30 protein-coding genes, 3 tRNA genes and 1 pseudogene (1 of these 34 running past the window's edge) are annotated in these 57671 nt (G+C 40.0%); 23 read left to right on the forward strand and 11 right to left on the reverse strand.

What is annotated here, in order from left to right:
• Window positions 1-2818 (reverse strand): annotated as a pseudogene (locus ACLD6A_RS00895) (hypothetical protein); the annotation flags it as partial.
• A gap of 683 nt (window positions 2819-3501) precedes the next feature.
• Between ACLD6A_RS00895 and pyk the strand changes: the two are divergent.
• The 13 genes from pyk to glgX all read left to right on the forward strand — a co-directional run bounded on the left by pyk (window position 3502) and on the right by glgX (window position 27829).
• On the forward strand, window positions 3502-4941 hold the full coding sequence (gene pyk / locus ACLD6A_RS00900) for a pyruvate kinase (protein WP_116793945.1): 1440 nt from the start codon (window positions 3502-3504) through the stop codon (window positions 4939-4941).
• A 257-nt stretch (window positions 4942-5198) separates the two neighbouring features.
• Window positions 5199-5272, forward strand: a tRNA-Leu gene (locus ACLD6A_RS00905).
• A 144-nt stretch (window positions 5273-5416) separates the two neighbouring features.
• Entirely contained in the window at window positions 5417-7084 is a 1668-nt protein-coding gene (locus ACLD6A_RS00910) for an alpha-amylase (protein WP_410313318.1), read from the forward strand.
• 220 nt (window positions 7085-7304) lie between these two features.
• Window positions 7305-13031: a type I pullulanase gene (gene pulA / locus ACLD6A_RS00915; RefSeq protein WP_410313604.1), complete on the forward strand. Its 5727-nt coding sequence runs from the start codon at window positions 7305-7307 to the stop codon at window positions 13029-13031.
• Window positions 13032-13113: 82 nt separating this feature from the next.
• Window positions 13114-14859, forward strand: coding sequence for a VWA domain-containing protein (locus ACLD6A_RS00920; RefSeq protein ID WP_004134827.1), 1746 nt, complete (start codon window positions 13114-13116; stop codon window positions 14857-14859).
• A gap of 49 nt (window positions 14860-14908) precedes the next feature.
• A complete protein-coding gene (locus ACLD6A_RS00925; protein ID WP_004134829.1) occupies window positions 14909-16309 on the forward strand; it encodes a glycoside hydrolase family 3 protein in 1401 nt (466 codons plus the stop codon).
• A gap of 467 nt (window positions 16310-16776) precedes the next feature.
• Window positions 16777-17403 carry a hypothetical protein gene (locus tag ACLD6A_RS00930; RefSeq protein ID WP_004134831.1) on the forward strand — a complete coding sequence of 209 codons (627 nt, stop codon included), beginning with the start codon at window positions 16777-16779 and terminating at the stop codon, window positions 17401-17403.
• Window positions 17404-17665: 262 nt separating this feature from the next.
• A complete protein-coding gene (locus ACLD6A_RS00935) occupies window positions 17666-19522 on the forward strand; it encodes an ABC transporter ATP-binding protein (RefSeq protein WP_410313319.1) in 1857 nt (618 codons plus the stop codon).
• Window positions 19523-19534: 12 nt separating this feature from the next.
• On the forward strand, window positions 19535-20308 hold the full coding sequence (locus ACLD6A_RS00940) for an energy-coupling factor transporter transmembrane component T family protein (RefSeq protein ID WP_246904934.1): 774 nt from the start codon (window positions 19535-19537) through the stop codon (window positions 20306-20308).
• A 39-nt stretch (window positions 20309-20347) separates the two neighbouring features.
• Complete coding sequence (menA, locus tag ACLD6A_RS00945; protein WP_410313320.1) at window positions 20348-21436, forward strand: 1,4-dihydroxy-2-naphthoate octaprenyltransferase; 1089 nt, start codon at window positions 20348-20350, stop codon at window positions 21434-21436.
• 225 nt (window positions 21437-21661) lie between these two features.
• Complete coding sequence (locus ACLD6A_RS00950) at window positions 21662-22450, forward strand: ANTAR domain-containing response regulator (protein ID WP_410296020.1); 789 nt, start codon at window positions 21662-21664, stop codon at window positions 22448-22450.
• Between the two features lie 107 nt (window positions 22451-22557).
• Window positions 22558-25599: a DNA polymerase I gene (gene polA / locus ACLD6A_RS00955; RefSeq protein ID WP_410313321.1), complete on the forward strand. Its 3042-nt coding sequence runs from the start codon at window positions 22558-22560 to the stop codon at window positions 25597-25599.
• Between the two features lie 100 nt (window positions 25600-25699).
• Window positions 25700-27829: a glycogen debranching protein GlgX gene (gene glgX, locus ACLD6A_RS00960; protein ID WP_102694822.1), complete on the forward strand. Its 2130-nt coding sequence runs from the start codon at window positions 25700-25702 to the stop codon at window positions 27827-27829.
• 73 nt (window positions 27830-27902) lie between these two features.
• On the opposite strand, the gene ACLD6A_RS00965 is transcribed toward glgX, so the two are convergent.
• Window positions 27903-28997, reverse strand: a complete 1095-nt coding sequence (locus tag ACLD6A_RS00965; protein WP_246904958.1) for an ABC transporter permease — start codon at window positions 28995-28997, stop codon at window positions 27903-27905.
• 166 nt (window positions 28998-29163) lie between these two features.
• Here ACLD6A_RS00965 and ACLD6A_RS00970 point away from each other — a divergent pair.
• Both ACLD6A_RS00970 and aroA read left to right on the forward strand, forming a co-directional pair.
• Window positions 29164-29237: transfer RNA gene (locus ACLD6A_RS00970), tRNA-Pro, on the forward strand.
• An 88-nt stretch (window positions 29238-29325) separates the two neighbouring features.
• Window positions 29326-30696: a 3-phosphoshikimate 1-carboxyvinyltransferase gene (aroA, locus tag ACLD6A_RS00975; RefSeq protein WP_410313322.1), complete on the forward strand. Its 1371-nt coding sequence runs from the start codon at window positions 29326-29328 to the stop codon at window positions 30694-30696.
• Between the two features lie 90 nt (window positions 30697-30786).
• On the opposite strand, the gene ACLD6A_RS00980 is transcribed toward aroA, so the two are convergent.
• The 3 genes from ACLD6A_RS00980 to ACLD6A_RS00990 all read right to left on the reverse strand — a co-directional run bounded on the left by ACLD6A_RS00980 (window position 30787) and on the right by ACLD6A_RS00990 (window position 36650).
• On the reverse strand, window positions 30787-32016 hold the full coding sequence (locus ACLD6A_RS00980; RefSeq protein WP_246904962.1) for an acetate/propionate family kinase: 1230 nt from the start codon (window positions 32014-32016) through the stop codon (window positions 30787-30789).
• A 174-nt stretch (window positions 32017-32190) separates the two neighbouring features.
• Window positions 32191-33891, reverse strand: a complete 1701-nt coding sequence (gene pta, locus ACLD6A_RS00985; protein WP_410313323.1) for a phosphate acetyltransferase — start codon at window positions 33889-33891, stop codon at window positions 32191-32193.
• Between the two features lie 281 nt (window positions 33892-34172).
• A complete protein-coding gene (locus ACLD6A_RS00990; protein WP_004128025.1) occupies window positions 34173-36650 on the reverse strand; it encodes a phosphoketolase in 2478 nt (825 codons plus the stop codon).
• Between the two features lie 401 nt (window positions 36651-37051).
• Between ACLD6A_RS00990 and guaA the strand changes: the two genes are divergently transcribed.
• The 3 genes from guaA to ACLD6A_RS01005 all read left to right on the forward strand — a co-directional run bounded on the left by guaA (window position 37052) and on the right by ACLD6A_RS01005 (window position 41465).
• Window positions 37052-38614 carry a glutamine-hydrolyzing GMP synthase gene (gene guaA, locus ACLD6A_RS00995; protein ID WP_410313324.1) on the forward strand — a complete coding sequence of 521 codons (1563 nt, stop codon included), beginning with the start codon at window positions 37052-37054 and terminating at the stop codon, window positions 38612-38614.
• A 519-nt stretch (window positions 38615-39133) separates the two neighbouring features.
• Window positions 39134-40522 (forward strand): PTS ascorbate transporter subunit IIC, encoded by a 1389-nt coding sequence (locus tag ACLD6A_RS01000; RefSeq protein WP_410313325.1) that lies wholly within the window; start codon window positions 39134-39136, stop codon window positions 40520-40522.
• Window positions 40523-40736: 214 nt separating this feature from the next.
• Window positions 40737-41465, forward strand: a complete 729-nt coding sequence (locus ACLD6A_RS01005; RefSeq protein ID WP_410313326.1) for a GntR family transcriptional regulator — start codon at window positions 40737-40739, stop codon at window positions 41463-41465.
• Window positions 41466-41644: 179 nt separating this feature from the next.
• Here the strand turns inward: ACLD6A_RS01005 and ACLD6A_RS01010 are convergent.
• The 5 genes from ACLD6A_RS01010 to ACLD6A_RS01030 form a co-directional block, all read right to left on the reverse strand.
• Window positions 41645-41731 (reverse strand) — tRNA-Leu (locus tag ACLD6A_RS01010).
• 103 nt (window positions 41732-41834) lie between these two features.
• Complete coding sequence (locus ACLD6A_RS01015) at window positions 41835-43784, reverse strand: FAD-binding protein (RefSeq protein ID WP_410313327.1); 1950 nt, start codon at window positions 43782-43784, stop codon at window positions 41835-41837.
• A gap of 40 nt (window positions 43785-43824) precedes the next feature.
• Window positions 43825-45480: a DNA-processing protein DprA gene (dprA, locus tag ACLD6A_RS01020; RefSeq protein WP_410313328.1), complete on the reverse strand. Its 1656-nt coding sequence runs from the start codon at window positions 45478-45480 to the stop codon at window positions 43825-43827.
• Entirely contained in the window at window positions 45477-47120 is a 1644-nt protein-coding gene (locus ACLD6A_RS01025; protein ID WP_410313329.1) for a YifB family Mg chelatase-like AAA ATPase, read from the reverse strand. The genes dprA and ACLD6A_RS01025 overlap by 4 nt, the downstream gene beginning before the upstream one ends.
• Window positions 47120-47668 (reverse strand): YraN family protein, encoded by a 549-nt coding sequence (locus ACLD6A_RS01030; protein ID WP_119521359.1) that lies wholly within the window; start codon window positions 47666-47668, stop codon window positions 47120-47122. The genes ACLD6A_RS01025 and ACLD6A_RS01030 overlap by 1 nt, the downstream gene beginning before the upstream one ends.
• Before the next feature lie 320 nt (window positions 47669-47988).
• Here ACLD6A_RS01030 and ACLD6A_RS01035 point away from each other — a divergent pair, with 320 nt between their 5' ends.
• The 4 genes from ACLD6A_RS01035 to ACLD6A_RS01050 all read left to right on the forward strand — a co-directional run bounded on the left by ACLD6A_RS01035 (window position 47989) and on the right by ACLD6A_RS01050 (window position 55455).
• A complete protein-coding gene (locus tag ACLD6A_RS01035; RefSeq protein WP_410313330.1) occupies window positions 47989-49311 on the forward strand; it encodes an O-acetylhomoserine aminocarboxypropyltransferase/cysteine synthase family protein in 1323 nt (440 codons plus the stop codon).
• 271 nt (window positions 49312-49582) lie between these two features.
• The gene (locus ACLD6A_RS01040; protein ID WP_410313331.1) at window positions 49583-50422 is read left to right on the forward strand and encodes an ABC transporter ATP-binding protein; all 840 of its coding nucleotides are present in this window, start codon (window positions 49583-49585) and stop codon (window positions 50420-50422) included.
• Window positions 50423-50439: 17 nt separating this feature from the next.
• Complete coding sequence (locus ACLD6A_RS01045; RefSeq protein ID WP_410313332.1) at window positions 50440-53133, forward strand: ABC transporter permease; 2694 nt, start codon at window positions 50440-50442, stop codon at window positions 53131-53133.
• Window positions 53134-53514: 381 nt separating this feature from the next.
• A complete protein-coding gene (locus tag ACLD6A_RS01050; protein ID WP_410313333.1) occupies window positions 53515-55455 on the forward strand; it encodes a chromosome partitioning protein ParA in 1941 nt (646 codons plus the stop codon).
• Window positions 55456-55917: 462 nt separating this feature from the next.
• Here ACLD6A_RS01050 and ACLD6A_RS01055 read toward each other — a convergent pair whose 3' ends face one another.
• Window positions 55918-56889: a cell filamentation protein Fic gene (locus ACLD6A_RS01055; RefSeq protein WP_410313334.1), complete on the reverse strand. Its 972-nt coding sequence runs from the start codon at window positions 56887-56889 to the stop codon at window positions 55918-55920.
• A 612-nt stretch (window positions 56890-57501) separates the two neighbouring features.
• Here ACLD6A_RS01055 and ACLD6A_RS01060 point away from each other — a divergent pair.
• Window positions 57502-57671, forward strand: the 5' portion of a protein-coding gene (locus ACLD6A_RS01060; RefSeq protein ID WP_410313335.1) for a hypothetical protein. 241 nt of this gene lie beyond the right edge of the window; the window shows 170 of its 411 coding nt (coding positions 1-170); its start codon is at window positions 57502-57504; its stop codon lies off the right edge, out of view.

The raw sequence follows: 57671 nt of genomic DNA on the forward strand, positions 1-57671 counted from the left end.
CAGTGATGGTCTTCTCTTTGTCTTCACCTTCTGGCGTATAAGTGATTTCCAAACTATCAGTACCGTCTGCTGGTGTTACCTCAACGGAACCATCGTCTTTAGGCGTGACAGTTGGAGCAGCTGGCTTGGTCGCTGGAGCAGCTGGGTTGTCTTTGGCTTTACCAGTAACTTCCTCGGAAGTGTTTTCACCCTTCTTATCTTTAGCTTTTACATCACTACCGTCTTTGACTTGCTTTGCTGGAATAGTGACTTTACCAGTTTTTCCGTCAACGGTTACGCCTTCTGGAGTTTCACCAGTCCAGTTTCCATCATTGCCTTTCTTGACAGTGATGGTCTTCTCTTTGTCTTCACCTTCTGGCGTATAAGTGATTTCCAAACTATCAGTACCGTCTGCTGGTGTTACCTCAACGGAACCATCGTCTTTAGGCGTGACAGTTGGAGCAGCTGGCTTCACGGTTATGGTTAGAGTTACGGTGCCGGTTTTTCCTGCCGAGTCGGTTACCGTGAAGGTTAGCTTATGTGTGCCAACTTCCTTCGGCTGCATGTTCTTAACAGTAAGATCCAACACTTGTTCCTGATCAGTGTCAGTGGTTTTTGAAACACTCGCACGACCTTTAAGGATATCATCAGCTTGAAGCAGATTGGCGCTCGTTAATGCCTGTATATAGTTGATTTTTTCAACCTTCACATCATCTTTAGCAACAATGTGAATCTTCAGATCTTGCCCAACTGCTACAGACGATGAAGTAGCAGTAGCAGTGATAGTCGGGGCCTGGGTATCCTTAGGCTTGGTAGCTTGTTTTTTATCACTGTTTTCTGAAGTTAGGTCAAATCCTGGAATTGGTATTTTACCGCCAGGTGTCGTTCCAGGCTTCTTCGTGACAGTCGTTGTTGCATATACGTCGCCTTCAGGGATTTCACCATCAACAGTAATATCCGCTTTACCATTGCTAATCTTTGTAGTAGAGCCGATTTTATTGCCATTTTTATCAAACAGTGTAACTGTTGTAGTAACTTTAGAGTCAGTAGGAATTCCGCTTCCAACAGATACTGTTACTTTCTGCCCTGTCTTCCCAGCAAGATTAGTCAGATCAGTGTCGATAACTGGCTTCTGTGGTTTAACATTGATGGTTACATCTGCAAAACTCTTGGACTTATCGGAGTATATTCCCTTAATCTTTTTTTCATAGGTAAATACGCCAACTGTATCAGTGTTTGGAGCAGATTTGCCGTTCCACGTTAATGTTGGCTTCTTTTCAAGCTTGCCTTCGTCTTTAATCTCGACAAGTTTGTCAATTTCTGTCAATGGCGGTAATTTTTCACCAACGGTAACATCAATGGTTTTACCGGTAAGAGGATGTTTTTCAGCAAGTGTTTTAGTAAATGTGACTTTAACTTTGCGTGTGGTAACGTTGCCAGAGCCATCCTCGGAAGTAATAGTTACTTCCTTGCCGTCCATTTTTTTAGTAACTTTGATGTTGCCTGATGAAAGCGGCTGACTTTCGCTTCCAACACCTTGCTTGGTTATAGATTTGTTTTTTAAACCAGAAATGCTAAACTTCTCAATATAACCCTTGTTATCGGTGGTAGTGAAGCTTAGTTTATCGCCTTCCTTGAGTTCAATGGTCTGATTGTCGGTTATTTCCTTACCATTGTAATAAATTTTTGGCGCTTCTTTGTCATCCTTGTGGCGTTCTAATTTTTTATCTTCGTCAGATTGTGGATCTCGTCCAGAAACCCACGCGTAGGATGAGCTTGTTGTTCTTCCATATGTTGCAGAATCTGCCCAAGTCCAAGCATTATGTATATTAGCGTACTTTTCATCATACGTCGTAGCTTTTTCGTTAATTGCTGTATCGTTAAGCTTTACTGCGGCATGCATATGGAATGCAAGATTTACTTCTGTAGTTTGAATACCTATTCCATAATTCTTACTACTATATGGGGGCTCTGGGTAAGTTGCTTTACCAATAGCGTAATCTTCAAAATTTCCATGGAATAGATTCTTCATATCTGTTTTATATTTGTTTTCGCTTACCAGATTCGGTCCTAAACTATAATGGAATCTTGAAGGATTTCCTGCACCGAAGTTCTTCTCGTTATCGCTAAGTAAGTTTATAGATGTTGACTGATTGTCTACTTTTTCAAACTTGGCAAAATCGCGCGAAAGAGTAAAGTTCATCTTGCGTTTTAATTTGTCATTTTGTGATGCATCTTTAAGTTTGTAAGCGTCAAAACGTAAGTCGCGAATTGTGTCGCTCGCATACGAACCATCGGAGTTCAACTTAGCAATTTGGTACGGTACTTGCCATATATACCACTGCCTCTTTGAATTTTTTACCATCGATTGAGCATCATTGTTGAAGAACACGTCGAATACAAGATATTTAGCACCATCTATTGTTTCGATATGTGCATACATATCCGTTTTTTTAATCAGAGTATTGTGCTCATCGCTACCATAATCGTCGGAATTCATTGTCTTTTTATCTTTATTTTCATCATTAGTAGCACGATAACGCTGGAACTCAAGAATACTAGGAGTTTTGAGCCATTCTGGATTGTTAACAACTACATCAGCTTCACGATTTTGAGACTCAGCAACCGCGCTATTCGTAAGACTTCTAGCCGTTGCGTTGTACGTTGTTGTAGTAATTGTGGTTGTTGGAACAGCCATAGCAGGCTGGCTGCCTAAGCAGGTTGCTGCTGTCAGTAAAGCAGCCATTGTTGCTAACGGAAGCGTGTGTACTTTGTGTGCAGAACGCTTTCTAGAAGATTTTGATGATGATGTATGTTTTGAAGGATTAGTGGTAGTCATAACAATCTCCTTAATTTTCCCTAATCTTTAACGAATTTTTAAACAAATAAATAGAACGAATTATATGACAAATTTTGCCAGTGCTAGTAATAAAACTCTCTATTTAAACAGGTCTATCTAAAAATTCTATCATTTTTTGTTATTTTCCATAATATTTTTCAGTTTGAAATTAGTTTAGACTGTAAAATTTCCTACGGGGGGGGGGGTGAACTAAATGAAAATTTTTTGCAAAATGTTATAATAATATAATTTTTAATAAAATTTCTTATTATTTTCGTAATCTGTAATACGTCTTATGGTGTGTTGCAGATATGTGATTGGGTAATTTCTAAACAAATGTTGTAGTTTATTACCTCACTATAATTTTGATACTAAATCGTTTAGTGCTTTGTCGAATTCAGACATTTTGTTTTCTTGATTAAAGATAAAGAGCAAGAAATCAGGCTCAAAACGTTCGAAAGAGCTGCGTCAAATAAGCGATGCTCAAAGTTAGCAAATAGCTATTATTTAAGTATTGGCAAAGTATTTTATGTGATTTTATGTGAACGTTCACAAAACGCCGTATAAATGCATTATGCGGTCACAATACATTGATACACTAGAGAAATGAATTGAGTGTTTTATTGTTTTTATTGTTAAAGCGCTCATGAAAAAGTAAACAGAAATAGAAATAGGTAGGCATTATGCGTAAAGCCAAAATTGTTGATACCATTGGTCCAGCTACAGAATCGTTGGAAGGTATTACCAAGCTTGTTGAAGCTGGTATGGATGTTGCTCGTTTGAACCGTTCTCACGGCACTCCTGAAGATCATTTGCGCGTTTACAACAATGTTCGTGCAGCTTCCAAGTCCACTGGCCGCAATGTTGCTGCTCTTGTTGATTTGCAGGGTCCAAAGATTCGCTGTGGTTGGTTCAAGAAGAACTCTGATGGTGAAGATAAGGTTTATTTGGAAGAAGGCCAGGAGTTCATCATTACTACTGATGATGTTGAAGGCGACGAGCATCGCACTTCCACAACCTTCAAGGGCTTGCCAGGAGATTGCCATGCAGGCGACCCAATTCTTATTGATGATGGTAAGGTTCGTCTTGAGGTAACTAAGGTTGAAGGCAACGACGTTCACACTAAGGTTATTGTTGCTGGCCCAGTTTCCAGTCACAAGGGCATTAACCTTCCAGGCGTTGCAGTTTCTCTTCCAGCTTTGACCGAAAAGGATGAGTCTGATCTTCGTTGGGCTATTCGCACTGGCGCTGACATTATTGCTATGTCCTTCGTGCGTTTTGCTACCGATATTGATCGCGCTCACGAAATCATGGACGAAGAAGGTCGTCGTATTCCAATCGTCGCCAAGATTGAAAAGCCACAGGCTGTTGAAAACTTGGAAGAGATTGTTAAGACCTTCGATGGCATTATGGTTGCTCGTGGTGATATGGCTGTGGAAATGCCTCTTGAAGAGGTTCCACTTGTTACCAAGCGCTGCATTGAGCTTTCTCGCCGTTATGCAAAGCCAGTTATCGTTGCTACTGAAGTTCTTGGCACAATGGTTAACTCTCCAGTACCAACTCGTGCAGAAGCTTCCGATTGCGCTAACGCTGTTCTCGATGGTGCTGACGCAACAATGACTTCTAACGAAACTGCTGTTGGTAAGTATCCAGATGTTACTGTAAAGACTATGTCTCGCATTTCTCAGTATGCTACCGAGAATGGCTATGATCGCATTCCTGCAGTTGAGCTTGATATGTCTAGCACCGGCGCAGTTTCTTCTGCAGCTGTTGATTTGGCAGATAAGCTTAACGCTAAGGCTATTGTTGCCTACACTCAGACTGGTCGTACGGTTCATCGTATTTCCCGCGAACGTCCAACTGCTCCAATCTACGGATTGACCAACAATGAGCACACTTATCACTGGTTGGCTTTGAGCTGGGGTACTGAAGGATTCTTGATTAGTGAAGATTATCACGATATGAATCGTCACGATTTGATGATTTTCACTGACAAGGTTCTTCGTGAGGCTGGTAAGGTTTCAGATGGTGACCAGATTGTTATCTTGAGCACTGCTCAGGGTGAGCGTCAGGCTGGCCGTACTGACTCCATCTACGTTCACACAGTTGGTGCTTGCGACTAATATTACGCGGTTTTACACATGCGTTTAGTATGATTTAATTTTTTAATTATTTACTTGCGTATGTGTAGGACGTATAACGTGTAACGTATAAGTTGTGACTTGTAATGCGCGCTTCCTATCTGTAGGTTGCGCGCATTGCTTGTATTTAATCGCAAATATTCAATATTGCGACACGCGCAAAACGCCTTAACTATTTGCATGCAGCTTAAAGTGTGCTATAGTCAACAAGTCGCAAAAAATTGCGAAAAATTGAAGATGCCCCTGTATCCCAATTGGTAGAGGAAACAGCCTCAAAATCTGTGCAGTGTGAGTTCGAGTCTCACCGGGGGCACGTGCACAACGTCACTTAGCTTGCTGAGTGACGTTTTTTATTTCGTTTTAATATTCAGACATAAACAGTAAAGCGTATAATAATAAAAGCATTTTCGCACAATAAAACAATGAATGTGCTGTACGTGATGTGAAAGGAACAAAGATGATCCGCAGTGCAAAATTGCAAGTAGGTAAGCGTAAAAAAAGTAATTATGCTAGCGAACTAATCAATAATTACAAGCATAAATTAATGTTTGTATTTGCGTCATTCGCTGCTGTAGCAACAATATTAATGTGTGTGTTTACCATTGTTCCAAACTCTTCGGCATTTGCTTCAACTAAATCAACAAACAGCCTTCCACAAAAAGGCGTTATTGTTACAGCTTTTCAGCAAAACTGGAGGAGTATTGCCAAGGAGTGCAAAGAAACGTATGGTCCTGAAGGCGTTAAGTACGTTCAGGTGTCTCCTCCGGAGGATCATATTAAAGGAAAAGCGTGGTGGACTTCTTACCAGCCTGTTAGTTACAATCTAAATTCCAAGCTTGGTACTGAAGCTGAGTTTAAGAATATGATTACTACGTGTAAAGCTGCGAAGGTTGGAATTATTGTTGACGCTGTTATTAACCACATGACTGGTGCTGACAATAAAGATACTGTGGGAGTTGGTGGTAGTAAGTATGATGCAGCAAATCAGAGCTATCCTGATGCTGGTTACACGAAAGATGATTTTCATCAAATAGATAAAGATATTTACACGTATAGTGATGCTCAAGTAGTTTGGAATTATCGTTTAGTTGGTTTGCTTGATTTGGATACTTCTAAGCCGCATGTGCAGCAAACTCTTGGTAATTATTTTGCAAAATTGCTAAAAATGGGTGTAGCTGGCTTCCGCGTGGACGCTGTTAAGCATATTGCTCCAAACGAGATGAAAGCTATTAAGAAGGCTGCATCTGATGCTAGTGGTGTTAAGCCTGAAAACATTTGGTGGATGCAGGAAACGATTGGGGATAGCAATGGGGCGAAAGAAAATCAGCCAGATAAATATGTTGGAACTGGTGAAGTAGACGAGTTTGAGTACTCATACCGTTTGCGAAATTATTTCTCTGGTTCAATAGACAATTTGAAGCATATTGCAGATGGTCTTATTCCTAATAAGAGTGCTGCTATTTTTGTTACAAATTGGGATACTGAGCGAGATAATGCCACAAGCGTTCTTACTTACAAAGATGGCAAATTATATGAGCTTGCGAACGCTTTTATGCTTGCTTATCCGTATGGTACGCCAAATATTTACTCTGGATATAAGTTTAGTGAGCGAGATGAAGGTGCTCCTGGTGCAACTGAAACGTCTGTTCCTGATGCAAGTTGTGGTAAGGATTCAAAGTGGCAGTGCACTCAACGATTGGCTTCAATTCGAGGCATGATTGGCTTCTATAATGCTGTTAAAGGTACGAAAGTAACTAAGTGGCAGGATGATGAAAGCAATAATATTGCTTTTAGCCGCGGAAATAAGGGTTTCTTCGCTATTAATAATGACGATAAGCAAAATGATGTTGGTTACAATACTGATTTGCCAGATGGCGAGTATTGCAATGTTTATGCATCAAAGAATTGCGAAAAAACTGTAACTGTTAGCGGTGGGAAAGTTGAAACAACTATTCCTTCTCATTCTGCAGTGGCATTGCATGTTAATGCTGTAAAGCACTTTGGTAGCAATTCTGCAATTAATAAAATACTTCTGGTATTTGTTGCTATTTTTGTAGCTTTGGTTGTTACTTTGGTTTTGCGATTTAAAAAAGACAAAGCTGATGTTGAAAGTGCAGCTAAGTAGTACCAACACAACTGCAGTTTTTAATTGTTTATTGCAATATTGTCAATATGTCGGTGATATAATTGCCTCCGCTTATATGCGCATTTATGCGTGGCTAGCAACATAGCCGTACTAGCCACCGTTTGCGTATTTAAGCTATTAGTGCGTCCAAAGAAGAAACGCGCTAATGCCAACGGAGGAAAGGAAACTGATGAGTCATCGTCGACACTTTGCATCGAAGATGGTTGCTGTTGTTGCGTCTGTTGCAATGCTTGTAACTGGTTTTGCTGTTACAATTAGCGCAAACGCTGCGACTAGCGGGGAGTCTAGCAATAGCAAAGAAACTTCTTCGAATGTAACTCTTAAAGGTAAAGGTGTTATTGTTACTGCATTCCAGCAGAATTGGAAGAGTATTGCTCAAGAATGCGAACAAACGTATGGTCCTGAAGGTGTGAAGTATGTGCAAATTTCGCCTTCTCAGGATCATATTAAAGGTAAAGCTTGGTGGACTTCGTATCAGCCTGTGAGCTATAAGCTTGATTCTAAACTTGGCACTGAAGCTGAGTTTAAAGATATGATTAAAACTTGCAAGGCAAAGGGCGTGGGGATTATTGCAGATGCTGTAATTAATCACATGGCTGGCGCTGATAATAAAGATAAAGTCGGTGTTGGTGGAAGTAAGTATGATGTGTCTACTCAGACTTTTGAAGATGCTGGATATAAAAAGGATGATTTCCATCAAGATAATAGGAATATTGAGCATTATAACAATGCGGAGGAAGTGTGGAATCGCAGGCTTGTAGGCTTACTTGATTTGGATACTTCTAAGCCGCATGTTCAGCAAGTTTTAGGTAAGTATTTTGCAGATTTGTTGAAGCTTGGTGTTGCTGGTTTTCGTGTGGATGCTGTAAAACATATTTCTACAGAAGATATGAGGGGCATTAAAGCTTCTGCTATAAAGCAATACAACGAAAGTGTTGAAGATAGCAAAAAGATTAATGACATCTGGTGGATGCAGGAAACTATTGGCAATCCTTCAGAAGCTCAACAAATTCAGCCAGCTGCGCATTTGAATGAAGGCGAAGTTAACGAGTTTGGCTACTCTTACCAGCTTATGCAAAGTTTCAAAGGCTCGCTGATGAAGGCAAGCAAGCCTCTGAACAAAATTCAAGACGGAATGGTTAAGAGCGATAAAGCTGCTATTTTCGTTACGAACTGGGATACAGAGCGCGGTAACAGCGTGCTTACGTATAAGGACGGTCGTCGTTACACTTTAGCAAACGCTTTCATGCTCGCGTGGCCATACGGCACTCCAAACGTGTATTCCGGATACAAGTTCGATAAGAATGATGATGGTGCTCCTGGTGCAACTGAAACGTCTATTCCGGAAGTAACTTGTGGTGCTAATTCAAAGTGGCAGTGCACTCAGCGTTGGACTTCTATTCGCGGAATGATTGGATTCTACAATGCTGTTCAAGGTGCGAAAGTCACAAATTGGCAGGATGATGGCGATAACAACATTGCTTTTAGCCGCGAAAAGAAGGGCTTCTTAGCAATCAACAATTCGCTTGACGAAAAAGAAGTTTCTTATAAGACTGATTTGCCTGATGGTGAGTACTGCAATGTGTATGCTGCAGGTGACTGCTCTAAGACTGTTAAAGTTGAAAAAGGTGAAGTTAAAACCAAGATTGGCGCTCGCGAAGCAGTAGTATTGCACGTTGATGCAACAAAAGCTAATCATCCAAAAGGCTCTGCCACTGATCCATCTGATCCTAAATATGGTGAAGAAAAGCCTGATGCAGGTATGCCAGAAGATCCTACAACAACTATTTACTTTAAGCCAGATGAAAAGTTTAAAGATAAAAAAGTATATGTTCATTACGGCATAGGCTCAAGCTGGACTCAAGCTCCTGGCGATGAGATGAAGAAGGCTTGCGATGGTTGGTATAAGAAGACAATTAGAACCAATGGCAAAGCTTATGAAGCAGTGTTTAACGATGGCAATGGTTACTGGTATCACGAAGGAGATAATAATAACTTTAAGATTCCAGCTCACACTGATTCGTATGTAGCTCAAGATCACAAGGGTAGCGTTGGAGTAAATCCTTGCCCAGTAGCATATAATCCAAAGACCACTGTTCGCATCCACTACGCACAAAAAGTGAGTGATACTCGCAATATTGGCGTTTATTTGTGGGGCAAAGACAAGGATGGTAAAGATTTACCTGGAGCTTGGCATGAGTTCAATGGCAGTGATAAATTCGGCAAAGTTTTTGAAACTACGGTTGATGGTTCTTTTGAAAACAAGTCACTTTCCTTTATTACTACTACAAAAGATTGGAATAAAGACGGTGGCGATCGTGCTATTGAAAACTGCGCAAGTGGTCTTGCTGAAGCTTGGGTAACAGGCGGAACGGGTACTACGCAGTTTGCTGCTCCAGACAATCTTAAGAAGAAGCCAAAAGAGCTAAAGGTAACAGTTCATTATCGCAGGAATGCTGGCGATTATGAAGGCTGGAACATGTGGACTTGGAATGACGGAACCGGTGGTACTGCTCGTTACTTCACTTCGCATGACGATTATGGCAAAGTTGCAACCTTCACTGCTAAGAATGATGCTGGTATTGACAGTGTTGGTTTCAAAGTTAGAAAGTCTACGCCAAATAATGCTTGGGATAAACAAGATCCTAGCGATCGCAGTATTCCAAACAACGCGATTAAGCTAGATCCAAATGATCCAAACAAGGGTAGCGTTGAAGTCTGGTTAATGCAAGATGACATGACAGTATACTTAAACGCTACTATGCCACAACTTACAGCTCACGTAATGTCTGCTGATATTGCTGGCTTAAAGAAGTTAGCTGTAAAAGTATCTGGTGACGTGTCTTCTGTAAAAGACTCTGACGTAACGCTTTTGGATGCTAGTGAAAATCCTGCCAAGACTGTTGAGCTTAATTCTGTTAAAGCTAATGGTTCAGAGATTACTATTGAAACCAAGAATGAACTTAATATTAAACATAAGTATGAGTTGAGTATTAAGGGATTAGCTAAAGATATTAAGCTTTCTGCTTCCTCAAAAACTGGTGCTAGTGTAATTCGTACCGATGAATTCGATAAGAAATATGCTTATACTGGCGATGATTTAGGTGCTGTGTATTCTGCTTCTTCAACTACTTTCAAGCTTTGGGCTCCAACAGCAACTGAAGTAAAGCTGATTACTTATAAGTCGACTGCTGAAAAAGCTGAAAAAGACAAAGAAACAGCTATGAAAGCAGAAGATCATGGTGTATGGTCTGTAAAGCTCGATGGTGATAAAGCTAATACAGCTTACGCATATGAAGTTCATTTTGCTGATGGCACAGTGAATGTTTCTGCTGATCCTTATGCGAAAGCTTCAGTAGTAAACGGTGAACGTTCTGTTGTATTAGCAGATAAAGACGCTGGTAGCGCTGGAAATCGTATGCCAAGCTTTACGAATCCAAGTGACGCAACAATTGCAGAAATGGATGTTCGTGACTTCTCAATCAATCCAAACTCTGGTATTAGCGATGCTCATCGTGGTAAGTATCTTGGCGTAATAGAAGCAGGTACGAAAACTACAGATAAGCATAATGTTTCTGGGTTGGATTATTTGAAGTCTCTTGGTGTCACTCACGTGCAAATCATGCCAATGTATGATTTTGGTTCTGTGAATGAAACTGGTGACTTGAGCTATGGAAAGCAAGGTGCTCAAAACTGGGGGTATGATCCGCAAAACTACAATGTTCCTGAAGGGTCTTACTCTACGAATCCTGCTAATCCAACAGCGCGAGTTAAGGAAGCTAAGCAAATGATTGCTGGTCTTCATAAAGCTGGTTTGCGTGTGATTATGGATGTTGTTTACAACCATGTTTATAGCGCACAAAATCATTCGTTTAACAAGACGGTTCCTGGATACTACTTCCGTTATAAGGATGGCGCTCTGAATGGTAATTCTGGATGCGGTAACGATACTGCTTCTGAGCGTCAAATGATGCGCAAGTATATTTTAGATTCTGTAAAGTATTGGGCTACGCATTACAACCTTGACGGCTTCCGATTTGATTTGATGGGCTTAATTGACCTGAAGACTATGCAGGAAGTGCGTGCTGAGCTTAATAAGATTGATCCTTCAATTATTGTGCTCGGTGAAGGCTGGGATATGAATGAACTGCTTCCTAAGAGTGATTCTACTATTCAGCCAAATGGCTATAAGATTCCAGGAGTAGCGTTCTTTAACGATTCCTTCCGTGATTCTGTAAAAGGTTCTGTGTTTGGTGATGCGTCTACTGGTTTTGTAAATGGCAATACAGATAAAGGTGTTAAGGCTTTGCTTGAGCATAATTTGCTTGGTTGCCAATTTGGCACGAGTACTGTTAAGTGCTCGAATAGTAATGCTGAAACGCACTTTGCTGATGCAGGACAAGTAGTTCAGTATGTTGAAGCTCACGATAACTTGTCGTTGTACGATAAGCTAAAGGTTTCTGCGCCTAAAGACACTGAAGACGTACGATTGAGGCGAGTAAAGCTTGCAAATTCAATGATTTTGCTTTCTCGTGGCATGCCGTTTATTCAGCTTGGTCAGGAATTCTTAAGAAGCAAGAACGGTAATTCTAATAGCTACAATGCTGGCGATAAAGACAATGCTCTTGATTGGAATCGTGCTGCTGACAAATCTGATTCCGTGAACTATTTCAAGGGATTGTTGAAGCTACGCAAGAGCATTAAATCTCTTCGTGATTTTGATTATGCAACAATTAACAAGAACATGAAGATGATTGATGGCACTCCTGATGGTGTAATTGCTTACACGCTTAAAGATGCAGATAAGCAGTACGTTGTAGTGTTCAATGCTAATAATGCTGAAACTCAAGTAAAGATTCCAGCAGGAAAGTATTCTGCTCTTGTTGCTAATGGCAAAGTTAATGATGGTGCTCAAGAGGCTAATGTTTCTGCTGACGGAACATATAAGGTTGCTGCTCTTTCGACTGCTGTGTTGCTTAATGCTGAAAAGAAGAGTGAGCCTGTGACTCCTGTAACTCCTACACCTCAACCGCCTGCTCCAGGCCCACAGCCTCAGCCTCAGCCAGCTCCTGGTCCTGTAAATCCTCAGCCGGCGCCTCAGCCAGCTCCTGTAAATCCTCAGCCTGCTCCGGTGAATCCTCAGTCTGGTTCTGGAACTCAACATGGATCGCAGCAACCTTCTGTAGAAACTCATAATACTCAGCAAGGTAATCCTCAGACGGAGAATACTCAGCAAGGAAATACGCAGCCTTCAGTTAAAAATAAGCATGAGTCTGCTCCTGCTAATAAGACTCCAGAGCATGTTAATTCTGAAGATACTGCTAAATCCGAAAACACTGGAAAGACTGGAAAAACTGAGAAGCCTGCTCAGGTTGAGAATCATGCTCAAAAGGCTGAGACTTCCACTTCAGCACCAGATCCATCTGCTCCAGCTCCTGAAGCTCCTGTAACTGTTAAGCAGCTTAAGCCAGAATTAAAGGGCACGCTTACTGTAGGTAGCAATGATGTTGCAACAGCCGGTGTTGTGAACAATGTGAGTATTCATGTTGTAAACAGTGAATTTACCGAACGATTGAAGAAAGACGGTGTAGTTTATGCATACGCATACATTTACTCCTCTCCTCGCTTACTTAAGAGCGCAAATGGTTCTAAGTATGTAACTGTTCGAATGGTAAATGGTGTTCCTCAGTTTGACGCAATCTTCCCAGCAGGATATTCCGGAAAGCATACAGTTGTGTTGATTGATGATCATGGTAATCAAGTTGCATGGACGTACATAACCGTTCTAAATAACGATATTGTTAAAAAATCGCAAGAATTAAGCGCTACAGGTAGCAGCATAATTCAGATTGTATTTATTTGTGCAATATTGTTGGTCGTGGCTAGTGCGTCCTTTATTAAAGTAAAGCGAAATAAGAATATATAAAAGAAGGTATAGAATCAAAAAGTATATTAAGCTTGAGCTAATTATGCAAGTACTTGCATAATGCTGTGAGAAAGAAGAACGTATGTTTTGCATCAACTGTGGAGCTTTAATTAAGGATAATACACGGTTCTGTTCTCGTTGTGGAGCAGCTGTTAATGCTTCTGCAGAAAATGATCAGCAGAACAATACGCAGAATCAGCAGAGTTCTCAGAATCAGCAGAGTTCTCAGAATCAGCAAAGTATGCGTAACAACATGCCTCAAGCTTACAAAGCTGAGCCGTATAATGCTAATGCTGCAGCATCAGCCACTTATACGGCATCAGCTATTCCTTCGTCTTCTCGCGGTGGCGGCCTATTTTCTGGATTTGATGTTTTTTCAAATGAGGAATTAAAGGATAAAAGAAATATAGTTCTTTCTATTACAATAGTTATATCTTTTATTCTTTCTTGTATTTTTGGCTGCTTAATTTGGGATTTTATTCATCCGGGTCAAATTCCTTATTCAAAGCTTCGCAGTGAGCTTACTCAATCGCACAAGTATGAAGATTATACGCTAAAAATTGTTAATTCCGACGTTTCTCAATATCCGCACGTTAAATTGTACTTTTCTCTTACGGATAGCAGTGGAAAAGCGCTTGAAATTGACTCTCCAACTGCTGCAATTCGCGAAAAAATTGGTGGCGGCAAAGAAGTAGAACGCCTTATTCATAAGGTTGAGCGAATTAAAGACAATCAAGGTGTTAATTACGAGATTCTTCTTGATAAATCTGGCTCAATGGATTCTTCAATCGACACTATGAAGAAAACAATGAGTGATTTTGTGCGCAATCTCAACTATAAGGTTGGAGATAAAGGAGAGCTTATATCTTTCGATAGCTACCTCATGTATATGGCAACATACACAAACGATAAAAATCGACTTCTTACAGGTATCGATAATATGACACCTTACGGAATGACTGCCTTGTATGATGCTCTATACACTGGTGTTACTAATGCTTCAAACCATCCAGGCTTTAACTGTGTTATTGCTTTTACAGACGGTTTGGATAATGAAAGCACTCATACTGCGGATGAGGTTATTGCGCTCGCAAAAGAAAAGGGAATACCAGTTTATTTGATTGGTACAACTGATGCTGATTCTAGCGTATTGCAAAATATTGCAAACGAAACAAACGGCTACTTCTGGGATATTAATTCTATTTCAGATATGAAAGATGTAATGAATAGAATTAGAGTTAATCAAGATAATGTTTATTGCCTTGAATACGATTCTGATTCCTCAACAAATCCTTATGTTGATCGTGTAGTTTCTGCTTTGCTTGCAGATTCGAAGAATCATAAGTCTGGTGGAATTGGTGACGATTTAGCGTTTAAGCCAGTGAAGAGGAAGACTTATAAGAAGAGTGGTTCTCGTTTTGTTCTTCATAAGGGAGATGTAACTTGGACCGAAGCTAATAGTGCATGCATGCAAGATGGCGGATACTTAGTAACTCTTACAGACAAGAGTAAGGAAACTAAGGTTATAAATATGGCTAAGAAGGAAGGTGTCAAGTATGTGTGGATTGGCGGTTACACCTCTCAGCGCGAAAATGGTGACGTGTATGCACACTGGGTTACTGGTGAAAAAGTAAAGTATCAAAATTGGTTGCCGGGTGAGCCAAGTCGAAATGATAAAGATGGTGAACCTGAGTTTTATCTTATGCTTTGGAGATTAAATGACGAATGGTCTTGGAACGATCAGCGCGACAACCTATTTACAAATCCTACACTGCGCAAAACATTTAGCGGTAAGACAGGCTACGTGTGCGAAGTGAATAAATACTAATAAATAATTTCAATAGTATTTTTATTATTAGTGAATTAGGGGAAAGCTTATGCGTAAGCAACAGCCGCGTAAATTGCAAAGCGTGCCGCATACTGTAACTGGTCGCACAGTACAGTATAGGGGTGCATTGCATAATCAGCGAGTAGAAAAAGTTGCGTCGAGGAATCATTTCGCTTCTATTTTTGCGATTATTATTGCGGTTGCTTTAATAGCAGTGTCTATGTGTGCTGCAGTACATGTTATGCGCTCGCAATTCTTTAGCCATTCTAATAGAACTGCTATTAAGAGTCCTAAAGAGTTAGCAATAGAAGCAGAAAAGCGCGAGGCTTTAATTAAAGCTCATAAAAAGCTGGCTCGTAGGGGAGTTGATTCCAATAGCGCAGAAGTTAGAAGCGTGCTTTCAAAAATGTCTCTTGAAGATAAAGTTGCGCAAATGTTTGTTGTAAAACCTGAGGAATTAGTTGGCATAAACTGGACTGTAACTTCTTCTGGAGCACAAATGCAGCAGACTTTTAACTCCTTGCCTGTTGGCGGAATAATGTATACGAGAGAAAATATTCAAAGTCCTGAACAGACTAAAAGTATGATTTCTAAATTGCAAGAAATGAGTAATGCTCGTGTATCATTGCCTGCAATTGTCAGCGTTGATGAAGAGGGTGGAACTGTTGCAAGAGTTAGTTCTAATCCTCAAATGGGAGTGAATACTTCTCCTAATATGAGAGATATTGGCGTTACTAAGAAAATGCGTAAAGCTTATAAAGCTGGAGCATATATTGGTAAATATCTCCATGATTTTGGCTTTAATGTTGATTTTGCCCCTGTTGCAGATGTGCTAACTAATCCAGATAATAATCTTATGAAAAAGCGCTCATTTGGTTCTAGCCCAAAGCTTGTGGCTAGTATGACTGACGCGTTTACGGATGGTTTGCAAGAAAATCATGTTTTTGCTACGTATAAGCATTTTCCTGGTCATGGCTCAACTTTTGAAGATTCTCACAAAGGTACTACAGTTTCGAATCAAACTCCATTTTCTTTAAGAAAAGTAGATTTAGTTCCATTCAAAGATGCTGTAGATACTGGCGTTAAGTTTATTATGGTTAGTCATGTGTCGTATCCGAAGATTACGGGAGATGATACTCCAGCTAGTATGTCGGAAATGATTGTTACAGGTTTAGCTCGTAAAAAGCTTGGCTATAACGGTATTCTGATTTCTGATTCTTTAGGAATGGGAGCAATATCTTTACGTTATGCTCCTTCAAGCGCTGCAATTACTGGGATTAAAGCAGGTCTTGATATGTTACTTTCTCCTGCAAATTTGCGTCAGGCTTACTATTCTGTTGTTAATGCTGTTCGTAGAGGAGAAATCCCTGAGTCTAGAATTGATGATTCTGTAAAACGAATTATTGCTGTAAAATTGCAGATTGCTAAATATCAAAAACTTTCTAAATAGCAAACGAATTACTGATAATTACCGATAATTACTAAGAATAACTAAGAATTCTAATAATATTTTCCGTTTGTGCGCGTGTTGTGTTTGCATTTGTACTTTCATGGTGTTAGCATCATTTCAACACAAACGAATATCGAATATTTCGGTTGAGGTTTGTGCGTTAACCACAGCTAGTTAATGAGTTTAGGAGGCAGTCATCATGCGTAACATGAACATGAATGCTGAATCTATGAATACTCTTAACGCTGCTCGTATGTGGTGGTGGCAGTCTTCTCTTTGGCGTGAGTTTACTCTGAAGTTTTAGAAGCTGCATATAAAAGCTTGTAGAAGACCTCCGGGGTAAGCCCGGGGGTCTTTTTGTATACAAGCTTAAATTTAAAAAATAACCAAGTCACAAATCACAAACCACAACAAAATATTCGATAGCTTTATATGAATAATATAAAGCCCAAATAAGGAGAGAAATCATGGCTCAAGAAATTAACGAAACCGTTAAGGAAGCTTATAACAATGGTGCAAACGCAACTACAGATGCTGCAGCTGTAATGATGCAAAATGTAAAAGTTAAGAATCACGCATTAGATATTACTTCGTTAGTTTTAGTTGCAGTACTTTTTGCAGCAGGATGTATTCTTGACTTTACTGTTGCAAAATCTCTTTCTATTGGAAATATTCAGCCTGAGTTTGTTATTGCTTCGTTCTGCTTGTCAATTTTGCTCGTTAGGCCGAAGATTTACCAGGGAGCTATTATTGGTGCTCTTGCAGCAACATTAATTCAATTTAATACTTCAATTCCATTCCTTGAGTATGCTTGCGATATTCCAGCTGCAATCATTATGACTGCAATATTAATTGGTTATATTCGCGTGTTCCCAAAGGATGCAGCTCGTAAAGTAAGCGTATTCCCATTCATCTCTACTTTTATTACGACTGTAATTTCTGGTTGCATTTTTGCTCTTATTGCTGCTTTCTTCATTCTTCACTCTCCAAATATGGTAATGGTGATGCTTCCAATTATTTTGGGTACAGCAGTATTTAATGCGATTGTTGTTGAAGTACTTTACACTCCGTTGAAGATTGTATTGCATAAGTAAATCAATTTTTATACAAATTATTTTGCATAAAATGTGTTTTTATTGCACTTAGTATGCATGAATGATTGCAGTGTATAGAAAAATAAAGGTATAAAAGTAAGTTGATGCCAGTCGTATTGCGATTGGCATCAACTTGCATGTTGGTAAATAGTTTGAGTTTGATTGGTGTGTTACAGTTATGGATGGTACGCATCAGCAAAACGAACTTATTGCTGGCAGAAAATTAGTTGAACAAGCCCAACAACGAAACATAAAGAGCCTTATGAAAAAACCTAATGATTCCCACTTAGAAGAGCCGCTACTTGAATTGAAGAATGTGTCTTTTCAATACGGTACAAATCGTAGTGAAAATACTTCAAGCGTTGAAGATAATACGTATGCGCTTAATCGAGTAAATCTTAAAATTTACCCTGGTGAATTTGTTGGAATTATTGGACCTTCTGGCTCTGGTAAAACAACTCTTGCTTCGCTTTTTTCTGGTGCTATTCCTCACCATTATTCGGGAAACTTTTGTGGAACTGTAAGTATTGCTGGTCATGACACTACAACTCTTGAACTAACTAATATTGCTTGCTTAATAGGTTCAGTTATTCAAGATATTGATGCTCAAATGGTTGCTGCGAACGTGGAAGATGAGCTGCTTTTTGGATTGGAAAATTTTGGTGTTCCTCACGATGAAATCCCTAATCGTATAGTTAGCTCTTTAGAAACTGTTGGCATTAGCGATTTGCGCAATCGAGATCTAGATACACTGTCTGGCGGTCAGAAGCAGAAAGTTGCTATTGCTGCAATTTTGGCGCTGAAACCTAAAGTTTTAGTGCTGGATGAACCAACATGTGCGTTGGATCCTGTATCTTCCCGCATGATTTTTTCTATTCTTCAAAATCTTAATAAAAAATTTGGTATTACTATTGTTGTTATTGAGCAAAAAGTTGCTTTATTAAGCGAATATTGTAAACGTCTTATAGTGCTTTCTAAAGGTGAGCTCGTTCTTGATGCTCCTGTTTCTTTAGCTCTTAAAGACATTGATTTACTTCGTAAAGTTGGTATTAACTATCCTCGTACTACTCACTTAATTAAGCAGTTGCAAGATGAGCAAATTTGTAATCCTTCTGAACTTACTGTTGGCGTGGAAGAAACTGTAAATACTATTGTTAAAACATTACGTACGGATTATTCTAAACTTTCTAATTCAAATAACTCGAATAATGCAGAATCTTCTTTAGAGTCCAGTAAAGAAACTTTTATAAAAGCTAATAATTTAGATAATTCTAACAAGCCATGCCTTTCAATAAATAATGTGAGTTTTGCTTATGCGAATGGCGTTAAAGCTCTAAAAGATGTTTCATTTAATGCAAATAGCGGTGAATTAATTGCTTTAATTGGAAGAAACGGTGCTGGAAAAACAACAATTACAAAGATTATTAATGGCTTATTAAGACCTACAGAAGGTAGTGTGGAAATAGATGGTATCGATACTAAGTCGCTTCGCATTAGTCAAATAGCAAAATATGTATCTACCTTATTCCAAAATCCTGATCGTCAACTTTGTAAAAGAACTGTTCTTGAAGAAGTAGCTTTTAGCTGTGAATTAATCGGTGAAGATTCTAGCCAAGCTCAAGAGCATGCAATGCAGATTATTGAAAAGCTTAATCTTAACCCGAAAGATATTCCATTTATGCTTTCTAGAGGTCAGCGTCAAATGGTTGCTTTGGCTGCAACTGTTGTAACGCGTCCTAAAATTCTTGTTCTTGATGAGCCTACATGCGGACTTGACTACAATGAGTGCATGAAAATTATGCAAGTAGTTGAAGATTTGAGAGATCACGGTTGCTGCGTGATTATGGTTTGTCACGATATGGAAGTTGTTCTTGACTATGCAACACGATTGATAGTTATTAATGACGGAAAGCTTATTATTGACGGATTGGCAAAAGATGTGTTTGAAAAACCAGAAGTTTGCGATGCCGCTGCATTGTATCCGCCATTATTGTGTTCTGTTTCTCAAGGCTTAGTTGCGAATGGTTTTGAAAATTGTAGGGGATTGTACATTAGATCTCTATTAGTGCAAGCGTTGAGTGGTAAAAATAGTACGCAAAATGAGCAGAAACAAAGGTAAAGGTAGGTTGGCATGCAAACAAAACTTTTAACTTATCAACATGGCAATACCATATTTCATAAAGCTAATCCTATTGCAAAGCTTATTCTTGCTGCCAGTGTTGTAATAAGCGTTTTTATTGCAAAACAGTACACTGTGCTTATTGCTCTTGCTGTACTTATTCTTATTGCAATGGCTTGTGCTCATGTTGTAAAAGCTTTATTAAACCTTATTAAAGCAATGATAATAATTGCTTGTGTTATGTTTGTTATGCAAACAGTTATTGCTCAAAAAGGTCATTATATTTTCCTGTGGTTTACTCAAAACGGTATGGATATTGGTGCAAAAGCAGCTTTGCGACTCTTCTGTTTTGCTCTTCCGCTAGTAAGCGTGCTAATGGTTACTAAATTAAACGATCTTGCAAACGCAGTAGTTCAATATTTGCATGTGCCATACTGCTACGCTTTTACTATTACTACTGCAGTCCGTTTTGTGCCTATTTTTTCTTACGAAATGACACAAATTACAGAAGCGCAAATGGCGCGTGGTGTTGAGTACGATACTAAAAATCCTTTTAAGAAATTACAGTTGATGATGCCACTTATTGTGCCACTTCTAGTAACTTCAGTTCGTAAGGCGGACAGTTGTGCGCTCGCTGCTGAAGAACGTGGTTTTTATTTACGCACCCGCAAATCTTCTTACTATAGTTATCCTTTTGGGTGGAGAGGATTTGTTTTTATAGTTATTTCCGCACTTATTATTGCTTTGCCAATAGTTACTTCAATCTTTTTGCCTAATCTTGTATGAAGCATTTATGTAATTAGCAAATAGTTTAAGAGGCTAATAATGAAAAGTGTAAAAGTTTGGATTAAAGGTGCAAGAATTTACACTCTGCCAATAGGCTTAGTTCCTGTTGTTATGGCATTCGCGATTTCTCTTAGAATGATGCGTTTTTCGCATTTTGAGAAACCAATTATTAGTTTTGTGCAATGTCTTATACAATTTTTTCTATGCTGTGCGGTTGCAGTATTTATGCAGATTGCTGTTAATTATGCGAACGATTATTGTGACGGCTTGAATGGCTTAGACGAGAATCGTAAGTTTCGCCCTGTGAGTAAAAGTAAAAATTCTAAGCCATTATGTGATGTATCGTGGCGTCTTGCGGATGCTGGTATTAAGTCAGAATCTGTGCTTAAAGCGGTAATAGTTTCTGCTTTGATTTCTTGCATTGCGGGCTTGCTTATTGTTTTTAGCACGGGAATATTGTGGTTTATTCCACTTGGAATTGCCTGCATTGCTGCAGCATGGTTTTATGCAGGAGGAAAGCATCCTTATGGTTATAAAGGTTTTGGAGAAGTAAGCGCTTTTGTGTTTTTTGGCCCTGTTCCTTTTATTGGATCTTTATGTGCAATAACGCATGGCATAGGTGTTCAAGCCAACAATATTTTTATTAATAGTCCATTAATGATTTTGGCTTGTGTTTTAATGTCATTTATTCCTGGAGCTTATTCTGCATGCTTAATGATGGTGAACAATCTTCGAGATATTGCAAGTGATAAAGAGCATGGAAAAATAACTGCGATGATAAGGCTTGGAGAGCAAAGCGGTAGACGTTTATGTGCTGCAGCGAGTATTGTTGCGGCTCTTTTGTTGTTAGCGTATTCGGTTTCAATTATTGTTTTTCCTTTTGAAGTTCCTTCAATATGGAGCTTTTATAGTTCTGAGGTTTTCTTCAGTTTTAGTGAGTTTATACGCAATATTTCATGGCACCTATTTTTTGCTATTTTTCAGTGGTTTATATTGGTAGCTCTTGTAATAAAAGCGTATAAATTTGCCAAATGTATACTTAAAGGTGACTATAAGAATTCTTTTGCGCTTTGCGTTGCGCAAGCCATTTTTGCAGCTGCAGTAGTACTGTTGTCTGCGATTATATAAATAAGCAAAATAGCGCGAATTTGTGCATTCTTTCGCGAGTCTCGTGAATCTTATGGTATCATTGATTGACACAAACATTGGGTGCGTGCGGTTTTAGTGACATGCAAATTGCGTTATGATGCGTGATTCTACTGGTGTTTGTGAACGTGCTGTTGCGTAGTCGCCATGTTAAAGATGCATGGCGGTGTTGCCCTGTTTATGCGGCAATGAAATGAGGTTGTGAATATGCCAGTTACGAAAAGGAATGAAGGGACAGAGCAAACAATGCCTGAAATACTTACTGATGATGAGCTTCGTAAGGCTGCTGATGCAGAAGCTGTGAAGAACGAGTCTGAAGATAAGAAATCTAACAATATTCGCACTGTTGTTGTTGCAGAAGATGAATCTGTTAATCGCATGGATTTAGTAGCTATGCTTGAAGATAACGGTTATCAGGTTGTAGGTCAGGCAGCTAATGGTCAGGAAGCTATTGAGTTGACTCGCGAGCATCATCCGGATGTTGTGTGCATGGACGTTAAGATGCCTGTTATGGATGGTATTACTGCTGCAGCAACTATTTGTGATGAAAACATTGCGCCAGTTGTTATGCTCACTGCTTTTTCGCAGGCAGATTTAGTAAAACAAGCAACAGGCGCCGGTGCAATGGCATACGTAACTAAGCCGTATGAAGAATCTAAGCTTCTTCCAGCTTTGGAAGTTGCTATGGGTCGTTTTAGCGAGATCAACGATTTATTAGATAGCGTTGAGCGCACAGAAAATAGATTGCACGATACGGAAGATCAGCTAAAAAAGGCGGAAGAAAAGCTTAAGAAAGCTGAAGATACATTAGAAGAACGCAAGCTGGTAGATCGAGCTAAGGGTCTTCTTATGGATAAGGCCGGATTCTCAGAGCAGGGTGCATTCCGTTGGATTCAAAAAACTTCTATGGATCAGCGTATTCCTAAGAAGCGTCTTGCTTTGGCTATTATTTCAAAGTATAGCGATGATAAAATAGACTCAGATTCTGAGGATTAATAGTATTAATCTTAAAAATCTTAAATTTATTAAATCATAACGCTTGTTGTGCTGAATACTATTAGCATAATTTGTAATAATTACGGAACGTGGGTGAGTAGTCAACAGTGGATACCAGCATCGTCGAAGAACATTCTTCTGATTTTAAGAATGAGAAAGGAACGTTGTTGGTCGTTGATGGCCATTCTCTTGCGTTCCGTGCTTTTTTTGCAGTTTCTGCGGATAATTTTTCTACTCGCTATGGTCAGGCAACCAATTCTGTTTGGGGCTTTATCACTATGCTTTCGCAAGTGGTAAGAAAAGAAAATCCTGACCGTTTAGCTATTGCTTTTGACGTTAAAGGTGGCACTTTTAGAAATAAGATGCTTCCTCAGTATAAGGGTACGCGTGAAGCTGCTCCTCAAGAGCTTCTTTCTCAGTTGCCTCTTATTCAGCAGATGCTCCGTTTTCTAGATATTACTTATATTGAAAAACCCGGTTATGAAGGTGATGACGTTATTGGAACACTTGCAACAATGGGCGCTGATTCAGGGTATAGAACTTTAGTTCTTTCTGGAGATCGAGACGCCTTCCAGCTTATTGACGACAATATTACAGTTCTTTATCCGGGGCAGCATTTCAAAGATTTGAAACAAATGGATTCTGCTGCCGTTTTAGAAAAATATAATGTTACTCCTAAGCAATATCCTGATTTAGCTGCTTTAAGAGGCGAAACTGCAGATAATATTCCTGGTGTTCCTGGTGTTGGAGATGGCTATGCCGCCAAATGGATTAACCAGTTCGGCAGCTTGGAAGATATTATTTCTCATGCAGGTGAGATTACAGGTAAAAAGGGTGAAGCTTTACGAGAAAATATTGATCAGGTTCGTTTGAACCGTCGAGTTAATGCTTTGGTTCGTGACTTAGATCTTGGTATTAGTGTTGATAATTTGCGTTTTGGTGAAGATATTAATGCTAAGAAATTGGGAGAGTTGTTATCTCAACTTGAGTTTGGTGAATTAAAAAAGCGTAAGATTCTTAAAGCTTTTAGCCGCACAAATCAGCAATTGCTTGATAACAATATGCGAATTATGCTTTCTTCAACATATGAAGGAAATGTCGAAATAGAGCATTTAAACAGCGGCGAGCAATCAACTTCTGATTCTGAAGATCTTCAAGATGTACTAGAAAATACTAAAGTAAGTCATATTAAATCTTTAGAAGATTTACGCGAGTGGGAAACTAGCGTATCTACCTTCCTAGAAGAAGACAATACGAAAGATTCTTCGCGAGATGATTCTTCTTTAGATGCAGAAAAACTTATTGATAATGAGCAAAAATGTGCAGATTTAATATTAAATAATCGCGAATTAGTCGTATATGCTCATGAAAGTAGCACCCAGTCAAAGCATCGTTTTGGTTTAAAAGCAGACTGTTTATTGCTGCTTGTTAAGGGTAGTGCAGCGCTAATTTATGCTTCAGACTTGCATGTAGAGACAAATTCCTTACTCGAAGCTTTAAGAGAATTTTTGCAAAAATATGCTTCTTCAATAGTTTTGCACGATTATAAAAAGCATTTAGGATTGTTGTCATCTTTGAAATTAGTCGATTGCGAAGATCCTAGTATTACGCCTCTTCTTGACACAAGATTGGCTTCATATTTGCTTGAGCCTGATTTTCGCGCTGAAACGCTTGAAAATATGGCAGAACATTATTTAGATATTTCAAGCGATGATGAAGATTTGGATAATCAGGAAGCTAAGCAGGGTGAGCTTGATCTTTTACTTGATGATTCGTCAGCTTTAGATGAAGCTAAAACAAGCGAAGAAGAAACGCAAAAATTTGAAGGTAAAATTTTAAGAACTGCTGTTCTTACGCGTCTTTTAGCTATTCAATTTGCGCCAAAATTGGATTCTAGAAAACAAACAGGTTTGATGTCGAACTTGGAAATGCCTATTTCAAGAGTTTTGCGAGGATTAGAAGATGTTGGTGCTGCTGTAGATATGCAGCGTTTAAGTAGCATGTTCCAGCAATTTTCTTCCGATGCTGAATTTGCTCAGAATATGGCTTGGCAGGCTGCGGGAAATCGTGTGAATTTGCAAAGTCCTAAGCAATTGCAGCAAATACTGTTTGATCATTTTGCTCTTAAACCAACTAGGCGCACAAAAAACGGTTCTTACACTACTAATGCTGAAGCTTTGCAAGCAATGTATGCGAAACTTGATCCTGAAGAACCTGCAAGCCAATTTTTGGGGGCTCTGCTTAGTCATCGTGAGAAAAATAAGTTAAAGCAAATAGTGCAAAGCTTAATTGATGCTGCTCATTATGACGATAAACGTATTCATACAAGATTTGAGCAGACTATTGCTGCAACAGGAAGATTAAGTTCTGCAGATCCGAATTTGCAAAATATTCCTAATCGTAATGCTGCTGGTCGTGAAATCCGTGCAGCGTTTGTTCCAGGTGAAGATTTTGAATATTTAATGAGCTGTGATTATTCTCAAGTTGAGTTGCGTATTATGGCTCATGCTTCTCATGATGAAACTCTTATTAAAGCGTTCTGCTCTGGTGCGGATTTTCATAAATATGTAGCAAGCCTGGTTTATCAAATACCTGTAGATCAAGTTAGTGGTGATCAGCGTTCTCACGTAAAAGCTATGAGCTACGGTTTGGCGTACGGATTGAGCACTTATGGTTTGGCAAAACAACTTTCTATTACGCCGTCTGCTGCCGAAGTATTGAAAAATAAGTATTTTGATACTTTTGGAAAAGTTCATGATTACTTGGAGTCTTTGGTTTTAAAAGCTAAAGAACTTGGGTATACAGAAACAATGTTTGGTAGGCGTAGGTATTTCCCACAGTTGTCATCAAATAATCGTGCAGCTCGCGAAGCTGCCGAGCGTGGGGCTTTAAATGCTCCAATTCAAGGAACTGCAGCCGATATTATGAAGCTTGCAATGATACGTGTTGATAAAGGTTTGCGAAATTCTAAATTGGCAAGTCGCGTAATTTTACAAATTCACGATGAATTAATTTTGGAAATTGCGCACGGAGAAAAAGATAGCGTAGAAAATATTGTGCGAGAAGCTATGGAACATGCAGTTAATTTAGATGTTCCGCTTAACGTATCAACTGGCGTTGGTGTTGATTGGCAATTAGCAGCTCATTAAATTTTGCATACATTTGAATAAATTTGTATAAATTTTCATCTTTTTTCAAATAAAAGCAACATAGCGTGAAAAGTGCGCAAATATATGAGATACTTATATTATGCATATAAGACCAGGTTCCATGTATCCGCTTGGTGCCAATTATGATGGCGCCGGCGTTAATTTTGCGCTGTTTTCCGAAGTCGCAAAGCGCGTTGAATTATGCTTGTTTGACGAGAATGATAATGAAACACGTATTGATATGACCGAACAGAACTCATACGTTTGGCATAACTATGTATCAGGTATTCAGCCTGGCCAACGTTATGGGTATCGTGTTCATGGTCCTTACGATCCTTCGCACGGATTGTGGTGCAATCCGCATAAGCTTCTTTTAGACCCATATGCAAAAGCAATTGAAGGCAATATTGACGGTGATGAGAGCCTGTTTTCTTACTGGTTTGATAATCCGGATGATATTTCTGCAATGAATACTTTGGATTCTGCATCTCACACAATGAAAGCTGCTGTTATTAACCCATATTTTGATTGGGGTAATGATCAGCATCCTATGATTCCATACCATGATTCTGTTATTTATGAAGCTCATGTTCGTGGTATGACTAATCTTGATAGCCGTGTTCCTGCAGATATTCGCGGAACTTATGCAGGTCTTGCGCATCCAAGCGTTATTTCTTATTTGAAGAAGCTTGGTGTTACGGCGATTGAGCTTATGCCAATTCATCAGTTTGTAAATGATTCATTCTTACAAAATAAGGGATTGAGCAACTATTGGGGTTACAATACCATTGGTTTCTTCGCTCCGCAAAATTCTTACTCAAGTTCTGGTCAGCGCGGTGAGCAGGTTAATGAGTTTAAGTCAATGGTTAAGGCTTATCATGCTGCTGGCATGGAAGTTATTCTTGACGTAGTTTATAACCACACTGCTGAAGGAAACGATAGAGGCCCAACTTTAAGCTTCCGTGGAATTGATAATCGTGCATACTATCGTCTTGTAGACAACGATCAGCGTCATTATTTTGATACTACTGGTACTGGTAATTCTTTGCTTATGCGATCGCCGAAAGCATTGCGCTTGATTACGGACAGCTTGCGTTATTGGGTGACTGAAATGCACGTTGATGGCTTCCGCTTCGACTTAGCTGCAACGCTTGCTCGCCAGTTCCAAGAAGTAGATAAACTTTCTGCATTCTTTGACATTATTGAGCAAGACCCTATTATCTCTAGCGTAAAGCTTATTGCAGAGCCTTGGGATATTGGTGTTGGTGGCTACCAGGTTGGTGGATTCCCTCCAAGCTGGTCCGAATGGAATGGTCGCTACCGTGATTGTGTGCGAGATTTTTGGCGCTCGCAGCCTTCTACTTTGCCTGAGTTTGCAAGTAGGCTTATGGGAAGTTCTGATTTGTATGAGCAAAATGGACGTAAGCCTGTTGCTTCTGTGAACTTCATTACAGCTCATGACGGCTTTACTATGAACGATTTAGTAAGCTATAACGAAAAGCATAATGAGGCGAATAAAGAAGGGAATAACGACGGCGCAAACGACAATCGTTCTTGGAATTGCGGTGTAGAAGGTCCTACTAGTATTCACGATGTTAATGAGCTGCGCGAGAGACAAATACGTAACCTGTTCTCAACATTGCTTATGAGTCAGGGTATTCCTATGATTTGCGCAGGCGACGAAGTGATGCGTACACAGCACGGCAATAATAATGCTTACTGTCAAGATAACGCTATTTCTTGGATGAGCTGGGATTATAACGAAACTCAACGTGATATGTTTGATTTCGTTTCCAAGCTTATTCATTTGCGTCTTCATCACCCTGTTTTGCATCGTCGTCGCTTCTTTACTGGGCGTTCAAGCGATGATGACGTTTGCGATATTCCACAGGTTGAATGGCTTGATCATAACGGAACTGTTATGGACATGGAAGATTGGTCAAATACTCACGCGCTTTCCGTGATGATTTATTTGAATGGATCCGACATTCCAGAAACAGACTGGTATGGAACAAGAATGGTCGATAACGACTTTATTCTTATATTTAATGCTCATTATGAACCTATTACTTTTACATTGCCAGACAAGCGTTATGGTGAAAAGTGGAAGCTTATTGTAGACACTTACAATCCAAAAGGCCCTGAGCTTTTATATGAGGCAGGATTTAATATTGTGGCTCAATCTCGCAGCTTCTTGCTACTTATGAGCGAGCATAAGCCAGAACATTAAATAAGATTCGAATAAAAATAATTTAATCGCAAATAATTTTATAATTTCATAAGATTGAAGCAGCGTAGGGAATTTAGTTTCCTGCGCTGCTATTTGCTATAATAGCCTGATTAATTTTTGATTGAAGACGGTCAGTTTGCATAGCTGCAACCTGCCTTGAAAAAACAATAATCCATCCTAGAAATAGCAGGCAAGATAATGCTTCAACATTAGTAAGAGTATTGTGACCGTGCATCCACTGATTTCCAGCCCAAGCTGTAAGAACAACAGCTAAATCAGAAGCTACATAAAATGTGCGAGAAAGGCGAGGAGCTAACCAAGGCAAGCATACAAGCATTGTGCAAATTAATCCAGTTACGCCTCTAGCGCACAAGTCATGAAGAAAAGGATGAGGTGTATAACGGAAAGTTCCTATGCCAATAAAAGCAATACCGCCTAAAATAAGCAAAGTAGCCATAATGGTTGTGCGAGTTCTAAAATGACGCGTGCGATCTTCATTATTGTGCTGCAATATTTCGCGTTGGGTTGCAACAAATTCTGTAATAGCAAAGTAGCTTGTTATGATAATACAAATTCCAGATAGTACAAGCGTTGCGTTAAACATGCTGGCTGCAAAAGTGGTTCTGTCGCCAAGCTGAGAAAAATTATTGTTATACCAGTAAGGGTCATCCGTGGTAAGACCTGCAGTTGCAGCGCCCGAAATAACGAATAGCGGAAGCAGGGAAGCTACAGTTTTAGCTTCAAGAAGCTCAGCTTGAATAAGTGTTGCGTAACCAACAATTCCAGATAATGCTGAACATAATACCGGCAAGTAATTGTTCATTGCAGATTTGCCAATAATACTGTTTATGATGGAAAGCAAAGCAAAAGACATAAGAAACATTGTTGCGCCATAAATTGTAGAAAGCGCTGTAATTTCAAAAGTATGTTTTACTATGCGAATCAGATGGTGTCCGGTAAATTTTTTATTAGTACGCAAATAGCCAATAATAAAAGCGCCAATGCTGCACAAAGCCACAATTCCTGAGGCTGTAAGGAAAAGTCTTTGGCTAATTTGCCAAAATGCTGGCATAACCAACATGTACATAGACATAGTAACCATTGCGAATGATGCGCATACAAGAAACGCTATTAATCCCATTGCTTCAGTTCGCTGGAAACGTCCCATACTTTAGCCCCTTTATCTTGTTAACTAATTACATTGTACAGTTTGCACTAAAGTCAAGCACGCATAAAATTTTATACACGCCACGTGTGTCGAAAATTTGCATTTGTCGACAAAGTGCGCTATTGTATTTGATTGTGCTTGGAGCTGGTTAACAGTTCAAAAGCCTCGGGGTGTAGCGCAGTTTGGTAGCGCGCCTGCTTTGGGAGCAGGATGTCGCAGGTTCGAATCCTGTCACCCCGACTTTTTTATATCTAGTGAAATATTTTATTCAGCTTGCAACAATTATCTGTGCACGTATCCGTACATATTAATAGATAGTATTCATATTATGAGTGATATTAACGATACTGTGGATTGTGCTACTTGTTGGGAAGCACCGTATTCTAATCATCAATTAAAAGCTTGTGTTGAGGTTCCTGGTAGTAAGTCCCTGTCAAATCGTTATTTAATATTGGCAGCAATAGGTACAAAACCTGTAGTTTTACAAGGATTGTTGCGCTCTAGAGACACTGAGCTCATGATTAACGCGTTATCTACATTCGGAGTTAAATGTGAATCTCTAAATGAAGAGGGCACGAAACTGCGCGTAATTCCTCCAGAAGACGGAATTTTTAGAGTTGAAGATAATGCTGAAGTATATTGCGGACTAGCTGGAACTGTAATGCGTTTTGTGTCTGCTCTAGCATTGTTTGCGAATAAACCTGTGCGCTTTGATGGAGATAAGCAAGCCTATGCTCGCCCTATGAAGCCAGTTCTTGACGCTTTAGAACAGCTTGGTGCTCACGTGGAGTATCACGGCGAAACTGGTTTTTTGCCGTACACGATTACTCCTCCTAAATCATTAGAACTTAAAACTCGCAATGTGGAAAATATTGTTTGCATTGATTCCTCTGCATCGTCACAATTCATTTCAGCATTATTGCTAATTGGTTCTCGCATACCTAACGGTTTGTATATTGAACATATTGGTAAAAATTTGCCGAGCATGCCGCATATTTTAATGACAATAGATGATGTGAAAAAGGCTGGTGGCACAGTCCAAATGATAGAGCCTATTAGTTGGGCTGTTTTGGAATCAAAATTAGTTTTACCAAATACTGTAGTTATTGAACCAGATTTGTCTAATGCTGCGCCATTTTTAGGGGCTGCTTTAATCTCAGGGGGCATAGTTAGAGTTCCAAACTGGCCTAAGCGCACGACTCAACCTGGCGGATTGTTGCCGGCCATACTTGAACGTATGGGTGCTGTTGTTAATTTTGAAGAGAACGATACAAACACTGGGTCTGGAGTTCTTTGTGTAAAAGGAAATGGCCGTATTCATGCAATTCCTTCTTTAGATTTAAGTAAAGCGGGGGAGATTGCTCCAAGCATTGCAGCTATTCTTGCTTTTGCGGATGGAGTAAGTCAGTTGCACGGTATTGCTCATTTACGTGGCCATGAAACTAATCGTTTAGAAGCTTTAGTTAAAGAATTAAATAGAGTCGGTATTGGTGCTAAAGAGCTTGAAGATGGCATCAGTATTGAGCCAAGTGATTATGTGCATGGGGAAGTTATGGAAACTTATGCAGATCATCGTATGGCAACGTTTGCTGCAATGCTTGGACTGCGCATAGAAAATGTAAGGGTCAAAAATATTGCCACAACTAGAAAAACAATCCCAGATTTCCCAGGAATGTGGAATAGTATGATTTCCCAATAATTTTTCAATAATTATAAAAATTCCCGAACAGATAATCTGCTCGGGAATTCTTATTTATGGCTGCATATTTTAGCAGCACAAATAAAATATTTAGTTCTTAAACTTGTTGCCGTAGGTATCTTCACCAGCTTCAGCAATAGCTGCAGCCTTGCGTGCAATAGCCAACTCTTCGTTCGTTGGAATTACAGCAATAATCACAGAGCTGTCTGGAGTGGAAATAACGCGTGGCTCCTTAGAGCGAACCAAGTTCTTTTCCTTGTCGAGCTTAACGCCGAATGGCTCAAGCTTTTCGCATACGCGAGCACGCACGATTTCGTCGTTTTCACCAACGCCTGCTGTGAATGTAATGACGTCAACGCCACCCATTTGAGCGGTGTAGTTACCAATGTAGCCAACAATACGGTGTACGTATACGCCGAGAGCAAGCTTAGCGTTTTCGTCGCCTTCTGCAATGAGCTTGTGAATATCGCGCAAATCGCCGTGGCCAGTCATACCCATCATGCCGGAACGCTTGTTGAAGAGAGTGTCAAGTTCGTCCACGTTCATGTGAGCGTTACGAATAAGGTGGAAGACTACTGCTGGATCAATATCGCCAGTGCGTCCGCCCATCATTAAGCCTTCGAGTGGGGTTAAGCCCATGGAAGTTTCAACTGGCTTGCCAGAAATCTGGGCAGAAGCAGAAGCGCCGTTACCAATGTGCAAAACAATCTGCTTCAAACCTTCTGCAGGCTTACCAACAACGCTTGGGACAACAGAACCAATGTATTCGTGAGAAGTGCCGTGAGCGCCGTAGCGACGAATATGATAGCGGTCTGCAATTTCCTTATTCAAAGCATAAGTTGCTGCAACCTGTGGCAAAGCATGGAAGAAGGAAGAATCGAATACCATAATCTGCGGAACGTCTGGCAAAAGTTCAGTCATGACTTCAGCGCCAACAGCCTCTGGGCCGTTGTGAAGTGGAGCCAAAACTGCCAAATCCTTAACCTTGTTGATTGTCTTCTCATTGACTAATGCAGGCTTAGGGAAGGTCAAGCCACCCTGAACAACGCGGTGTCCAACTGCCACAATGCCGGATTCCGAAAGCTTTGGACCATATTCTTCGAAGAAACCAAGTACGCGCTTTAAGCCCTGCTCGTGGTCGTGAACTGGCTCGTCGAACTCATGCTTTTCGCCATTGAATACGTGCTTGTAGTGGCCGTCAACTGGCTCGCCAATCTTCTCAACGATGCCGGAAGCGATACCTTCACCGCTTTCCAAGTCAACGAGCTGATACTTAATCGAACTGGAACCAGAATTGATAACAAGAACGGTTTTTGCCATTGGGGCATCCTCCATAAAGTATTGATAAGGCTTGTAAATTGCCACGCTCTAGTTTACCGTTAAGTTCCTACAATACGGAGAGTTATTTTGTGCCATAACAATCTAAAATATGTGAAGAACATTTAACAGTTTATTTTTTGTTGATTTTATAGCTTTCTGCACAAAATCTTATTCTCACTGAGCTTCAATAGCTGTTAAAGCAACAGTATTAATAATATCTTGTACTAAAGCTCCTCTAGATAAGTCGTTTACAGGCTTATTTAGACCTTGTAAAATAGGGCCAACTGCAAGTGCTCCACTTGAGCGTTGTACTGCTTTATACGCAATATTTCCTGCGCATAAATCAGGGAACACAAATACATTCACGTGACCTGCAATAGGATTATCTTTTGCTTTTGCTGCAGCAACTGTAGGAGACCAAGCTGCATCAAACTGAATAGAACCAACTACGGCTAAATCTGGAGCTTTTTCTTTTACTATTCGCGTCGCTTCTTCTACAATGTCAACATCTGGGCCTTTACCAGATCCTAACGTTGAATAAGAAAGCATTCCAACTTTAGGATCTAGTCCGAATGCTGCAGCAGTATTCGCAGACTGAATCGCAATATCTGCTAGCTGTTCTGCATTCGGGTTTGTGTTAATAGCGCAATCTGCAAAGACTGCTACGTGATCTTTAAAACACATAAGAAATGCGCCAGAAACCAGCTTAGAGCCGGCTTTTGTTTTTATTACTTGTAATGCTGGTCGCACAGTATTTGCAGTGGAATTAACAGATCCAGACACAAGACCATCTGCTTGTCCAAGCACAACTAGCATAGTGCCAAAATAGCTTGCGTCGTTAAGTTGTTCTCTTGCTTGTGATTCAGTCATTCCTTTCTTTGCTCTTAATTCGCAAAGTTTTGTAATCATATGGCTAAGCATTGCTTCATCGCTCATAGATTGGAAACTTGCTTTGCAAACTGAATTAAGATTTAACTCTTCAGCACGCTTCAATATTGATTCGCGCTCTCCAACAATAATAAGATTCACAATATCTCGTTCAAGCAAGTAATCTGCCGCTTTTAATATGCGATCTTCTTCTCCTTCTGGAAGAACAATTGTTTTCTTCTGTTCTTTTGCTTTTCCTAAAAGACTGTATTGAAAAGCGTATGGGGTAGTTGGTACATTGAATGGCTGGTGCAGCGCATTAAGAATATCTTTTTCTCTAATGCAGTTTACGAATATTTCTAACGAACTATTTTTGTTTTCTTCGTTTATTTGAGGCAGCACCCATAATGGTGTTTGGCTTACTCGAGTTTCTTTTTCGCTAGAATTTGCACAATTTCTAGCTGTGTAATCTTTCATTACTTCAGCGCCAAGTTCCTCAGAACAGTCAGTAACAAAAACGCCCAAAATTTGCGTGCAAGCCTTCATAATACAAGCGTTGGCAGTATTAATAGTTTGTAAGATTTGCTCTGAGCTTCGTCCCTTTGCGCAAACAGTTAGAAAAACAGGCGAAGCTAAGTCTGCTGCAACAGTTGCGTCAAAAGCAAATAAATCTGGATCATATACAGGGCTTGCGTCGCTTGAAACAATAACAGAAGCTTGGGCGGATGTTGATTGTAGTACTTCATTGTATCTTGCAACAATATCTCCGCGCACTGTGTCTTTATTTGTTCTGACTATTTCTGGAGTGGATGCAATAACTTGCTCTAATTTTGCTGAAGTATTTGCAATACCCAAAAGTTGTTTAGTGAAAGCGTCATTGGTTTGAGCGCATGGGCGAAAAATAGTAGTGCTGTAGTTGTTAGACAGAATATGTGTTATTCCGAGTGCAACAGCGTTTCTGCCGTACATATCTTCGTTGCCAATAATTGTTACATTAATATGTGACACGATGCGTTCTCCTTTGATACTATTCGTGTTGTGCTGTTAGGTTTCATATTGTAAAAATTAAATTACTTAAGTTTTGCAATATAGCCAAGCTTGTTCTATTGTACGGCTTTTTGTTTTTATACACGCACATAGTAGTAATTCTGCAATATAAATTTTGATTCGTTTTTTTTTTTTATTTAGTTTACATGCAAATTTATTTTTATATACAAAACGGGAGTCAACCTTTCGATTGACTCCCGAATTGTTTTTAGCTAACCAGTTTTAGCTTTATGAGCTTAAAACTACTCGTTATCGCCAGCGGTTGCAGCGGTAGCGGTGACAGCGCCTGGCTTGTCGGTCTTAACGCCTGGCCATACCCAATCGGTGTAATCTGGGTGATCAAGACCCTTGTCGACTGCATACTGGAAGGCTTCGAGGCGGAAGTCCTCGAGCTTCTTGATTTCGTCGGCATACTTGGCGGCGTCAACCATACGCAAAGCTTCAGCGGTAAGCTCGTAACGATCCATGTCGTTCACGCGAACCATGTCGTATGGCGTGGTGGTGGAGCCCTGCTCCTTGTAGCCATGGACGTTGAAGTTGTCGTGGTTTGGACGATCGTAAATCAAGCCGCGAACGTCATGTGCATAGGAGTGATAAGCGAAGAGGACTGGCTTGTCAGCGGTGAAGAGATCGGTGAACTCTTCGTCAGTCAAAGCTTCGTTGTTTTCCTTAGCGGACTGCAACTTGAGCAAGTCAACAACGTTAACAACCTTGAACTTAACGCCAAGCTTGTTCAACTTGTCGGCAGCGGCCATCAATTCCTGCTGTGGAACATCGCCAACACCAGCGAGAACAACCTGAACTTCGTCGTTGTTCTTAGCGTTGGAAGCCCACTTCCACTCTGCAGCGCCCTTTTCGAGCTCTTCGCGAGCTTCGTCGAGGGTCAACCAAGTGGCGGCTGGCTGCTTACCAGCGAAGATGGCGTTAATCATGTTGGTGGACTTGTAAGCCTTTTCAGCAACAGCGAGCAACATGTTGGAATCTACTGGGAAGTAGATGCCGATTACATGATCGTTGTTGAAGGTCTTGTTCAAGAGCACGGAGGTTACGCCTGGATCCTGGTGCGAGAAGCCGTTGTGATCCTGACGCCATACGTGAGAAGATACCAACAAGTTCACGGAGGAGATTGGCTTACGCCATGGAATCTCGCGAACGGTAGCCTCAAGCCACTTTGCGTGCTGGTTCAACATGGAGTCGATAACGTGTACGAAGGACTCGTAAGAGCTCCAGATGCCGTGACGACCGGTGAGCAAGTAACCCTCGAGGAAGCCTTCCATCTGGTGCTCGGAAAGCTGCTCGGTGACCTGGCCGGTAACAGCCATGTGCTCATCGACTAAGCCAGAAAGGTAGCCAGCATCCCACTGCTTGTTGGTTACTTCGTAAGCAGCCTGCAAACGGTTGGAAGCGGTCTCATCTGGGCCGAAGATACGGAAGGAATCTGGGTTGTTCTTGATGATGTCACGAGTGTAAACACCAAGGCGACGGGTAGCTTCGAGCTGACCCCAGCCGTGACCGAATTCCTTAACTTCCTTGACTTCGTAATCATCGAGCTTTGGAAGCTTCAAATCTTCACGAATACGACCACCGTTGGCGTTTGGATTTTCGCCAATACGGAGTTCGCCCTTTGGCATGAAGGAAAGAACGTCTTCCTTCACAGCGCCCTTTTCATCGAAGAGCTCTTCAGGCTTGTAGGACTTCATCCAGTTCTTCAAAACCTCGAAGTGAGCTTCGGTATCGCGAGCGGAAGCCAGTGGAACCTGGTGTGCACGCCAAGAGCCTTCGGTCTTCTTGCCGTCGATGAACTTCGGGCAAGTCCAACCCTTTGGAGTGCGGAAGATAATCATTGGGTAGTAAGGGCGAGTTACGTCGTTAGTCTGAGCCTCAGCCTTAATATCGCAAATCTCGTCGAAGATGGTTTCGAACATATCGGCGAAGCGACGGTGGATGGACATGTGATCCTCATCGTCGAAGCCAGCAACGAACTCGTATGGCTCGTAGCCCATGCCGTGGAAGAACTCATGAAGCTCTTCGTCGGAAATGCGGGAAAGAATAGTTGGGTTAGCAATCTTATAACCGTTCAAGTGCAAGATTGGAAGCACGATACCGTCGGTACGTGGGTTCACAAGCTTGTTGGACTGCCAACCGGTGGCCAAAGGACCAGTTTCAGCTTCGCCATCGCCGACGATTGCTGGAACGAACAAGCTTGGGTTGTTCATAACAGCGCCGTAAGCGTGGGAGAGTGCATAACCAAGCTCGCCACCTTCGTGGATGGAGCCTGGGGTTTCAGGAGCGAAGTGAGAAGGAATACCGCCTGGGTAAGAGAACTGGCGGAAGAACTTCTGCAAACCAGCTTCGTCCTTTGTAATCTTTGGATAGTACTCAGTGTAAGTACCGTCGAGGTAGGACTGAGCAGTACCAGCTGGGCCGCCGTGGCCTGGACCCATGATAATCACGGTATTCTGCTGGTGGTCAGCAATGAAACGGTTGATGTGGCCAATAAGGAAGTTAAGACCTGGAGTGGTGCCCCAGTGGCCCACCAGACGATGCTTAACATCTTCGCGAGTGAACGGCTCCTTCATTAGAGGGTTGCTACGAAGATAAATTTGGCCGATTGCAAGGTAGTTGGCAACACGCCAGTACTTGTCTACGCCTTCGATAGCTGCCTCGGAAACTGGAGCGTTGAGCTTCTTCCAAGGTGTGCCAATAACAGGACTCGTCATGTGTACTCCTGTACTCAAGCACTTTTCAGTGCAATTTGATCATTACCATTTGGTTATAGAGTCTGGAAAACAAATGTATTACAGCTCTTTTTCCATCCGTTTCAGTATAGTGCCAGCGTCTGACTTTTGTTCGTTTGGTTACTTCTTCGTGCATTTATGTTGAAAAAATGTGTGATTATGTGCGCAAAAAATTAGCCATTTGTATAGATTATGTTATATTTGATGTTCGTTTTTTGCTTTGTTATTCAGCGTTTCGCACAAAAATTTATCAAAGCTATTTATTGATTTAGAATTATTAATGTAACTTTTATATCTAATTTCGGCGTTTTGTAATTACGCAACGTCTCAAAGCTTCACTATTATGAATTGAATCGTATTAGAACTTATATATAAGGAGAATCATGGCAAAAGGACCAGTGCTTGTCGTTGATTTTGGCGCTCAATACGCTCAGCTTATTGCTCGTCGAGTGCGAGAGGCTAATGTGTATTCAGAGCTTGTTCCGCACTCTATGCCAGTTGACGAAATGTTAGCTAAAGATCCTCAAGCTATTATTCTTTCGGGTGGTCCTGCTTCTGTTTATGAACCGGGTGCTCCAGATATTGATCCAAAGATTTTTGAAGCGGGCGTTCCAGTTCTTGGCATTTGCTATGGCTTCCAAGTAATGGCTCATGAACTTGGTGGAGATGTAGATAAAGCTGCTCTTGGTGAGTATGGTAAAACTTCCGCAACTATTGATGATTCTGAAGGCCTGCTTGCAGATTCTCCTGTTGAGCAAAATACTTGGATGAGCCACGGTGTTGCTGTTAAGCGCGCTCCAGAAGGTTTTAAGGTGTTGGCGCACACAGATGGTGCTCCTGTTGCTGCAATGCAAGATGAAAGTCGCAAACTTTATGGAGTTCAGTGGCATCCAGAAGTAAAGCACACTCCATTGGGTCAGGAACTTATTTCTACATTCTTACATAAGTGTGCAGGGTTAGATAACAATTGGAATCCTTCTAACATTATTGAGGATCAGGTTGCTAAGATTCGCGCCGAAGTTGGGGATGCGCAAGTTATTTGTGGTCTTTCTGGTGGAGTTGATTCAGCGGTTGCTGCAGCTTTGGTGCATAAAGCAATTGGTGATCAGCTTACTTGCGTTTTTGTTGACCACGGTTTGCTTCGTAAAGGCGAAGTTGAGCAGGTTAAACATGATTTCGTTAAAGCTACAGGCATTAAGCTTATTGCGGTAGATGCAGAAGACGATTTTTTGGATGCACTTAAAGGCATAAGTGAACCAGAGCGCAAGCGCAAGATTATTGGCGAAAAGTTCATTCGTACTTTTGAAAAAGCTCAGCGTCAGGTTATTGAAGAAGCTGGTAAAACTGGAGCTGAAGTTAAGTTCCTTGTGCAGGGAACTCTTTACCCAGATGTTGTAGAATCTGGCGGCGGAGACGGTGCTGCAAACATTAAGTCGCATCACAACGTTGGTGGTTTGCCAAAAGATTTGAAGTTTAAGCTTATTGAGCCTTTGCGCACGCTGTTTAAGGATGAAGTTCGCGCTATTGGTACTGAGCTTGGGCTTCCGGATGAAATCGTGTGGCGTCAGCCTTTCCCTGGTCCAGGCTTAGGTATTCGCATTGTTGGTGAGATTACACGCGAGCGTTTGGCTGTTCTTCGCGAAGCAGATGCAATTGCTAGGGAAGAGCTTTCTAAAGCTGGTCTTGACCGCGACATTTGGCAATGCCCAGTTGTATTGCTTGCTGACGTTCATTCTGTTGGTGTTCAGGGCGATGAGCGCACATATGGTTCTCCAATTGTTTTGCGCCCTGTGAGCTCTGAGGATGCTATGACAGCTGATTGGTCTCGCGTTCCTTACGATGTGTTGGCAAAGATTTCTACTCGAATCACAAACGAGTGCCGTCAAATCAATCGCGTTGTGCTCGACGTAACTTCTAAGCCGCCTGCCACTATTGAGTGGGAGTGACAGTTTTTGATGAGAATTATCGACTGAAATATAAACATATGCTTATACAGTAAAACATATGTTTATTTTCATTAAAAACTGTAATAATTACTGTTTTTTATAAAGCACTTCGTGAAAATGGAGTGCTTTTTTCTGTATATCGGTGTGTCGAATTTTCTAAAAACAGGTAAATTTTCGAATTTTATCGATATTTAATGAATATTGTAGTAGTAAATACTGTTGTTTCTAATTGTTTATAATGTTTAAACGATATAATGAATTTTACATGAAACAACAGTATGAGCTGTAACAGTAGTTGTTGGCTGGGTGTAAAAACTACTGCTCGTAGTAGCTCTTACTACTTTGCTTCATTGCGGAACCGTGAATTTTGTAAGTGTAGTTTTACTGTGCTACGAAACTAATCGTGTATCTCGAATAGTTTCGCCTACGGTATCGTTTGCGAAGTTTGTAAGATATTTTGCCGCCAATAATTGCGTAAGCCGCTCAAACTATATCGATTAATATGGTAAGGAGAGTTACGTGGACGGAATTCTGTCAGTACTGCTCGATATTTTCAGACAGCCATCTGTTATAGTTGCGCTTATTTCTTTTATTGGGCTTGCAGTGCAAAGAAAGAGATTCTCGGATATTTTGCAAGGATCAATCCGTACTCTTGTTGGTTTTCTTGTTTTAGCAGCTGGTTCTGGAGTTATTACTGAAGCGTTGAACCCATTTGGCAAAATGTTTCAATACGCATTTCATGTGCAAGGCGTAGTCCCGAATAATGAAGCAATTATTGGAACTGTTTTATTGAAATATGGCTCTGAATCTGCGATTATTTTCTTCTTTGGAATGATTGTTAATATTATTCTTTCTATTACTTCTCGTTTTAAATTTATCTATTTAACGGGTCACGTAGCTTTCTATATGGCAAGTATGCTTGCAGTTATATTTAATGTTGCAGGCTTTAGCATGTGGGAAGTTCTTTTATGGGGCGCAATTGCTCAAGGATTGTTTACGACAATTTCTCCAGCACTGGTGCAGCCGTTTATGAAAAAAGCTTCAGGCAAAGATGATGTTGCTTTAGGTCATCCTGCTGGTACTGGTGTTGCTTTAGGTGCGTTAATTGCAAAAATTACTGCTTCAAAAAAGCGTCCTTCTAAGTCAACTGAGGATATTAAATTCCCAGCAGCATTGGGATTCTTGCGTGATACAACAGTTCTTATCACGCTTTCTATGGCTGTTATTTATATAGTAGTGGCACTTTTTGCTGGATCTTCGTATGTCGAAACACATTTATCTAATGGTCAAAACTTCATTGTTTTCGTTATGTTGAAGGCTGCAACTTTTGCTGCAGGTGTTTATATTATTCTTGCAGGCGTGCAGATTGTTCTTGACGAAATTGTTCCAGCTTTTAAGGGAATATCGGAAAAGCTTGTTAAAAATGCTCGTCCTGCTTTAGATGCACCAATGACTTTTGGCTTTGCTCCTAATGCTGTTCTTATTGGTTTCTTAGCTAGTTTCTTTGGCGGTTTGCTTGGAATGACGCTTATGGCGGTTTTGGGAACGACAATTATTATTCCTGGAATTGTTGCGCATTTCATGGCTGGTGGTGCTGCAGGAGTATTCGGTAATGGCCAAGGTGGAATACGTGGTTGCTTGACTGCATCATTTATTAATGGTCTTTTTATTACTTTCCTTCCGTTGTTCCTTTTGCCAGTGCTTGGCGATTTGGGAAGCGCAAATTCTACATATTCTGATGCGGATTATGGCGTATTTGGTGTAATACTTGGTCACGTAAATATTGTTGGCGGCCGTACTGTTCTAATTTCTGTAATACTTATTGCGCTAATATTGTTCTACTCTGTCTCAATATTTATGAATAAACGCGATTCTAATAATTTTGAAAAAGTTGAAGAAATAAAATAAGTAAGGAAAATAAAAACACAATTAAATAATTGTGTAGAAATATAAAAATTAAAAATTTTTTTACTCATTTTCTTATTTATTTGTACATTTTATTGTATGACTGGTAGGATAACAGAGTTATTAGTTTTGCATGAGCCGTTGTTACTACGCTGTGTTTTACACAAACTAGTATCAACGGCTTTTCATGTTATCGTTTAGCTAGGGGAGAGTGATAATGGTCGAAGGTGTTCCTAAATACATTGCTGTGCGAGATAATCTTCGCGCTCGCATTGATTCTATGGAAGCAAACGAACAATTGCCTCCCGAAATTGAATTGTGCAAGCAGTACAACGTTAGTCGCATTACGTTGAGGCATGCTGTAGACACACTTATTGCAGAAGGCTTGTTAGTGTGTGAGCAGGGTAGAGGAACATTCCGTGCGCCTGAAATTATTAATAGTCGTAATAAAGTGTTTATTTCGGATCGTGCGCAAGGTTTTTACGAGCAAAGGTATTCAAGCGACTCTGTTATTACAATAAAAGTTTTAGAAAATGATGTTGTTCATGATGAAGATGCTGCTACGCAATTAGGCTTAAAGCCAACGGATGAGCTTATTTGCCTAAAGCGTTTGCGATATGTAGACGGTGTGCTTTCACGCTACAGCGTTCTGTATTTACCTGCTTCGCGTTTTCCAAAGGTGTTGACTCATGATTTTTCAGAGGAATCTTTATCTGATTTCTTGAATAAAGCATATGCTGTTGAGCTTGTTGAAAGCGAAGTGTCAGTTTATGTTGAAAAACTGTGTGGCAGACTTGCTATAATACTTAATCTTGAAGACGGCACTCCTGCAATTGCAGCTAAATCAACAGTAAAAGATAGGTTTGGTGCGATTATTGCTTTTGGTGCTGCTATATATACGCCAAATTCTGGTGAGATTACTTTCCATTTGCATGCTAATTCGTAAATTTTGCATTGTGTTAGCATGAAGTTTTGTAATTGCCTGTAGAATTTTCTGCAGGCAATTTTCGTATAAGCCATTTGTGTTTGGTTTTGGGCTATAACCCTTGGTTTTCAGTTTTATATTCTGCCGGTTGTTTTGAAAAACAAAAAAGTCTTGCCAATTTCTCAGCAAGACTTATTTCGTGTCCGGAGCGGGACTTGAACCCGCACGCCTGTACAAATAGGCACTAGCACCTCAAGCTAGCGCGTCTACCATTCCGCCACCCGGACAGGTGTTTTAGACAACAGATAAGACTATAACATCTTTTTTGAGTCTTTGCTTCGGCGTGTTGAAAAATTTATGCTTTTTTGTTTTAGTAAAGCATGAATTGCTTTATATTAAGCCATTTTTCACCGCAAAATTTCCGTCGCTACTTGGTTGAAAATCAACAATATTAATCTGTTTATTTGTTGTATTTCCATCTAAATCAACGAATGAATGTTGTGGAATAGTGGAAGTGTCATGGTTTGGGTAGTCTCTTCTAAAGAATGATCCGCGTGACTCATGTCTACAAAGCGATGCCTTTAATACTGCTTGTGCAAGCGTTGACATATTGCTTATTTCCCATATTGCTGTAAGTTCTTGATTAAAAATTAAATCTTTACTATGAAGCTTTAAATTTTTTATTTTAGGAAGTAATGAAGCGCGAATTTCTTGTAAAGCTGAGTTAAGTGACTTTTCGTCGCAAGATATTGCAGCAGCTTTTTCCATAATTGTTCCAAGTTCTGAAAATAGTGCATAAGGATTATTTTCTTCGCTTGTATCTGCAGAATTACTTAGGGTATTTATATTATTTTCTGTACCATCTTGCTCAGAATTATCTTCTTTAGTAAGCGTTTTAATCTCAAAAATTTTTTGATCATATAATTTTTCTAGTTCTATGCATGTTTTGTTGTGTTCACTGTTTTTGTTGCAATCGCAGTTTTCGTCGCATTCGCATTTGCTACCAGAAATATCGTTAAGTTCTTTTGCCATTGCAATGCCAGCGCGTTTTCCAAAAACGCAAGCGTCAAGCAAAGAATTTCCTCCCAAGCGATTAGCTCCATGAACTCCAACACAAGAACATTCGCCAGCTGCGTATAATCCTTGAATAATAGTTTGATTATTGTTGTGCCACGTGTAAACTTCGCCATCTAAAGTAATAGGTATTCCGCCCATTGTGTAGTGCGCTGTTGGGCGAATAGGAACTAAATCTTTAGAAGGGTCAATATTAGCGTATTGTTCTATTGTTTCGCTAACTTGCGGCAAAACTTCTTTCATGCGTTCTTTGCCAATATTTGTCATATCTAGCCAAACGCAATCGCATTTTGAGTCAGTATTATAATCGCTTGTAGTGTCTTTAACACCGCGGCCTTCTAGAATTTCATTTTCAATAGCTCGAGAAACAATATCTCGCGGAGCTAAATCTTTATGAACTGAATCATAATTTTTCATAAATGATTCGCCATTGGAATTTTTTAATACTCCACCTTCTGCTCGAGCTGCTTCAGAAAGTAGCATTCCGGTATGCCCAAGACCAGTAGGGTGGAATTGTATAAACTCGCAATCTTCAATCTGCAAGCCTGCTTTCAAAGCTAATGACATTCCGTCGCCTGTTAAATCCCAAGAATTTGATGTTGTAGAAAATAGTCTTCCAGCTCCGCCTGTAGCAATAAGAACTAATTTTGCACGCATAGAGCGCAATTTGCCTTTGGTAAGATCAAAAGCTACAATGCCTTCAACTTTGTGTGATTCTTGGTCTATAGCAATATCTGTAACATATAAATCTTCAATAAAAGAGATGTTTTCAGCAACGCATTTTTGCCAAAGGCTATACAAAATTTGATGACCAATCCTATCTGCAGCAAAAGCAGCACGCGCAATTGGTTGCTCGCCAAAATTGGCAGTATGACCGCCGAAACGACGTTGGTTAATATGGCCATCTTTTGTGCGAGAAAATGCTACGCCATCATGTTCAAGCTGAATAATTGTTTCTGCAGCCTCTTTTGCAAGCAATTTAGCTGCATCCTGGTCGCTTAACCAATCTCCGCCATGAACAGTGTCATAATAATGCCACTGCCAAGTATCGTGTTCAACGTTTCCTAGGCTTGCAGCGATTCCACCTTCTGCTGATCCTGTATGAGATCTTAAAGAAGGTATTTTAGAAATCACTTTTATTGAAGGAGATTTTCCTTGTTTTTTCAATGTTTTGTATTCGCAAGATTGAACCAACCCAAGTGCTGCAGACAGTCCTGCTGCTCCGGCTCCAATAATAATTGCATCGTAGTATTCGCTTGATTGCATACTCTTATTTTCTCATAAGCATAGTCTTGCGGAATGCGTGTTATGCCACTTTTTGCTGCTTTATAACAAAATCTTCATTTTTTCTAAATATAGTTCCTTCCAACTCTAAAAGTGTGATTGCTCCAGAAACTTCTGCAATAGATGGAATTGTGTCTAATTCTTCTTTCTCGTATGAAAGCTTAATAATTTCATAAATGCTATCAATGTTTGAATTTTCACGTTTGCGCTTACATGTAAGAATCGCATTAATAATATGCTTTTGTATTTCAGTATAATTTTCTGATTCACTTGAATTTAATACTTGCTCTTCCTGAACATTGTAGGTTTTATCGCTATTATCAGAGTTGTTAAAAGAGTTGCTTTCTGCTGTTGTTTTACTACTAGCAGTTTTATTCAAAGCTCTCGCTATGTAATGGTGAGATTGTGGGAAAAGAATATCAACATCTTGTTGACCGCACACCATTATTGCTTGTGAATCGTGAATAATTTTATTGCATCCAGCGTTATGAGGTCGATTTATATCTCCTGGAATCGCATACAACTCGCGGTTTAAGTCTGTGGCCCATGTTGCAGTATTCAAAGCGCCTGATTGTAGTCTTGCTTGCGCTACAAGAACTTTTGAAGATAATGCTGCAATAATTCGGTTTCGTAATAGGAATCTGTGCCCGACTGGAGTAGTGTCGGGGCACAATTCGCTTATGCAAGCACCGCCTTTTTCTATAATTTCATCAAAAAGCTGAGAATTGCTTTGTGGACCCATATGGTTCAATCCGCCTGCAAAAACTGCAATTGTTCTTCCGATTGGTTTGTTTTCGCCTGCCTCTGTTTGAGCGTCAATTGCGCCCCAGTGGGCTGCTGCATCAATTCCATAAGCGCCGCCAGAAATAATAGTATGCCCTTTTGAAGCGCAGTCGTAAGCAAAACGATACGCTAATTCTCTTCCGTAATCTGTGCAAGATCTAGATCCTACAATTGCAAGCGGATTATGGCATTGAATAAGTGCTTGAGGGTTTCCAATACCCCACAGGCATAATGGTGGAGAAAAGTGGCTTTGAAAAGCCAGATCTTGTAATTGCTTTGGCCAATACTTACTGTGAGGTGCAATAATCCACTGCTTTCCTGAATTAGTGAACCATTTACATAATGCGTTTGGCTCCCAAGTTGGTAGATGTGTTAGTCTAACGCACCATTTTGCGAGAGTGTGGTGTAGTGCTTCTAAAGTTTGTGTATTGTTGTTGTCTCTGTATCCCCATGACTTTAATCCCTTATTAAAATAAGATTCTAAAGTTGTTATTGAGTGGTGTTTGCTTATGTGCTTCCACATAGTAGATGTTAACTGTTGGCTTTTGCTGCGCTTGTCTTTAGATAAGCTAATATTATCCGCGTTTTCTTTAATAGCTTCTTCAATATTTTCTTGGGCTGTTTCTTCGCTAGTTTCTTCACTAATAATAGGAAGTTGCATTTGTTGAGCAGAAGATTCTTGCTGTTGGGCTAGGAAACTTTTAACAATAGGATGCAGCAGTTTTACAATATCGTTAGCATGCTGCGCTCCAAGTAAAAGCGTGTACATAATGGCGTCTGCTCCTTCTAAGCAGAACGTTAGTATTGCGCGAGAAAGTGTTTCCTCGTCAATTTCAATAACATTATCAATGCTATTTTCGCAATTTTTATTATTTACATTATTAAGATTGCTCATATTCGTGTCCTTAAACTAATAGCCTGAGCCATGTCTGTCATGTCTGGGGAACTGTGTCCAGAAAGATCTGCTAACGTCCAAGCAAGTCGCAACGCTCTGTCTGCTCCTCTTAAACTTAATTGGTGTTTTTCTAATGCTCGATTAATAAGCCCAACAGCCTGTTTAGAAGTGTATTTTCGAAGCCATGTTCCGGAAGCTTGAGCATTGCAATCCCAACCTTGCTTGCTGAAACGAGTTCTAGCTACTTGACGTGCTTCTGTTACATTATTGCGCATCATTTCACTTGTAAGAGTTGTGCTCGCTTCTTCATTCGGTCCGTGAACTTGATTGTTTTGGTTTGGTATAACAATTCTTTCCACAGGTGGAACATCCATTTGAATATCAATGCGATCAAGAATAGGTCCAGAAAGTCTAGAAAAGTATCTAGCGCGTTCTCGCTCTTTGCATGTGCATCGCTCTCCGTTTCCGTATGCGTAGCCGCAAGGACAAGGATTTGCTGCAATAACAAGCTGGAATTTAGCAGGATAAAGCGTAGTTCCTTTTGAACGCGAAATAGCAATATGGCCGGATTCCAGCGGCTCTCGAAGTGTTTGCAAAACTCTTGGTGAAAATTCTGGAGCCTCGTCCATGAACAGTACTCCGCAGTGTGCGCGAGTTATAATACCAGGTTTTGCAACTCCCGTTCCGCCTCCAATAAGTGAAGCTGCTGAAGCTGTATGATGTGGCGCTTCAAATGGTGGAATGTCACTAATGCCATAGTATGGTAGCGTGCCGCAAAGTGAACGAATAGATGCGACTTCAATCTGTTCTTGTTCATTAAGAGGACACATAATGCTTGGTATTCGAGATGCGAGCATGGTTTTTCCGGATCCTGGAGGGCCAATCATCATAACGTGATGCCCTCCGGCTGCAGCAACTTGAAGAGCCCACTTTGTGTGTTCTTGCCCAATAACTTCGCACATGTCTCCAATCTCATATTTTGAATTGACTTGTAGTGGTGAAGTGCTTTGATCTTCTAATATTTCAGAGTGCTCACTATTTGTATTGTCTTGCCCATTTCGTTCTAAAACTTGCATGTGCTTATAAACTGGGTCTTCTTCAATAAGTTTTAGGGACTCTTCTTGCAAAGTTCCATGCAATTCGGTTACTAAATCATAAATATGATGTATTCCAATAGTCTCAATACCTTCTACTAATTGCGCTTCCGCAAGATTTTCTTGAGGAATAATCATGCGCTTAAAATGCTTCTTTTTTGCGTAAAGAGCAATAGGAAGCATTCCTTGTATTGGAAGAACTGTGCCGTCAAGATTTAGTTCTCCTAAAATAACGGTATTTTCAAGTTCAGAAAGTGGAATATATTTTTCGGCGCTTAAAATACTTGCTGCAATAGCAAGATCGTATGAAGATCCACTTTTAGGCATTGAAGCAGGAGACAAGTTTACTGTTACTCTACCTTCTGGCCATTTGCAGTGTAAGGCATGATGAGCTGACTTTACTCGTTCTCTAGCTTCGCTTAGAGAAGTGTCTGGAAGTCCTATTATTGAAAAGTTTGGCATATTGCCAGACATAAATGCTTGAAGTTTAATCGTAAAAGCTTTAAGTCCAATAAGTCCAACTGATAATGCGTTTCCAATACTCATTAGAATGCTCCTGGAATATGAGTGAATTGAATATTGCTGTTGTTATTTATTTCTTCTAGCGCTTGAATCATGCATGCAGAATCGCTGTACGTGTATTTGTTTATAACAAGAATTGATACTGCATCAAAACGAATACGGTATCTGGGTATGTCAGTGCCGAATTTTTCTATCCACTGCATGCCTGCTTTACGTAATTTATTACGCTTATCCTGGTTTATTGCTTCAAGTGGTGTGCCGCAACGTACGCTTCTTCGAGTTTTGACTTCCACGAAAACTAATTTTTGTTCCGGCGTAATCATAACTAAATCTAATTCTCCTTGACGCGAATGCCAGTTCCTGTCAATAACATGCCAACCTTGTTGCATTAGGCGCAAAGCGGCGTATGTTTCGCCAAGTTTTCCAAGCTCTTTGCTGTCAACAGAGTCTGATTGAAGCTCGTTTGATACTTGTTCAAGTTTTTCTTGTAAAAATACTTGAGCAGTCTCAGCGTCATCAATCTCGTCAAACGAGATAATTTCATCGTCAATAATGTGTTTTTGTGTAATCATGCTGCTATTTTCTGTTCTTATTGAGCAGTAATCCAGATTTTTTGAGCATTGTGGATAAAAGCTATATACGGCGTGTTGTATTAGAAATTCACTATATTTTCTGTATTTTTCTTAAACAAATTTCGCTATTTTTTGCAAATTGTTAATTCGTTATAGGTAATTTTGATAACTGTAGGTATGTACGAATGAACCATAATGGCATACTGTCGTTATCACTTAAATAAAAGTGTAAACAGAAAACAGAAAAGTAAGTGGATGCACAAAGCAAGCTGAAGCAAACTAATCTACTGTTTAAAAAGTTGAAAAACTGGAGGGGTATTATGAGCGCTACTGAAGAATTGCAAGGAAAGTATCATTTTGAAACATTGCAATTGCATGTTGGCCAAGAGCAGGCGGATCCTGCAACTGATTCTCGTGCAGTTCCTATTTATCAAACAACAAGCTACGTATTCCATGATTTTGATCATGCTGCAGCTCGTTTTCATTTGCGTGACGCTGGAAACATTTATGGTCGTTTAACGAATTCTACTCAAGATGTTTTTGAGCGTAGAATTGCGGCTCTTGAAGGTGGAACTGCAGCTTTGGCTGTTGCTTCTGGTGCTGCGGCTGTTGACTATGCGGTTCGCAATATTACGCAGCAGGGCGATCACATCGTGTCTTCAAAGAATGTGTATGGTGGAACTTATAACCTTCTTCGTCACACTCTTCCTCGAGATGGTGTAACAACCACTTTTGTTGATCCTAAGAATCCTCAAAACTTCGAGGATGCAATTCAACCAAATACAAAGCTCGTATACTTTGAAACTTTCGGTAATCCTAATGCTGATTTGCCTGATTTTGAGGCTATCTCAGAGATTGCGCATCGACACAACATTCCTGTTTTTGTTGACAATACTTTTGCAACTCCATATCTTTTCCGTCCGCTTGAGCATGGTGCAGATATTGTAGTTGAGTCTGCTACGAAATTTATTGGCGGCCACGGCACAACTCTTGGTGGCATTATTGTTGAAGGTGGCAATTTTGATTGGGCTAAAGTTCCTGGAAAATTCCCAACTCTTACTGAAGCTGACCCTAGCTATCATGGTTTGAACTTCTATGAAGCTTTAGGATCTGTGGCTTTTGTGACTCGTATTCGTGCGATTATTTTGCGCGATACTGGCGCTTGCATTAGCCCGTTTGCTGCGTTCTTGCTTTTGCAAGGCACGGAAACCTTGAGCTTGCGAGTTGAACGTCACGTTGAAAACGCGTTGAAGGTTGTGAAATATTTGCAAACTGTGCCAGAAGTTGAATCTGTAAGTCATCCTTCTATTGAAGGTCGTTCTGATCACGAGCTTTATAAGCGTTACTTCCCGAACGGCGGCGGCTCTATTTTCACGTTTGATATTAAAGGTGGAAGGAATGCAGCTCGCGTATTTATTGACAATTTACAGCTTTTCTCATTGCTTGCAAATGTTGCTGACGTGAAGTCATTGGTTATTCATCCTGCATCTACTACTCACTCTCAGGAAACTCCTGAAGAGTTGGAAGATCAGGGCATTCATGAGGGAACTATTCGCTTGTCTATTGGAACTGAACATATTGACGATATTCTTGCCGATTTGCAGCGCGGATTTGACGCGGTTCGTAAAGCAGGTCTTGCTTAAAAAGAAAAGAGAAAGTAAAGCAAAAGTTATTAATTAAAAATATTCCTGGAGATCCATTACCGTTTTATTCGGAGCGCATTCGTATTTGTATGCGCTCCGATTTTTTGTGTATATTCTTTAAATTTGCGCATCATACTTTAGGATGAGACGCTAATTTTTTCTAAATAATTTCCGCCTTACGTACGATGGTAATCAGCCGTATTTTCCCGTAAATTTAAGTATTAGCAATAGATAACTATGCGATTACTACTTTTTAAGAAAAGGAGCAGTTATGAACAGTCCGTACGAAGTAAGCTCATACGAGCAAGAAAATGCTTTAGATTTTAGAGCAGATTTTAACCAAAACTTGATTGGTGAAACAGCGGTTGCAGCTTTGCACGTTGTTAAAGATTTTGGCAAGGGTGCAGGCATTGTTCACGCTTTGCGAGATGTTAGTGTAAGTTTTGAGCGTGGCAAGTTTACTGCGATTATGGGCCCTTCTGGTTCTGGAAAGTCAACTTTAATGCATTCTTTGGCTGGTCTTGATAGTGTTAATTCTGGAAAAGTTTTGGTAGATGGCTTAGATATTACAGGCATGAGCGATAAGCAGCTTACGCTTATGCGCCGCGAAATGGTTGGGTTTATTTTCCAAAGTTTTAATCTTCTTCCAATGTTTAGCGCTGAGCAAAATATTCTCATGCCTCTTACTTTGGCAGGCAAAAAGCCAGATAAACAATGGTTTAATGCTTTGGTTAATACTCTTGGCTTGCAAAATCGCTTAAAGCATAGGCCTGCTGAGCTTTCTGGTGGTCAGCGCCAACGTGTTGCAATCGCTCGAGCTTTAATCTCTAAGCCTTCCGTAGTTTTTGCGGATGAGCCTACCGGTAATCTCGACTCTGCTTCCAGCTCAGAAGTTTTGCATTTTTTGAAGAAGTCTGTAACGGAGCTTGGTCAAACTGTGATTATGGTTACGCATGACGCTGTTGCAGCCTCTTACGCGGATCGAGCAATCGTGTTTGCAGATGGTCAAATCGTTGAAGACGTGCAAAATCCTACTGCGGAAGGTATGAGCAAGATGCTTATGGAACGCAGTGAGGCTGGTATTAGTAATCAGTCTGCTCAATTGCAATAAAAGGTGGTGAAGTTAGAATGTGGAAAATCGCGCTAAAACTTATGCGTAAAAGCGTACGCATGCTAATCGCCTCTGGAATTGCAATTCTTATAGGCAGCATGTTTATGAGTGCTACTTTGCTTTTTGTAAATAGTGTTGACGACTTGATGGTTCGCAATGCAACGGAAGAATTCCATAGCGCAAATTATGCAATCTCATCTAAAAGCTCTAACAGTTCTCCGAATAGTGGAATTCATTATAAAGACCTTCATTTAGACGAAATATCGAAGATGCCTGGTGTCAACGGTATTCGTAGTAACGATGCGACTGCGCTTGTAAGAGTAGAAAAAGGTGATAAATCAGTTACGAGCGCTGCTTGGTCTAGTGGTTTGTATGGAAATCTTCCTGTGTATAAATCAACAGAAGGTAGAGATCCGCAAAAAATAGGCGAAATTACGCTTATTAAAAGTATTGCTAAATCCATACATGCAAACATTGGCGATACTATAACTTTGGTTAAAGTAGATGACACTGGCGGAAATAAAGAAAAATCGTACGATGTTCGTGTGGTTGGTCTTGTTGACGATGGAGAACATTCTCAAATACCATTTTCAAATCGCGGCATATATCTTGGCGGCGTAACGAACGATTTTTGTGCAAAACTCAACAATCTTAAGAATTTTGATGATCAAGTTGTGCAAAGCAAAGTGTATATGAGCATCGATGAATCTAAAATAAACGATTTATCTCCTAAGATTAGTGCTTTGCTTCCAGAGCAATTTTCTCTTATGTCTAGGCATGATGTTGGTGTAAGAGCTGTTCGAAATGTGTCCAACGGCACTAATTTTGTAACCATGTTCTTGCTATCTTTTGGTGTTCTAGCGTTGCTTATTTCTTCGCTTGTTATAGCAAACACATTCCAAGTTTTGGTTGCTCAACGCAGACGCACTCTTGCGCTTTTGCGCGTAATTGGCGCACAATCGCACCAGCTTTATGCGGCAGTTTTACTTGAAGCTGCAATACTTGGAGTTATTTCTGCAGGTGTTGGCGTGCTTTGCGCAATAGGATTTATGGGCGCAATTAGTAACTTGAATATTAATTCTGGACCATTATCTAAGATTCCTTTGATTGTTTCACTTCCGGCGGTTGTGTGGCCAATAGTAATTGGTGCGATTGTAACAGTTCTTGCATCTATGGGTGCTGCTCGATCTGCTACAAAAGTAACGCCTATGGAAGCGTTGCGTCCAATGGATTTGATTAAAGATAAACGTGCAAGCATTCTTCGCTCTGTTTTTGGCGTTCTATTTATTGTTGTAGGTATTTTATTTACGGCTTTAAGTGCTACTTCTTTGGCAAGCATGATTGCTCAGCAGTCGCCTAATGCTGGTGCTGACTCTTGGAGAACTTTGCTTGTGGCAGTTTTTGGATGCGCGCTTGTGTTTATTGGAATTATTATTACAGCAACATTCTGGATGCCGTTTGCTATGAAGGCAACTGGCGCAATCATGGCACTTTGTGGGCCTGCATCTAAAGTTGCCAACGCAAACGTGCAACGAAACCCTAGAAGAGTTGCTGCAACTGGAACGGCTTTGCTTATTGGCGTAACGCTTGTTTCTACAGTAGTAACTGGCGCAATCTGCGGTAAAGCAACTCTTAAAGGTGTTGTTGATGACCGTTACAGTGTTGACATTATTATTCAAGGCAAGAATGTTGATGAGTCTTTAGCTGCCGATATTTCAAAGATTAGTGGAATAAAGCATACTGAGTTGCTTCCTGCAGTTCCTATGACTTTTAAGAACGCTAAGGGCAAAACTGAGTACGCTATGGCAGCTGGAGTTGATAATGTAAATCAGCTTCGAAATGTGATGCACACTGACCTTGATGGCGTCAATATAAACAGGGATTCTGTGCTTTTGCCTAAGTTTAATGATGAAGGTGGAAAGCCTTTTGATCTTAAAAAAGGAAACCTTAATCTAAAAGCTTACGTAGAAAAGTACAGTTCTGGTGAAACAGACAGTAATAATATTACGCCATTTACTGGCATGAATACAGACTCTAGTAATAACGATAAGAGCATTACTGTAAAGCAAGTTCAGTTTAAGACGTATCGAAATATTGGTGTGTATTCAAATAATACTGCTTTTGTGAGCAAATCCTACTTCAATAACTACCTTAAGCCTACAACGCATATGCTGCTTATTTCGGTAGATTCTAGCAAAGCTAATCTTATAGATATTGCTAAAAACATTCAAAATGTTACATCTAGCTATGCGGAGGTTATGGCTACTGGAAGCGTGTTTGAGCGTGCAAAGTGGGAGAGTGCTATCGATGCAATGATGATGGTGCTTGTTGGCTTAATAGCAGTAGCCGTTGTGATTGCTTTAATAGGCGTTGCAAACACATTAAGCTTGTCTGTTATTGAGCGAACTAAAGAATCTGCAACTTTGCGCGCAATAGGCATGACAAGGGGACAGGTTAGAAGGTCGCTTGCGTTGGAAGCAACGTTGATTTCCTTAACAAGCACTGTTTCAGGCTTGATTGTTGGAACGGCGTTTGGGTGGATTGGGTCCTACATGGTGTTTAGCGTAATTGGCAAAGTTCCGTTTGTAGTTGATTGGACTATTTACGCGGTTCTTGCTCTAATCGCTTTGCTTGCAGCGCTTCTTTCCAGCGTGCTTCCAGCTCGTAGAGCGGTGAAGTCTTCGCCAGTAGTTGCGCTCGCGGAGGACTAAATTTCACAAAAACTATATGTGAAAGATAGTCTGTAGAAGTTAAGTTGCAGAAAATAAAGATAATGCCGGTGTGTAAATTTTACGTGCCGGCATTATCTTTTTCTTAAGCGTCTTCGACACGCAGAAAAAATTTGTATTATCGTTATTATTTTTTTATTAAAATGTGTGCATAATTATGCGAAGATTATAATATTATGTATAGAAATGGCATTTTTTATTAAAGATATTCAAAAATAATACGATTATTATTCATAATGACAAGTTTTGCCGGAAATTTTCCGAATAAATAGCGTTGAAAATGTATTTATTTCTTTGTTATGCTCAAAATGACTGCTGACATAAGTTAGACATGAAGGCCGCTACGAGCAAGGAGTAGAAAATATGGTAACGGTCAATAAAAAATCTGCCGCAGCAATTGCAGGAATCTTATTGTTAATGCAAAGCCCAATGCCAGCGTGGGCGCAAGATGCTGCTGATGAAGTACAGAATGTACCAGCTCAAACAGAGGCGACTGTTAAAGCGTCTACTGAAGAAGCAATTGAAAAAGCTGAAGAGCAAGTTCAGCAATTAGAAGATCAAATTGAAGCGTATAAGAAAAAAGTTGTAGAATTTGACGATCTTTTAAGTAAAATCTCTGAAACTGAAAAAATAGCTGAAAACGCTGTGAAAGATAAGGAAAAGGAACTTCTAGAAGCTCAAAATGCACTTAAAATGGATTCCGAAGCTGCAAAAGCAAAGGTTGCGGAATTTGAAAAATCCAAAAGAGAAAAAGAGAGCGATCTTACCGGATTAAAAGAAGCATACGAACTTTTAAAAAAGCAATATGATAATGCAAAATTAGCTCTTGATGGTTTGCAAAATGACGAAGAAGAAAAAAGTCAAACAAAAGAAAGAGCTGCATCTAGCATAAAGCAGTATGAATCGCAGATTTCAAATCTTCACAAAGAAGTAGATTCTCTTAAGGAATCTATTGCAAGTGATTCTGCTCAAGTTAAAGAGTATGAAACAAAAATGACTGATTTAGAATCTGCATTAGATAAAGCTGTTAAAGAAAATAATGGTGATATTGATTCTATAAATAATCAGCTTAAAAAAGTTTCTGATGATCAAGCTTTGCTTTTTAAAAAAATCGAAAAAGATAAGAAATCTGTAGCTGATAAAGAAAAAACTGTGAAAGAATTAGAATCTCTTTTCAAAACAGCGCAGCAAGAATTTGAAAAAGCAGATGAAGAACTTAAAAAGATTAAAGATCAAATTGATAAGTCTAAAAAAGATGTAGCCAATAAGCTCGAAGTTTCTAACAGTAAAGATTCTGAAGTAAAGAAAGCAGAGTCTGAAATAAAGCTTCTTGATAATATTATTGAGAACTATAAGTCAGTTGACAACAAAGAGGAACTAGGCAAAAAAATTGACTCATTAAGAAATGGTGTTGAGGGTGCTAAAGCATTTAAAAATAATCAGCCTGATGCAAGAGCTAATAACAATAAGCAAAAGAAGCAAGCTGAAGATTCTTTAAAGGAAGCAGAAAAGAATCTTGAGGCAGCTAGAATTAAAGTTACTACTCTCAAAGCTCAATTGGAACAGGAAAAAGCTAAAAAGAATCAGCAAAATAGCAGCAGTTCTGCTGGCAATAATGATGCCAAAGAATCTGAAAAACAGACTGCTCCTAGTGTTCCAGCACCTTCTGAGTCTAAGAAAGGTAGTGAATCTCAAGAGCATGCTGCTCCAGTTCCTGCACCTCCAGTAGTATCTGTTCCGGAAGTAACTGCTCCAGTTCCTGCAGTACCTGAAGCTAATATCCCAGCTCCGTCTGTTAAAGCACCAGCTATGCCACCTGCTTCTGTTGTTCCATCTGCTCCTGTTACTCCTGCAGACCCAGTAGTTCCAGCAGTTCAAGTTGAAGATAATTCAGCTCCTGCTGTTTCTGAAGATGCTACAGATAAGCAGTCAAAGCCTGTTGAAAGTAAGACTGAAAGCAAGCCTGTTGAAAGCAAGCCTGTTGAATCTGCAAAGCCTTCTGCAAAGCCTTCTGCAAAGCCTTCTGAATCTAATGTGCCTAAAGAAAACGCTAAAACTGCAGAAAGTGCGGAAACTTCCGAAAATAATGATGTTCAGGATCGTCCTGCTAACGAAACTGACGAAAAGATTTCGGATACTGAAAGCGAAAAGCCACAAGCTCAAGCTAGTGCTACATCCGAGAACAAGTCTTCTGGCAATATGCTTAGCACTATAATGTTGGGTGTTTTGGGTGCGCTAACCATTTCTGGTGCGGCTGCTGCAGGCGTAACATTTATGCGTCACCGTCGCTTACCGAAAGCATAAATTAAAAAGCTATTAGGTATGTTGATAATTTAAATTTGCGGCTATTCGTGCATTATGCATTAATAGCCGCATTTTTTATTTGTTTTGTATGGAATTTTATAGGTTTTGCAGTGGTTTATCTTCATAAGAATAATGTAAAACGTACCCACCTATTAAGCCTTTGGTATCAATACGACACTCTCGACGTGGATTGAGTGAACGGGTAGTATATTTACACTTTTTTGAGTGCACGCTATGAATATTGAGTGCACTTTTTAACGATAGGAAAATATCGCAAAAGGTATACCATTTAGCTTAATAACTTGATTTTGAGTGCAAAATATTACTATTGCTTCTTATAACCTATAGCAACATTACCTGTTTTATTAAGTCCTGGTACTTTAAGAACATCAGAGCCTGGCTTGTTTTTTTAAATCAAATTTCCCAACTAAAAATAAAGCTTTAAGCCCTGGACCAGGTAAATTAATGTCGCCAACAATATTCCCTCATAAACGAAGCAATCACCTGCAAATCTTCACCCTCATAATATTCAACAAGCAACTTCTTAAACTCAGGAACCTTATTTTCTGGAATAACCAACAAGCCACTGCCGTGAGAAATCAAATAATGATTCGCAAAAATCACAGAAGCCCTCTTATTTCCATCTAAAAATATCTGCGACTTCATACAATAAACGCATAATTCAATCGCAATATCAATAGGCTCTTTCCTTCCAACTCTACCTTCAACATTCTCACCATCTTTCTCACATTCAACAATATTCCTTATTTTTTCTTTAACATCTATTTCATTAGGAATAGGCGGAATATAAGTAGATCCACCAATCGCAACAGGAACACCCCTAATACGACCGCCATCTAAGAAAAAACCCTCATTAACAAGCTTCGCTATATGACTAAGCATGTAATAATCAGACCTGCTTAACACAACATCCTCGTCTAAAATAAACTCCCAAGCATGCTTCAAATTCAAGATTTTTTGAACATCACTCGCAGAAACACCAAACACTTTCCCGTTATCTATAATCTCTTCAGTTTGAGGAAAAGTAGTAGCAACGCCTTCCAAAACCGCCTGATCGTAAATATTCGCCTTTAAGTTAGCCCTTGCAAAAGCAATATTGTTCACCAAATCAGCAGATAACTCACTATTAGAATATCCAGCATTCGCGAGCTGCCTTACTACAGTGCGAAGTTCCTTACGCAATTGCCTAGATTCACTTGCATTGCGAAGAAGAAGATTATACAAATCGTCCGAATACACACCAACATATGTAGACGTCAACTTTCCCGAAACACGCTTTCTGGTGTATAAATATTTACCATCTCCACGATTTTTGATTTCAGGAGTACCGTCATACGCAAGCAAACTCAAGCGAGCATTAATATCAGCCTTTTTTCTAAGCAATTCTTGCACATCATCATATTTTGCAGCCATCTTCACACTCCTTTTTCACATAAATTGGGGAACATTTACTTAAATAAAATACCATTTTGTTCCCCAATAATCAATAATGTAGGGAACTTTTTTACAATTTTTACACCGATTTGTTCCCCAAAATATAAGCAAATAGAGCACGCAACCAGTAGGCTTAAAGGTAGCAAAATCACATCTAGAATCTCGAGAAGTAAGCTTAAAGCCACCGCACGCTAAACCTTTTAACGATAACACTCGCTAACCCCTGCTACACAAGTGCAAATTTGCGCACAACGTGGAGCATCAATGTAGAGAGAGCAATCAGGTGATATAACTCCTGGATATTGCTTTAGCTCTTCACACAATCCTCCGTATGCGTCAAAATTTCTCTGAACTTTATGTCATACTCATAAAAGCAAACAAAATCTCGCTTATCACTGCTACGCTGCCTTCGTAAAAACGGTACAGTATTTACCCAAGCTACTTAAACCACGTCTGCTAATGACCGCCAGATTTCAATCGGATATGATTATCACAACTTTCCAAGTAAGATAAATTAACGTAAAATGAGTGAAAATAGTCCGTCTACGACAGTAGTCATCTGCTTGGCTATATAAATTTAAGGAGGTTGTAATGAAGAAATCTGTATATCAAGCTATACGATTATTCCTTTTTTCATTATTACTCCCTCTTTTAGGACTAATCCTTAACTCACTTAGATTGTTTAACCCAGAAATTGCTTATGACTCACCTGTTTTATTGGTTTTCATAGCTCACGTATTTGGTTTAACAAGACTTGTACT

The sequence above is a fragment of the Gardnerella sp. Marseille-Q9691 genome (genome assembly GCF_046507715.1).
Lineage (GTDB): Bacteria > Actinomycetota > Actinomycetes > Actinomycetales > Bifidobacteriaceae > Bifidobacterium > Bifidobacterium greenwoodii.

Bases quoted from the DNA above. Each gene is read 5' to 3' on its own strand.
- ACLD6A_RS01015 (WP_410313327.1), bottom strand. From the start codon at position 43,784: ATGCAATCAAGCGAATACTACGATGCAATTATTATTGGAGCCGGAGCA.
- ACLD6A_RS00910 (WP_410313318.1), top strand. From the start codon at position 5,417: ATGATCCGCAGTGCAAAATTGCAAGTAGGTAAGCGTAAAAAAAGTAAT.
- ACLD6A_RS00920 (WP_004134827.1), top strand. From the start codon at position 13,114: ATGTTTTGCATCAACTGTGGAGCTTTAATTAAGGATAATACACGGTTC.
- ACLD6A_RS01055 (WP_410313334.1), bottom strand. From the start codon at position 56,889: ATGGCTGCAAAATATGATGATGTGCAAGAATTGCTTAGAAAAAAGGCT.
- ACLD6A_RS01030 (WP_119521359.1), bottom strand. From the start codon at position 47,668: ATGATTACACAAAAACACATTATTGACGATGAAATTATCTCGTTTGAC.
- ACLD6A_RS01035 (WP_410313330.1), top strand. From the start codon at position 47,989: ATGAGCGCTACTGAAGAATTGCAAGGAAAGTATCATTTTGAAACATTG.
- ACLD6A_RS00980 (WP_246904962.1), bottom strand. From the start codon at position 32,016: ATGGCAAAAACCGTTCTTGTTATCAATTCTGGTTCCAGTTCGATTAAG.
- pulA (WP_410313604.1), top strand. From the start codon at position 7,305: ATGGTTGCTGTTGTTGCGTCTGTTGCAATGCTTGTAACTGGTTTTGCT.
- ACLD6A_RS00940 (WP_246904934.1), top strand. From the start codon at position 19,535: ATGCAAACAAAACTTTTAACTTATCAACATGGCAATACCATATTTCAT.
- aroA (WP_410313322.1), top strand. From the start codon at position 29,326: ATGAGTGATATTAACGATACTGTGGATTGTGCTACTTGTTGGGAAGCA.
- ACLD6A_RS00935 (WP_410313319.1), top strand. From the start codon at position 17,666: ATGAAAAAACCTAATGATTCCCACTTAGAAGAGCCGCTACTTGAATTG.
- ACLD6A_RS00930 (WP_004134831.1), top strand. From the start codon at position 16,777: ATGGCTCAAGAAATTAACGAAACCGTTAAGGAAGCTTATAACAATGGT.
- ACLD6A_RS00925 (WP_004134829.1), top strand. From the start codon at position 14,909: ATGCGTAAGCAACAGCCGCGTAAATTGCAAAGCGTGCCGCATACTGTA.
- glgX (WP_102694822.1), top strand. From the start codon at position 25,700: ATGCATATAAGACCAGGTTCCATGTATCCGCTTGGTGCCAATTATGAT.
- ACLD6A_RS01040 (WP_410313331.1), top strand. From the start codon at position 49,583: ATGAACAGTCCGTACGAAGTAAGCTCATACGAGCAAGAAAATGCTTTA.
- dprA (WP_410313328.1), bottom strand. From the start codon at position 45,480: ATGAGCAATCTTAATAATGTAAATAATAAAAATTGCGAAAATAGCATT.
- ACLD6A_RS01025 (WP_410313329.1), bottom strand. From the start codon at position 47,120: ATGAGTATTGGAAACGCATTATCAGTTGGACTTATTGGACTTAAAGCT.
- menA (WP_410313320.1), top strand. From the start codon at position 20,348: ATGAAAAGTGTAAAAGTTTGGATTAAAGGTGCAAGAATTTACACTCTG.
- ACLD6A_RS01005 (WP_410313326.1), top strand. From the start codon at position 40,737: ATGGTCGAAGGTGTTCCTAAATACATTGCTGTGCGAGATAATCTTCGC.
- pyk (WP_116793945.1), top strand. From the start codon at position 3,502: ATGCGTAAAGCCAAAATTGTTGATACCATTGGTCCAGCTACAGAATCG.
- ACLD6A_RS00990 (WP_004128025.1), bottom strand. From the start codon at position 36,650: ATGACGAGTCCTGTTATTGGCACACCTTGGAAGAAGCTCAACGCTCCA.
- ACLD6A_RS00950 (WP_410296020.1), top strand. From the start codon at position 21,662: ATGCCAGTTACGAAAAGGAATGAAGGGACAGAGCAAACAATGCCTGAA.
- guaA (WP_410313324.1), top strand. From the start codon at position 37,052: ATGGCAAAAGGACCAGTGCTTGTCGTTGATTTTGGCGCTCAATACGCT.
- ACLD6A_RS01045 (WP_410313332.1), top strand. From the start codon at position 50,440: ATGTGGAAAATCGCGCTAAAACTTATGCGTAAAAGCGTACGCATGCTA.
- ACLD6A_RS01050 (WP_410313333.1), top strand. From the start codon at position 53,515: ATGGTAACGGTCAATAAAAAATCTGCCGCAGCAATTGCAGGAATCTTA.
- ACLD6A_RS00965 (WP_246904958.1), bottom strand. From the start codon at position 28,997: ATGGGACGTTTCCAGCGAACTGAAGCAATGGGATTAATAGCGTTTCTT.